Annotated in this window: 51 protein-coding genes and 6 tRNA genes (2 of these 57 cut by a window edge); 39 read left to right on the forward strand and 18 right to left on the reverse strand. The window is 63.8% G+C overall.

Annotated features, from left to right (window positions below; genetic code table 11):
* On the reverse strand, positions 1-63 hold the start of the coding sequence (locus KMAL_RS02740) for a CopD family protein (protein ID WP_110094286.1). It extends 390 nt beyond the left edge of the window; 63 of the gene's 453 nt are visible here — the first part of the coding sequence; it begins with the start codon at positions 61-63; its stop codon lies beyond the left edge, outside the window.
* Positions 64-282: 219 nt separating this feature from the next.
* Here KMAL_RS02740 and KMAL_RS02745 point away from each other — a divergent pair, with 219 nt between their 5' ends.
* The 30 genes from KMAL_RS02745 (at position 283) to KMAL_RS02890 (ending at position 34,156) form a co-directional block, all read left to right on the forward strand.
* Complete coding sequence (locus KMAL_RS02745; RefSeq protein ID WP_110094237.1) at positions 283-1,725, forward strand: NAD(P)H-hydrate dehydratase; 1,443 nt, start codon at positions 283-285, stop codon at positions 1,723-1,725.
* A 78-nt stretch (positions 1,726-1,803) separates the two neighbouring features.
* Positions 1,804-1,888: transfer RNA gene (locus tag KMAL_RS02750), tRNA-Leu, on the forward strand.
* A 97-nt stretch (positions 1,889-1,985) separates the two neighbouring features.
* A complete protein-coding gene (gene tig, locus KMAL_RS02755; RefSeq protein ID WP_110094287.1) occupies positions 1,986-3,323 on the forward strand; it encodes a trigger factor in 1,338 nt (445 codons plus the stop codon).
* Positions 3,324-3,597: 274 nt separating this feature from the next.
* Positions 3,598-4,233, forward strand: a complete 636-nt coding sequence (locus tag KMAL_RS02760; protein ID WP_110094238.1) for an ATP-dependent Clp protease proteolytic subunit — start codon at positions 3,598-3,600, stop codon at positions 4,231-4,233.
* 262 nt (positions 4,234-4,495) lie between these two features.
* A complete protein-coding gene (clpX, locus tag KMAL_RS02765) occupies positions 4,496-5,755 on the forward strand; it encodes an ATP-dependent Clp protease ATP-binding subunit ClpX (RefSeq protein ID WP_110094239.1) in 1,260 nt (419 codons plus the stop codon).
* 190 nt (positions 5,756-5,945) lie between these two features.
* Positions 5,946-8,441, forward strand: coding sequence for an endopeptidase La (gene lon, locus KMAL_RS02770; protein WP_110094240.1), 2,496 nt, complete (start codon positions 5,946-5,948; stop codon positions 8,439-8,441).
* A gap of 168 nt (positions 8,442-8,609) precedes the next feature.
* Positions 8,610-8,912, forward strand: coding sequence for an HU family DNA-binding protein (locus KMAL_RS02775; protein ID WP_275399299.1), 303 nt, complete (start codon positions 8,610-8,612; stop codon positions 8,910-8,912).
* Positions 8,913-8,986: 74 nt separating this feature from the next.
* Positions 8,987-9,061, forward strand: a tRNA-Val gene (locus KMAL_RS02780).
* A gap of 138 nt (positions 9,062-9,199) precedes the next feature.
* Positions 9,200-9,276: transfer RNA gene (locus KMAL_RS02785), tRNA-Asp, on the forward strand.
* A 316-nt stretch (positions 9,277-9,592) separates the two neighbouring features.
* A complete protein-coding gene (locus KMAL_RS02790; protein ID WP_110094242.1) occupies positions 9,593-9,958 on the forward strand; it encodes an NADH-quinone oxidoreductase subunit A in 366 nt (121 codons plus the stop codon).
* A 25-nt stretch (positions 9,959-9,983) separates the two neighbouring features.
* Positions 9,984-10,562, forward strand: a complete 579-nt coding sequence (locus tag KMAL_RS02795) for a NuoB/complex I 20 kDa subunit family protein (RefSeq protein ID WP_110094243.1) — start codon at positions 9,984-9,986, stop codon at positions 10,560-10,562.
* The gene (locus KMAL_RS02800) at positions 10,555-11,220 is read left to right on the forward strand and encodes an NADH-quinone oxidoreductase subunit C (protein WP_233042992.1); all 666 of its coding nucleotides are present in this window, start codon (positions 10,555-10,557) and stop codon (positions 11,218-11,220) included. Before KMAL_RS02795 ends, KMAL_RS02800 begins: the two co-directional genes overlap by 8 nt.
* 13 nt (positions 11,221-11,233) lie before the next feature.
* Positions 11,234-12,484, forward strand: a complete 1,251-nt coding sequence (locus KMAL_RS02805) for an NADH-quinone oxidoreductase subunit D (RefSeq protein WP_110094244.1) — start codon at positions 11,234-11,236, stop codon at positions 12,482-12,484.
* Positions 12,485-12,489: 5 nt separating this feature from the next.
* Positions 12,490-13,146 carry a complex I 24 kDa subunit family protein gene (locus KMAL_RS02810; RefSeq protein ID WP_110094245.1) on the forward strand — a complete coding sequence of 219 codons (657 nt, stop codon included), beginning with the start codon at positions 12,490-12,492 and terminating at the stop codon, positions 13,144-13,146.
* A gap of 12 nt (positions 13,147-13,158) precedes the next feature.
* Positions 13,159-14,484 carry an NADH-quinone oxidoreductase subunit NuoF gene (nuoF, locus tag KMAL_RS02815; protein ID WP_110094246.1) on the forward strand — a complete coding sequence of 442 codons (1,326 nt, stop codon included), beginning with the start codon at positions 13,159-13,161 and terminating at the stop codon, positions 14,482-14,484.
* A gap of 5 nt (positions 14,485-14,489) precedes the next feature.
* On the forward strand, positions 14,490-16,556 hold the full coding sequence (gene nuoG / locus KMAL_RS02820) for an NADH-quinone oxidoreductase subunit NuoG (RefSeq protein ID WP_110094247.1): 2,067 nt from the start codon (positions 14,490-14,492) through the stop codon (positions 16,554-16,556).
* Positions 16,557-16,562: 6 nt separating this feature from the next.
* A complete protein-coding gene (gene nuoH / locus KMAL_RS02825) occupies positions 16,563-17,585 on the forward strand; it encodes an NADH-quinone oxidoreductase subunit NuoH (protein ID WP_110094248.1) in 1,023 nt (340 codons plus the stop codon).
* Positions 17,585-18,073, forward strand: coding sequence for an NADH-quinone oxidoreductase subunit NuoI (gene nuoI, locus KMAL_RS02830; protein WP_110094249.1), 489 nt, complete (start codon positions 17,585-17,587; stop codon positions 18,071-18,073). Before nuoH ends, nuoI begins: the two co-directional genes overlap by 1 nt.
* A gap of 93 nt (positions 18,074-18,166) precedes the next feature.
* Positions 18,167-18,940, forward strand: a complete 774-nt coding sequence (locus KMAL_RS02835) for an NADH-quinone oxidoreductase subunit J (protein ID WP_110094250.1) — start codon at positions 18,167-18,169, stop codon at positions 18,938-18,940.
* Positions 18,933-19,256: an NADH-quinone oxidoreductase subunit NuoK gene (nuoK, locus tag KMAL_RS02840; RefSeq protein ID WP_110094251.1), complete on the forward strand. Its 324-nt coding sequence runs from the start codon at positions 18,933-18,935 to the stop codon at positions 19,254-19,256. The genes KMAL_RS02835 and nuoK overlap by 8 nt, the downstream gene beginning before the upstream one ends.
* Positions 19,257-19,263: 7 nt before the next feature.
* Positions 19,264-21,204 (forward strand): NADH-quinone oxidoreductase subunit L, encoded by a 1,941-nt coding sequence (gene nuoL, locus KMAL_RS02845; RefSeq protein ID WP_110094252.1) that lies wholly within the window; start codon positions 19,264-19,266, stop codon positions 21,202-21,204.
* Positions 21,205-21,228: 24 nt separating this feature from the next.
* Positions 21,229-22,653, forward strand: a complete 1,425-nt coding sequence (nuoN, locus tag KMAL_RS02850) for an NADH-quinone oxidoreductase subunit NuoN (RefSeq protein ID WP_110094253.1) — start codon at positions 21,229-21,231, stop codon at positions 22,651-22,653.
* Positions 22,653-23,429 (forward strand): biotin--[acetyl-CoA-carboxylase] ligase, encoded by a 777-nt coding sequence (locus KMAL_RS02855; RefSeq protein ID WP_110094254.1) that lies wholly within the window; start codon positions 22,653-22,655, stop codon positions 23,427-23,429. Before nuoN ends, KMAL_RS02855 begins: the two co-directional genes overlap by 1 nt.
* A 357-nt stretch (positions 23,430-23,786) precedes the next feature.
* On the forward strand, positions 23,787-25,430 hold the full coding sequence (locus KMAL_RS02860; protein ID WP_110094255.1) for a ribonuclease J: 1,644 nt from the start codon (positions 23,787-23,789) through the stop codon (positions 25,428-25,430).
* 341 nt (positions 25,431-25,771) lie between these two features.
* Positions 25,772-27,091, forward strand: a complete 1,320-nt coding sequence (gene proS / locus KMAL_RS02865; protein WP_110094256.1) for a proline--tRNA ligase — start codon at positions 25,772-25,774, stop codon at positions 27,089-27,091.
* Positions 27,092-27,096: 5 nt separating this feature from the next.
* On the forward strand, positions 27,097-28,344 hold the full coding sequence (locus tag KMAL_RS02870; protein ID WP_110094257.1) for a lipoprotein-releasing ABC transporter permease subunit: 1,248 nt from the start codon (positions 27,097-27,099) through the stop codon (positions 28,342-28,344).
* The gene (locus tag KMAL_RS02875; RefSeq protein WP_110094258.1) at positions 28,337-29,047 is read left to right on the forward strand and encodes an ABC transporter ATP-binding protein; all 711 of its coding nucleotides are present in this window, start codon (positions 28,337-28,339) and stop codon (positions 29,045-29,047) included. The genes KMAL_RS02870 and KMAL_RS02875 overlap by 8 nt, the downstream gene beginning before the upstream one ends.
* 51 nt (positions 29,048-29,098) lie before the next feature.
* Positions 29,099-32,530, forward strand: coding sequence for a DNA polymerase III subunit alpha (gene dnaE / locus KMAL_RS02880; protein WP_110094259.1), 3,432 nt, complete (start codon positions 29,099-29,101; stop codon positions 32,528-32,530).
* Positions 32,531-32,815: 285 nt separating this feature from the next.
* Entirely contained in the window at positions 32,816-33,190 is a 375-nt protein-coding gene (locus tag KMAL_RS02885; protein ID WP_110094260.1) for a hypothetical protein, read from the forward strand.
* Positions 33,191-33,367: 177 nt separating this feature from the next.
* Complete coding sequence (locus KMAL_RS02890) at positions 33,368-34,156, forward strand: MgtC/SapB family protein (protein ID WP_180999724.1); 789 nt, start codon at positions 33,368-33,370, stop codon at positions 34,154-34,156.
* Between the two features lie 74 nt (positions 34,157-34,230).
* On the opposite strand, the gene KMAL_RS02895 is transcribed toward KMAL_RS02890, so the two are convergent.
* Together KMAL_RS02895 and KMAL_RS02900 are read right to left on the reverse strand one after the other, a co-directional pair.
* Complete coding sequence (locus KMAL_RS02895) at positions 34,231-34,467, reverse strand: CsbD family protein (protein WP_180999725.1); 237 nt, start codon at positions 34,465-34,467, stop codon at positions 34,231-34,233.
* A 117-nt stretch (positions 34,468-34,584) separates the two neighbouring features.
* Positions 34,585-35,895 (reverse strand): MFS transporter, encoded by a 1,311-nt coding sequence (locus KMAL_RS02900; RefSeq protein WP_110094261.1) that lies wholly within the window; start codon positions 35,893-35,895, stop codon positions 34,585-34,587.
* 109 nt (positions 35,896-36,004) lie between these two features.
* On the opposite strand from KMAL_RS02900, the gene KMAL_RS02905 reads away from it, so the two are divergent.
* The 5 genes from KMAL_RS02905 (at position 36,005) to KMAL_RS02925 (ending at position 37,563) form a co-directional block, all read left to right on the forward strand.
* Positions 36,005-36,388: a tRNA-binding protein gene (locus KMAL_RS02905; RefSeq protein ID WP_408887879.1), complete on the forward strand. Its 384-nt coding sequence runs from the start codon at positions 36,005-36,007 to the stop codon at positions 36,386-36,388.
* Positions 36,388-36,873: a xanthine phosphoribosyltransferase gene (gene gpt / locus KMAL_RS02910; protein ID WP_110094262.1), complete on the forward strand. Its 486-nt coding sequence runs from the start codon at positions 36,388-36,390 to the stop codon at positions 36,871-36,873. The genes KMAL_RS02905 and gpt overlap by 1 nt, the downstream gene beginning before the upstream one ends.
* Positions 36,874-37,056: 183 nt before the next feature.
* Positions 37,057-37,133 (forward strand) — tRNA-Pro (locus KMAL_RS02915).
* 20 nt (positions 37,134-37,153) lie between these two features.
* Positions 37,154-37,459: an ETC complex I subunit gene (locus KMAL_RS02920; RefSeq protein WP_110094263.1), complete on the forward strand. Its 306-nt coding sequence runs from the start codon at positions 37,154-37,156 to the stop codon at positions 37,457-37,459.
* A 27-nt stretch (positions 37,460-37,486) separates the two neighbouring features.
* Positions 37,487-37,563, forward strand: a tRNA-Arg gene (locus tag KMAL_RS02925).
* Between the two features lie 341 nt (positions 37,564-37,904).
* On the opposite strand, the gene KMAL_RS02930 is transcribed toward KMAL_RS02925, so the two are convergent.
* From KMAL_RS02930 to KMAL_RS02945, 5 genes are all read right to left on the reverse strand, one after another.
* Positions 37,905-39,503: a B12-binding domain-containing radical SAM protein gene (locus KMAL_RS02930; protein ID WP_110094264.1), complete on the reverse strand. Its 1,599-nt coding sequence runs from the start codon at positions 39,501-39,503 to the stop codon at positions 37,905-37,907.
* Positions 39,500-39,631, reverse strand: a complete 132-nt coding sequence (locus KMAL_RS17765; protein ID WP_275399298.1) for a hypothetical protein — start codon at positions 39,629-39,631, stop codon at positions 39,500-39,502. The genes KMAL_RS02930 and KMAL_RS17765 overlap by 4 nt, the downstream gene beginning before the upstream one ends.
* A 117-nt stretch (positions 39,632-39,748) precedes the next feature.
* On the reverse strand, positions 39,749-40,003 hold the full coding sequence (locus KMAL_RS16855) for a hypothetical protein (RefSeq protein WP_146044137.1): 255 nt from the start codon (positions 40,001-40,003) through the stop codon (positions 39,749-39,751).
* A 96-nt stretch (positions 40,004-40,099) separates the two neighbouring features.
* The gene (locus KMAL_RS02940) at positions 40,100-40,321 is read right to left on the reverse strand and encodes a hypothetical protein (protein WP_110094266.1); all 222 of its coding nucleotides are present in this window, start codon (positions 40,319-40,321) and stop codon (positions 40,100-40,102) included.
* 54 nt (positions 40,322-40,375) lie between these two features.
* Complete coding sequence (locus KMAL_RS02945; protein WP_167400031.1) at positions 40,376-42,613, reverse strand: EAL domain-containing protein; 2,238 nt, start codon at positions 42,611-42,613, stop codon at positions 40,376-40,378.
* Between KMAL_RS02945 and KMAL_RS17110 the strand changes: the two genes are divergently transcribed.
* The 3 genes from KMAL_RS17110 (at position 42,593) to KMAL_RS02960 (ending at position 44,714) form a co-directional block, all read left to right on the forward strand.
* A complete protein-coding gene (locus KMAL_RS17110) occupies positions 42,593-42,904 on the forward strand; it encodes a hypothetical protein (RefSeq protein WP_167400030.1) in 312 nt (103 codons plus the stop codon). The genes KMAL_RS02945 and KMAL_RS17110 overlap by 21 nt on opposite strands.
* 458 nt (positions 42,905-43,362) lie before the next feature.
* Positions 43,363-43,815 (forward strand): HEPN family nuclease, encoded by a 453-nt coding sequence (locus tag KMAL_RS02955; RefSeq protein WP_110094269.1) that lies wholly within the window; start codon positions 43,363-43,365, stop codon positions 43,813-43,815.
* Between the two features lie 392 nt (positions 43,816-44,207).
* Positions 44,208-44,714 (forward strand): hypothetical protein, encoded by a 507-nt coding sequence (locus KMAL_RS02960; RefSeq protein ID WP_110094270.1) that lies wholly within the window; start codon positions 44,208-44,210, stop codon positions 44,712-44,714.
* Between the two features lie 316 nt (positions 44,715-45,030).
* On the opposite strand, the gene KMAL_RS02965 is transcribed toward KMAL_RS02960, so the two are convergent.
* Positions 45,031-45,106 (reverse strand) — tRNA-Asn (locus KMAL_RS02965).
* 163 nt (positions 45,107-45,269) lie between these two features.
* Between KMAL_RS02965 and KMAL_RS02970 the strand changes: the two genes are divergently transcribed.
* A complete protein-coding gene (locus KMAL_RS02970; protein ID WP_110094271.1) occupies positions 45,270-46,313 on the forward strand; it encodes an ABC transporter substrate-binding protein in 1,044 nt (347 codons plus the stop codon).
* 15 nt (positions 46,314-46,328) lie between these two features.
* Here the strand turns inward: KMAL_RS02970 and KMAL_RS02975 are convergent, their stop codons facing one another.
* From KMAL_RS02975 to lpxC, 9 genes are all read right to left on the reverse strand, one after another.
* A complete protein-coding gene (locus KMAL_RS02975; protein WP_110094272.1) occupies positions 46,329-47,267 on the reverse strand; it encodes an ABC transporter permease in 939 nt (312 codons plus the stop codon).
* Positions 47,264-48,328: an ABC transporter permease gene (locus tag KMAL_RS02980; RefSeq protein WP_110094273.1), complete on the reverse strand. Its 1,065-nt coding sequence runs from the start codon at positions 48,326-48,328 to the stop codon at positions 47,264-47,266. The genes KMAL_RS02975 and KMAL_RS02980 overlap by 4 nt, the downstream gene beginning before the upstream one ends.
* Positions 48,325-49,965, reverse strand: a complete 1,641-nt coding sequence (locus KMAL_RS02985) for an ABC transporter ATP-binding protein (protein WP_408887880.1) — start codon at positions 49,963-49,965, stop codon at positions 48,325-48,327. The genes KMAL_RS02980 and KMAL_RS02985 overlap by 4 nt, the downstream gene beginning before the upstream one ends.
* Positions 49,907-51,028: a BMP family ABC transporter substrate-binding protein gene (locus KMAL_RS02990; RefSeq protein ID WP_110094275.1), complete on the reverse strand. Its 1,122-nt coding sequence runs from the start codon at positions 51,026-51,028 to the stop codon at positions 49,907-49,909. The genes KMAL_RS02985 and KMAL_RS02990 overlap by 59 nt, the downstream gene beginning before the upstream one ends.
* Before the next feature lie 66 nt (positions 51,029-51,094).
* Entirely contained in the window at positions 51,095-51,712 is a 618-nt protein-coding gene (locus KMAL_RS02995; protein WP_110094276.1) for an isochorismatase family protein, read from the reverse strand.
* Entirely contained in the window at positions 51,709-53,838 is a 2,130-nt protein-coding gene (gene ligA, locus KMAL_RS03000) for an NAD-dependent DNA ligase LigA (RefSeq protein ID WP_239019912.1), read from the reverse strand. The genes KMAL_RS02995 and ligA overlap by 4 nt, the downstream gene beginning before the upstream one ends.
* A 1-nt stretch (position 53,839) precedes the next feature.
* Positions 53,840-55,561, reverse strand: a complete 1,722-nt coding sequence (recN, locus tag KMAL_RS03005) for a DNA repair protein RecN (RefSeq protein ID WP_110094277.1) — start codon at positions 55,559-55,561, stop codon at positions 53,840-53,842.
* Positions 55,562-55,602: 41 nt separating this feature from the next.
* A complete protein-coding gene (locus KMAL_RS03010) occupies positions 55,603-56,481 on the reverse strand; it encodes an outer membrane protein assembly factor BamD (protein ID WP_110094278.1) in 879 nt (292 codons plus the stop codon).
* Positions 56,482-56,558: 77 nt separating this feature from the next.
* Positions 56,559-57,004: the final stretch of a UDP-3-O-acyl-N-acetylglucosamine deacetylase gene (lpxC, locus tag KMAL_RS03015; RefSeq protein ID WP_110094292.1), read on the reverse strand. 544 nt of this gene lie beyond the right edge of the window; only the last 446 of its 990 coding nucleotides appear in the window; its start codon lies off the right edge, out of view — the gene reads right to left on this strand; the stop codon is at positions 56,559-56,561.

Genomic DNA, 57,004 nt, shown 5'->3' on the forward strand with positions numbered 1-57,004 from the left:
CCATGCGGCCATGCCAAGAAGGTGAACGGCGAGCACAAGGCTCCAGACGATGGAGTGGGACATGACGCCTCCGGTTTGGAAAACGATGGGGTGGGCGAATGCGTCTGTGGCATGGCGCCCATCGGGAAAGCATGGACGGTTGTTTCCCGATTCCGCGTTCATAATGCAAGATATTGCATGTCGCGGGCTGTATTTCCGGGCCGGATCACGGGTTGCCTCGCGCCCCGTGGTCCCGGCGCGCATGCTTTTGCCCCATCCGTTGTGGTTCAGGGAGGACCGATCATGAATGACACCGCTTACCGACTGCTGCTTCCCGATCCGGCGCAGATGGGCCGGGTCGATGCCCTGGCCGCGCGGGTGGTGCCGATTCGCACGCTGATGGAACATGCGGGGCGCGCGGTGGAACGCGCGGTGCGCCGCCATGTTAGGCCCTGTCGCGTCCTTGTGCTGTGCGGTCCGGGGGATAACGGGGGCGATGGCTATGTCTGCGCGCGACGTCTGGCGCAGGCCGGGTGGCCCGTCAGCATCGCGGCCCTTGCCCCGCCGCGCCCCGGCGGGGATGCGGCCGCCGCCGCTGCGCTGTGGGACGGGCCGGTGGTGCCGTTCGCGGCCGGGCAGGTGGCGCGTTTCGACCTTGTGATCGACGCGGTCTTCGGCGCGGGCCTGTCCCGCCCGGTGGAAGGCGATGTCGCGGACGTGCTGCGCGCGGCGCGGCGGGTGGTGGCCATCGACATGCCCACCGGCGTGGACGGGGCGACCGGGGCCGTGCGCGGCTATGCCCCGCAGGCGGAACTGACCGTGACATTCTGCCGGCGCAAGCCGGGGCACCTGCTGCTGCCGGGGCGCGACCTGTGCGGACGGTGCGAGGTGGCGGATATCGGCATTCCCGAATCTGCGGTCGGGCAGGTGGGCGTGCGCACCTGGCACAATGAACCGGGCCTGTGGCAGGTGCCGCATTGCGGGGTGGAGAGCTATAAATACAGCCGTGGCGTGGTCAGCATCTGTGGCGGTGCTCAGATGCCCGGTGCGGCGCGACTGTCGGCGGGCGGCGCGCGCGGCAGTGGCGCGGGCCTTGTCCGGCTGGCGGTGGGGGCTGCCGCGGACCTGTACCGCATGCAGGCGCCAGCAGGCCTGATCGTGGATTCCGATCCCCTGCCCGAACTGCTGCACGATGCCCGGCGCAAGGTGTGGGTCTGCGGCCCCGGCCTGACGGTTGACGAAGTGGGCTCCGTCTTTCCCACGCTGGTGGGGGCGGGACGGCAGGTGGTGGCGGATGCCGGGGCATTTTCCATGGCGGCGGGCGATCCCGCACGCCTGCGCGGCGCGGCGGTGGTCACCCCCCATGCCGGGGAGTTCGCGCGCGTGTTCGGCCATCCGGGCGAGGACCGCCTGGCCGCGGCCCGTGCCGCGGCGGCCCTGATCGATGCGGTGGTGGTGATGAAGGGGCCGGACACGATCATCGCCGCCCCGGACGGGCGGGCCGCGATCAACGATCATGCGACGCCCGCGCTGGGCACGGCGGGGTCGGGCGATACCCTGACCGGGATCGTGGCCGCGATGATGGCGGCGGGCATGCCCGCGTGGGAGGGGGCGTGCGCCGCCGTGTGGCTGCATGGGGAGGCGGCGATGCGCGCGGGGCCGTGGCCCGTGGCAGAACAGTTCGACCTCCATCTGGGCGCCGCGCGTGCAAAGGCCGAGGCGGAAGGGCAAAAAAAGCGGGGCTGAGAGGGCGTTATTCGGGTTCGCATCTTGCCCCCATGGCTACTCTGCGCTAAAGCCGCGCGCTTGTAGCTTGGGCAATGTGCGGGCGTGGTGGAATTGGTAGACACGCCAGATTTAGGTTCTGGTGACGCAAGTCGTGGGGGTTCAAGTCCCTTCGCCCGTACCATAAAACCCCGGCAATTCGCGTTATGCGAGCAGACGTGGTGGCCCAACCGGCCTCTTGCGTTCTTTGATACGTTCTGACCGAGAGGATGGCCTGGCAGATGCAGGTTACTGAAACGCTTTCCGATGGCCTGAAGCGCGGGTTTACCGTCACGGTTCCGGCGCAGGAAATTGAAAGCAAGCGCACGGCGCGCCTTAATGAAGTTGGCAAGTCCATGAAGCTGCCCGGGTTCCGTCCCGGCAAGGTGCCGCTGAGCATCGTCAAGCAGCGCTTTGGCACCGAGGTCCAGGGGGAAGTCCTGGAGCAGGTCGTCGGCGACGCGACACGCACGCTGCTGGACGAGCGCGGCCTGCGCCCGGCGATGCAGCCGAAGGTTGGCATCGTCTCCGGCGGGGAACCCGACAGCAAGGACGACCTCAAGTTCACTGTTGAGTTCGAAATCCTCCCCGAAATCCCGGTGCCCGACCTGTCCACCGTGTCGCTGACGCGCCTGAAGGCCCCCGTCAACGCGGAAACGGTTGACAAGGCGCTTAAGGAAATCGCCAGCCGCCAGCGTGAGTTCGAGACGATCACCGAGGATCGTCCCGCAGCCAAGGGCGACGTCCTGACGGTTGATTTCGTCGGCAAGATCGATGGCGTTGCGTTTGACGGCGGTTCCGCCGATGACGTGAATGTCGAGATCGGTGGCGCGGGCTTCATCCCCGGCTTCGCCGAGCAGCTCGAGGGCATGAAGGCCGGTGACGAAAAGGTGATCCATGTCACGTTCCCGGCCGGTTACCAGGCCGAGAACCTTGCAGGCAAGGAAGCCACCTTCGACATCAAGGCGAAGGAACTCAAGCGTCCCGTCGAACCCAAGATCGATGACGAACTGGCCAAGAAGCTGGGCTTCGAGGGGCTGGAGCAGGTCCGTGAACTGATCACCAAGCAGGTGGAGCAGGAATACGAGCAGCTTTCGCGCCTGCGCCTGAAGCGCGACCTGCTGGACCAGTTGGCTGAAAAGACCGCGTTCGACGCGCCTCCGGGCATGGTTGACGCCGAATTCGCCCAGATCTGGAACCGTATCGAGGAAGACCGCAAGGCCGGTCGCCTTGATGACGAGGACAAGGACAAGGACGAGGACACGCTGCGCGCCGACTATCGCAAGATTGCCGAACGCCGCGTGAAGCTGGGCCTGCTGCTGGCTGAAATCGGCCGCGTCAACAACATCACCGTCACGCAGGACGAGATGATGCAGGCCATCCGCGCCGAAGCCATGCGCTATCCCGGCCAGGAACAGGCCGTGTTCGAGTTCTTCGGCAAGAACCCGCAGGCCGCCGACAGCCTGCGCGGCCCGATCTTCGAGAACAAGGTCATCGACTACATCGTCGAGCTGGCGAAGGTCGAGGACAAGGAAGTGACGCCCGAGGAACTGGCCGAAATGCCGGAAGCCAACGTCTGAGACCGCCGTTTCAGGCCTTGCGGACGTCGGCTGGACGCGTAAAGATCGGATATGGTTCTTGCGTGTCCAACGACCTTCGTGACGGAGCCAGGCAGGCCATGTTCGCATCATATTGTCTAAAATGACGGCAATGGGGTGGTATCTGGCGTGTTTGTCTCTATTTTGTCATAAGTAACCGGGAAAGGTCCGGCTGCTCCGTTTGGATGGCGCGCCCACGCACGCCGGAAAATCAGGGCAGGTCGGGCCTTTGCTTTTCAGGATCGGGAATATGGCTATGAGGGATCGCAATCCCGTAGAGATCTACAATAATGCTCTTGTGCCGATGGTGGTCGAGCAGACCTCTCGCGGGGAGCGGGCATTCGATATCTATTCCCGCCTGCTGCAAGAGCGCATCATCTTTCTGACCGGGCCGGTCTATGATCAGGTTTCCGCCGTGGTGTCCGCGCAGCTCCTGTATCTGGAAAGCGTGAACCCGACCAAGGAAATCTCGTTCTACATCAACAGCCCCGGCGGGGTGGTGTCGGCCGGTCTCGCGATCTACGACACCATGCAGTATATCCGCAGCCCCGTCAGCACCGTGTGCATCGGGCAGGCCGCGTCGATGGGCTCGCTCCTGCTTGCGGGCGGGGAGAAGGGACGCCGCTTCGCGCTGCCCAATTCCCGCGTGATGGTGCACCAGCCGTCCGGCGGCGCGCAGGGCCAGGCCAGCGACATCGAGATCCAGGCGACGGAAATCCTGACCATCCGCAAGCGCCTGAACGAGATCTATGAGACCCATACCGGCCGCACGCTTGAGGAAATCGAGCGCAAGCTGGAACGTGACAGCTACATGTCGGCGGAAGAGGCCCGCGCGTTCGGCATCGTTGACGAAGTCGTGCGCAACCACGCAGCCGAGAAGGCCGCCGACTGATGTCCGGATGGGCACGGGCATGATGCGCGCGGCGTGCGCGGGTGCCCGTGTCCCGCAGGCAGGATGAAAGACCCCGTCTGCGTCGCGGGCAACGCATGACGCGGCGCAGGGGTCTTGTGATATGCGGGGAAGGGGAGCAGGCGCACGGTGTGCGTTTCCCCTCCTCAGGCGACGAGGCAAGCTGCGGCGTACCGGAAGGCGGGTGCAGGTTCCGGTCGTCGGGAATGGACAGGTTCTCCCTTGCGGGGGAATAGGAGCGGTTATGAACAACAAATCCGGCGATTCCAAAAATACCCTTTATTGCTCGTTCTGCGGCAAGTCCCAGCACGAGGTCCGGAAGCTCATCGCCGGTCCCACCGTGTTCATTTGCGATGAATGCGTCGAACTGTGCATGGACATCATCCGCGAGGAGCATAAGACCCATCTGGTGAAGTCACGCGACGGCGTGCCGACCCCGCGTGAGATCTGCAATATCCTCGACGACTACGTCATCGGGCAGATGCACGCCAAGAAGGTGCTATCGGTCGCGGTCCACAACCATTACAAGCGCCTGGCCCACAGCCAGAAGAACAACGACGTCGAGATCGCGAAGTCGAACATCATGCTGATCGGCCCGACCGGTTCGGGCAAGACGCTGCTGGCGCAGACGCTGGCGCGCATCCTTGACGTACCGTTCACCATGGCCGACGCCACGACCCTGACCGAAGCCGGTTATGTGGGCGAGGACGTGGAGAACATCATCCTCAAGCTGCTGCAGGCCGCCGACTACAACGTGGAGAAGGCGCAGCGCGGCATCGTCTATATCGACGAGATCGACAAGATTTCGCGCAAGTCCGACAATCCCTCCATCACCCGCGACGTCAGTGGCGAGGGCGTGCAGCAGGCGCTGCTCAAGATCATGGAAGGGACCGTCGCCTCCGTCCCGCCGCAGGGCGGGCGCAAGCATCCGCAGCAGGAATTCCTGCAGGTGGACACCACCAACATGCTGTTCATCTGCGGTGGCGCGTTCGCGGGCCTCGACAAGATCATCAGCGCGCGTGGCAAGGGATCAGGAATCGGGTTCGGCGCCGACGTGCAGTCCCCCGATGACCGCCGCACGGGCGCGATCCTGCGCGACATTGAACCCGAGGACCTGCTGAAGTTCGGCCTGATCCCGGAATTCATCGGCCGCCTGCCGGTGCTGGCGACGCTTGAGGACCTTGATGAAGCCGCGCTGATCGAGATCCTGACCAAGCCCAAGAACGCGCTGGTCAAGCAGTATGCGCGCCTGTTCCAGATGGAAGACGTGAAGCTGACATTCTCCGAGGACGCGCTGAGCGCCATCGCGCAGCGGGCCATCGCGCGTCGTACCGGCGCGCGCGGCCTGCGCGCCATCCTGGAAAGCATCCTGCTGTCGACGATGTTCGACCTTCCGGGCCTGAAAAACGTGGAAGAGATCGTCGTCAACAAGGATGCGGCGGAAAACAAGGCCCCGCCGGTCTATGTCTATGGCAAGGCGGAGCCTGAGGAGCAGTCCGCCTGATCGCGGCGCCGTACGCTCTTGGTAAAGCTTTTTCATCTTTGATGATGCAGGTCATTTGCCTTTCGCTCACTTGTGTCAGTGAGGGCAAGTGACAACATGACTCATCAGGTCACCGCATGTGCGGTGTTACGGGTCCGCAGGCCGCGTGTCGGGTGTGGACCCGGGATCGTCCATCAGGAGGTCAAGTTAAATGTCTGAATCCGAAAGACTGGACCAGGTGCCGGGCACCCCCGAAAATACGGAAAAGAAGGTGCCGGTATCGGTGTCGTCGCACGAAGGGCAGGACATCACCCCGCAGGAGAAGGACACGATGGCGGTCCTGCCGCTGCGTGATATCGTGGTGTTCCCCCATATGATCGTGCCGCTGTTCGTGGGGCGCGAAAAGTCCGTCCGCGCGCTGGAAGCGGTCACGAAGAATGACAAGCAGATCCTGCTGGTGGCGCAGAAGAACGCATCGCAGGACGACCCGTCGGTTGACGACATCTACCGCTATGGCACGGTCTCCACGATCCTGCAGCTGCTGAAGCTGCCGGACGGGACGGTCAAGGTGCTGGTGGAAGGTGGCCGCCGCGCGCGCATTTCCACGCTGCATGAGGTCGATGGCCATTTCGAGGCCGAGATCGAGGAAGTGGCCGAGGAAGAGACCGACGGCAAGGAAGCCGAGGCGCTGGGCCGCACGATCATTTCCCAGTTCGAGCAGTATATCAAGCTGAACAAGAAGATCGCGCCGGAGGTGCTCGTCTCCCTCAACCAGATCGACAACCTGTCGAAGCTGGCCGATACGATCGCAAGCCACCTGAACCTCAAGATTTCCGAAAAGCAGGAAATCCTTGAAATCCAGGACGTCAACGCCCGTCTGGAGCGGGTTTTCGCCCATATGGAAGCCGAGATTGGCGTCCTGCAGGTGGAAAAGCGCATCCGCAACCGCGTCAAGCGGCAGATGGAAAAGACGCAGCGCGAGTATTACCTGAACGAGCAGCTCAAGGCGATCCAGAAGGAACTTGGCGAGGGCGAGGACGGCAAGGACGAGACCGCCGAGCTTGAGGAAAAGATCGCCAAGACCAAGCTGAGCAAGGAAGCGCGCGACAAGGCGGTGGCGGAGCTGAAGAAGCTGCGGACCATGAGCCCGATGTCGGCCGAATCGACGGTGGTGCGCAACTACCTCGACTGGCTGCTGGGGATCCCGTGGAAAAAGCGTTCCAAGGTGCGCCACAACCTGCCCGAGGCGGAAAAAATCCTCGATACCGACCATTACGGGCTGGAGAAGGTCAAGGAACGCATCCTTGAATACCTCGCGGTGCAGAGTCGCGCGCAGAAGCTCAAGGGGCCGATCCTGTGCCTCGTCGGGCCGCCGGGCGTGGGCAAGACCTCGCTTGCGCGTTCGATCGCGAAGGCGACCGGGCGGCAGTATGTCCGCATGTCGCTTGGCGGCATGCGTGACGAGGCGGAGATCCGTGGCCATCGCCGGACCTATATCGGCTCCATGCCGGGCAAGATCATCCAGGGCATGAAGAAGGCGAAGACGTCGAATCCGCTTTTCCTGCTCGATGAGATCGACAAGCTTGGCGCGGACTGGCGTGGCGATCCGTCGTCGGCCCTGCTCGAGGTGCTGGACCCGGAGCAGAACGCGACCTTCGGTGATCACTATCTGGAGGTGGATTACGACCTGTCGGACGTGATGTTCATCACCACGGCCAACAGCCTGAACATGCCCCAGCCGCTGCTGGACCGCATGGAGATCATCCGCCTGTCGGGCTATACCGAGGACGAGAAGGTCGAGATCGCAAAGCGTCACCTGCTGCCCAAGCAGACCGAGGCCAACAACCTCAAGCCCGATGAATGGTCGGTCAGTGACGATGCGCTGCTTGAACTGGTCCGCAGCTACACCCGTGAAGCCGGTGTGCGTAACCTGGAGCGCGAGATCGCGACCCTTGCGCGCAAGGCGGTGACGGAAATCGTGACGGGCAAGGCCAAGAAGGTCGCCATTACCAGGGACAACCTTGAGAAATATGCCGGCGTGAAGCGTTTCCGGCATGGCGAGACCGAGGCCGAGGATATGGTGGGTGTCGTCACCGGCCTTGCCTGGACCGAGGTCGGGGGCGAGATCCTGACCATCGAAAGCGTGATGGTGCCGGGCAAGGGCAACATCAAGCTGACGGGCAAGCTGGGCGACGTGATGAAGGAAAGCGTCGCGGCGGCCCTGTCCTATGTCCGCAGCAGGGCGGCGTCGTTTGGCATCAAGCCGACGCTGTTTGAAAAGCGCGACCTGCATGTGCACGTGCCCGAAGGCGCGACGCCCAAGGACGGGCCGTCCGCGGGTATTGCCATGGCGACGTCCATCGTCAGCGTGATGACCGGCATTCCGGTGCGTCGTGACGTGGGCATGACGGGGGAAATCACGCTGCGTGGGCGCGTGCTGCCCATCGGCGGCCTGAAGGAGAAGCTGCTGGCGGCGCATCGCGCGGGCATCCGCACGGTCTTCATCCCCAAGGACAATGAAAAGGACCTGGTGGAAATCCCCAAGGCCGTGACCGCAGACCTGAAGGTGATTCCCGTCGCCCATGTGGATGAAGTGATCGCCAAGGCGCTGGTCCATGCGCCCGAACCGATCGAATGGGTGGAGCCGCCCGAAGGCGTGGCCACCAATCCCGCGTCCGAACCGGCACTGGCGTCGCTACCGCACTGATCGGGCATCCTGTCAAGCGTAGCAAAATTGTCATGGCAGGGGGGAATGACCGATTTTGTGGGTCATTCCCGCCCATCCCTCGGTTGACGTGAGAGAAAACAGCGGCATAGTGCAGGCAGAAAATGCGACGCGAAAAGCACGCGTGATGAAGCGGTCGCAGTCAGTTACATAGAAAGGCGTAAAATGGAGAAGCCACTTAACAAGCAGGAACTCGTTGCTGCTGTCGCCGAGAACGCCGACCTGGCAAAGGCAAAGGCGGGCGAAGTGGTCGATGCTGTGTTCGGCGCGATCGAAAAGGCCCTGTCCAGTGGGCAGGAAGTTCGTCTGGTCGGTTTCGGTACGTTCGTGACCGCGACCCGCAAGGCCGCCAAGGGCCGCAACCCGCGTACGGGTGAAGAGATCGACATCCCGGCTTCGACCTCCGTGCGATTCAAGCCTGGCAAGAACCTGAAGGAAGCTGTAAGCAAATAAGCAGCTTGCGTCAGGTGAGGGGTGCTGGTCCACGATGGTGGATTACCGGCCCCTCGGTTTTGATGCGGTTACAGGGGCGATTAGCTCAGCGGTAGAGCGTCTCGTTTACACCGAGAGGGTCGGCGGTTCGATCCCGTCATCGCCCACCATGCAGCATGCTGCATGAAATCCTGCTTGGTCCCGTCATTGCCGTCATATGGCAATGATCCCGCGATCAGGTCACTTTCAGATGTCATCCCCTGTTGACGTCACCCGGATGGATCGGTAGAGATCCTTCCACACCCTGCGCGGGTGTAGCTCAGTTGGTTAGAGCGCCGGCCTGTCACGCCGGAGGTCGCGGGTTCGAGCCCCGTCACTCGCGCCATTTCTCCCATGAAAATCATGACCTTCCCGATACGCCTGCCCTCCATTTCGGATGGGGTTGCGTAGGGTTTTTGGCGTGCGTTCCGGCCGCATTTCCCCGAACACAGAAATATGAAGACAACAAAAAGTTCCCGATAAGTAATGCGGGCGCGATGACTGTATTTCTGCGGTATTTCCTAACATCACGGTAATGTTCCCGCCCGGGTATAGGGTAACCGTCTGTTCGTCCACGGGAGTTTGTGTCTAACTTCGCCCCAGCCATACAGAAGTCGCTCAAGACACGGATGGTTCAATCAACAAGGTTGGGGACGTGGGCCATGCATTCCGTCATCGCGGATTATTTCCCTGTACTGATATTCGGTGCGATCGCGGTTGTAATCGCGGGCGCCATGCTGGGAAGTTCGCTGCTTTTCGGCTGGCAGAAACCGTATTCGGAAAAAACATCCGCATATGAGTGCGGTTTCGAGCCGTTCGATGACACGCGGCGGCGGTTTGACGTGCGTTTTTATCTTGTGGCGATCCTGTTCATTATTTTCGACCTTGAGGTGGCCTTCCTGTTTCCCTGGGCGGTCAGCCTGTCGCGGATCGGCTGGTTCGGGTTCCTGTCGATGATGGGCTTCCTGACGGTCCTCACGGTCGGCTTCATCTACGAATGGTGCAAGGGCGCGCTGGAGTGGGATTGAGGCAGCAGGGAAGGAGACAGGAAGCATGAGCAGCAATTCATCAGGGCAGGGCCGCCCATCCGACAGCATCGCGTGGAATCGCGACATGCTGCCGCCCGGCCCGGAACAGGATGCCGTCATCCGCGGCGTCACGGGCGAGATCACGGAAAAAGGCTTCGTCGTCGCAAGCCTGGACAAGATCGTGAACTGGGGCCGCACCGGCAGCCTGTGGCCGATGTCCTTTGGCCTTGCCTGTTGCGCGGTGGAAATGATCCACGCCTACATGCCGCGTTACGACCTCGACCGCATGGGCATCATCCCGCGCGGGTCGCCACGGCAGTCCGACGTGATGATCGTCGCGGGCACGCTGACGAACAAGATGGCCCCGGCCCTGCGCCGCGTGTACGACCAGATGGCCGAACCGCGCTGGGTCATTTCCATGGGGTCATGCGCCAACGGGGGCGGGTATTACCACTACTCCTACTCCGTGGTGCGTGGCTGTGACCGGATCGTGCCGGTGGATGTCTATGTCCCCGGCTGTCCCCCCACGGCGGAGGCGCTGATCTACGGCATCCTCCAACTCCAGAAGAAAATCCGCAGGACAGGGACGATTCTCCGTGGCTGAGTCCTCCAACACCCTGCCTGCGGTGCAGACGCAGGCGCAGGCTTCGCTGGGATCGGTGGCGTTCACGCTGTCCACCACCGTGCCGGGCGTCATTTCCGCCGGGATCGAGGGCGGGGAACTCGTGGTGCGCACGACGCGGCCCTACCTGCTGGCGATCATGGGGATGCTGCGCGACGATCCGCGCTATTCCTGCGAGCAGATGATGGACCTGTGCGGGGTGGATTATCCCGACCGGGCGGAGCGTTTCGACGTCGTCTACAACCTGCTGTCGGTGACGCACAACCACCGCATCCGCGTCATCGTGACCACGGACGAAACGCAGCCCGTGGCCTCCGTTCACCAGTTGTGGCCCTCTGCAACATGGTGGGAGCGCGAATGTTACGACCTGTTCGGCATCCTGTTCTCCGACCAGCCCGACCTGCGGCGCATCCTGACCGATTACGGGTTCGAGGGATATCCGCTGCGCAAGGACTTCCCGCTGACCGGCTATGTCGAGACCCGTTACGACGAGGAACGGCGCCAGGTGGTGTACGAACCGGTGCAGCTGAAGCAGGACTTCCGCAATTTCGACTTTGAATCCCCGTGGGAGGGCATCCTGACCCTGCCCGGTGACGAGAAGGCGCATGCGTTCCGCCAGAACATCAAGCGCCAGGAATAAGGGAAACCGAACGATGAGTGATGTGACCCTGGACCCGAACATTCCTGAGGCGCTGCTGCCGGAGGAAAGCGATGGCGACGTCCGCAAGCATGTCGTGGAAATCGACTCCCACGCGCTGAATTTCGGTCCCCAGCATCCGTCCGCCCATGGCGTGCTGCGCCTGATCCTGGAGATGGAGGGCGAGGTCGTCACCCGCGCCATCCCGCATGTCGGGCTTTTGCACCGTGGCACGGAAAAGCTGATTGAATACAAGACCTATCCCAAGGCGCTGCCATATTTCGACCGGCTCGACTACGTCTCCCCCATGTGTGAGGAGCAGGCGTTCGCGCTGGCGACGGAAAAGCTGCTGAACATTGAAATCCCGGACCGCGCGAAATGGATTCGCGTCATGTTCGCGGAAATCACGCGCATCCTGAACCATATCCTCAACCTGACGTCCTTCGGGCTGGACTGCGGCGCGCTGACGCCGGCCCTGTGGGGGTATGAGGAACGTGAGAAGCTGCTGGAATTCTACGAGGCGGCATCGGGCGCGCGTTTCCATGCCAATTACTTCCGCCCCGGTGGCGTCGCGCGCGACCTGCCTGCCGGGCTGGAGGAGCGCATCGCCCAGTGGACGACCGAATTCCCGCGCTGGATCGACGACCTTGAATCCCTGCTGACCAACAACCGCATCTGGAAACAGCGCACGGTCGGCATTGGTGTCTTCACCAGCGAGCAGGCGCTGGCCTGGGGGTTCAGCGGGCCATGCCTGCGTGCGTCGGGCGTGCCGTGGGACCTGCGGCGTTCGCAGCCCTATGACAATTACGACAAGGTGGAGTTCAACGTGCCGGTGGCGCGCCAGGGCGACTGCTATGACCGCTATCTGGTGCGTGTCGCGGAAATGCGCGAAAGCGTGAAGATCGTCGAGCAGTGCCTTGCGCAGATGAAGCCCGGCCCGATCAAGGTCCAGGACCGCAAGATCGCCCCCCCGCCAAGGCGGGAGATGAAACGTTCGATGGAAGCCCTGATCCATCATTTCAAGCTGTTTACCGAAGGGTACCATGTGCCGCCGGGCGCGACCTATACCGCCGTCGAAAGCCCGAAGGGCGAATTCGGCGTCTATCTGGTCGCAGATGGCAGCAACCGTCCCTACCGGTGCAAGATTCGCCCCACCGGGTTCGCCCACCTGCAGGCCATGGACGTGATGGCGCGGCGGCACATGCTGGCCGACGCGGTTGCGATCATCGGTTCGCTGGATCTGGTGTTTGGTGAAATAGACAGGTGAACGATATGTCCGCGCAATCCAACACACCCCACGACGCGGAGCCTGCCGAATTCGCTTTCGACGCGGAAAGCGAACGGCAGATCGCGCAGATACTTGCCAAGTATCCCCCCGAACGCAAGGCAAGCGGCGTCATACCGCTGCTGTATGTGGTGCAGAAACAGATGGGCCGCCAGACCGGCAGCGCCTGGGTTCCCCGTGTTGCGATGGATGCGGTGGCCGAACGGCTGGAGATGGCGCCGATCCGCGTTTACGAGGTCGCGACCTTCTACCTGATGTTCAATACGAAGCCGATCGGGAAATACCACCTGCAGGTCTGCACGACGACGTCGTGCTGGCTGCGCGGGTCGGATGACGTGACGGCGGCGTGCAAGGCCGCGACCGGGATCGGGGCCTTTGGCGAAACCAGCGCGGACGGCATGTTCACGATGACCGAGGTGGAATGCCTTGGCGCCTGCGCGAACGCCCCGATCCTGCAGGTTGATGATGATTATTACGAGGACATGGACGGCCCGCGCACGACCGAACTGATCGCCGCCCTGCGCCGTGGCGAGCGGCCGAAGCCCGGCCCGACCATAGATCGCATGGATTCTGCCCCCGTGGGGGGGCGCAAGACGCTGCTGGATACTGCGGGGCAGGGCACCGGCACGCAGGATAACGGGTAGGAAAGACGGGACATGCTTGAGGACAAGGACCGGATTTTTACCAATCTGTACGGTCAGAACGACTGGCGTCTGGCGGGTGCGCGGCAGCGCGGCGACTGGAACGACACGGCCGCCATCCTGGCGCGCGGGCGTGATGCCATCATTGCGGAAATGAAGGCATCAGGACTGCGTGGCCGTGGCGGGGCGGGGTTCCCCACGGGCGTGAAATGGTCGTTCATGCCCAAGACATCGGACGGGCGCCCGCATTACCTGGTGATCAACGGCGATGAATCCGAACCCGGCACCTGCAAGGACCGCGAGATCCTGCGTCACGACCCGCACAAGCTGATCGAAAGCGCGCTGATCGCATCCTTCGCAATGGGGGCGCACAAATCCTACATCTATATCCGTGGCGAGTTCTTCAACGAAGCGCAGCACCTCCAGCACGCCATTGACGAGGCGTACGAGGCTGGACTGATCGGTCCAAACGCTGCCGGGTCGGGATGGGATTTCGATTTCTACATCCATCGCGGCGCAGGTGCGTATATCTGCGGGGAAGAGACGGCGCTGCTCGAAAGCCTTGAGGGCAAGAAGGGCCAGCCCCGCATGAAGCCGCCATTCCCCGCGGCGATGGGCCTGTATGGCTGCCCCACCACGGTCAATAATGTGGAGAGCATCGCCGTCACCTCCACCATCATGCGTCGCGGGGCCTCGTGGTTTTCCGGGCTGGGCCGTCCCAACAACGCGGGCACGAAGCTGATGGCCATTTCCGGCCATGTGAATACGCCATGCGTGTTTGAGGAAGAACTCGGCGTGCCGCTCAAGGACATCATCGAAAAGCATGGCGGCGGTGTGCGTGGCGGCTGGGACAACCTGCTTGCGGTCATTCCCGGTGGCTGTTCGGTGCCGATGCTGCCGCGTGAGGTCTGCGACACGGTGCTGATGGATTACGACAGCCTGCGCGCCGAAGGGTCGGGCCTTGGCACGGCGTGCATGATCGTGATGGACAAATCCACCGACATCATCCGCGCCATCGCGCGTTTTTCACAGTTCTTCAAGCATGAAAGCTGCGGCCAGTGCACGCCGTGCCGCGAGGGCACGGGATGGATGATGCGTGTCATGCAGCGCATGGTCGAAGGCCGTGCGGAGATCGAGGAGATCGACATGCTCGAACAGGTAACGCGCCAGGTCGAGGGCCATACGATCTGCGCGCTTGGCGATGCGGCGGCGTGGCCCATCCAGGGGCTGATCCGGCGGTTCCGCCCGGTGATGGAGGAACGCATCCATGCCTACAAGGCCGCGCATGGCGGCGGGCGTCTGGTGCAGGTTCCCGCCGACCTGCCGACAGCGGCGGAGTAAGGGACATGGTGAAAGTAACCGTTGACGGCATCCCCGTCGAAGTGCCCGCAGGGTCCAGCGCGCTGCAGGCGTGCGAGGCGGCGGGCAAGGAAATCCCGCGCTTCTGCTTCCACGAACGCCTGTCGGTGGCGGGCAACTGCCGCATGTGTCTGGTGCAGGTGGTGCGCGCGCCCAAGCCCGTCGCGTCATGCGGGTTCCCGGTGGGCGAGGGGATGCAGATCCTGACCGACACCGAGGTCGTGCGCAAGGCACGCCGCGCGGTGATGGAATTCCTGCTCATCAACCATCCGCTCGACTGCCCGATCTGCGATCAGGGCGGGGAATGCGACCTGCAGGACCAGGCCTTCGGCTATGGCGCGGACCATTCACGCTATCTCGAGAACAAGCGCGCGGTGACGGACAAGTATCTCGGCCCGCTGGTCAAGACGGTCATGACGCGCTGCATCCAGTGCACGCGCTGCATCCGTTTCGCGACCGAGGTGGCGGGCGTGCCCGAACTCGGCGCCGTCTCGCGCGGCGAGAACATGGAAATCACCAATTACGTTGAAAAGGCCCTGACATCCGAACTGTCGGGCAACCTGATCGACATCTGCCCGGTGGGCGCGCTGACATCCAAGCCTTATGCCTTTACCGCCCGTCCGTGGGAACTCAAGCGCACGGATTCCATCGACGTGTGCGACGCGGTCGGCACCAACATCGTCATGCAGGCCCGTGGCGCCAGCGTGCTGCGCATCGTCCCGCGCACCAATGACGAGGTGAACGAGGAATGGCTGGCGGACAAGGGGCGTTTCGTGGTGGACGGCTTCCGCCACCGCCGCCTTGACCGGCCGTGGGTGCGCGTGCATGGCAAGCTGCAGCCTGCCTCGTGGCAGGATGTGTTCGTGGCGCTGGCGAAGCGCCTCAAGGGTGTTGCGGGCGAACGGATCGGTGCGATCGCGGGCGACCTGTGCGATGCCGAAAGCATGCTGGCGCTGAAGGACCTGATGGAAGCACTGGGTTCGACCAGCATCGACTGCCGGCAGGACGGGGCGGATTACGATCTGTCGCACCGTGACTTCTACACGTTCAATACCGGCATTGCCGGGATCGAGGAAGCCGATGCGCTGCTGATCATCGGCGCGATCCCCCGGCAGGAGGCGCCGGTGCTCAACGCGCGCATCCGCAAGCGGTTCGTAAGTGCCGGGCGGGGCAAATTCCCGATCGCGATGATCGGCGCGCCGCAGGCTGACCCGACCTATGCGGTGGAAGTGCTGGGCGACGGGCCGGATGCGCTGGCGGACCTTGCGGCGGGACGTTCCGCGTTCCTCGACGTACTGAAAAAAGCTGAGAAGCCGATGATCATTGTCGGCCATGGCGCGCTGACACGGCCCGATGCGCGCGCGATCCTCAAGGCCTCATGGGATCTGGCGGGACAGGTGGGGGCGCTGGATGCGCAGTGGCACGGCTTCAACGTGCTGCATACCGCCGCAAGCCGTGTCGCCGGCCTGGACATGGGGTTTGTCCCGGGCAGGGGCGGTCGTGATGTCGCGGGCATGCTCGATGACGGGGTGGAAATCCTGTGGCTGCTGGGGGCGGATGAATTCCCGGTCGATCGCATCGGCAACGACACGTTCGTCATCTATCAGGGGCACCATGGCGACGCGGGCGCCGCACGGGCGGACGTGATCCTGCCCGGCGCGCTGTATGCGGAAAAGCCGGGCACCTACGTCAATACCGAAGGCCGCGTGCAGCAGGCGTTCCGTTCGGTCATGCCGCCGGGCGACGCGCGCGAGGACTGGCGCATATTGCGGGCATTTTCCGAAGTGGTGGGCCACACGCTCCCCTATGACACGCTCGAGGCGCTGCGCACGCGTCTGGCGCAGGTCAACCCGGTGTTCGCACGGCAGGGCCATCCCCGCTTTGCCCCGCCGCAGGGCGTCAGCCCCGATGGCGGCAAGGTGGCCATCGCCACGACGCCCTTCGTCCCGGTCATCGCGGATTATTACCAGACCAGTCCCATCTGTCGCGCCAGCCCGACGATGGAGACCTGTTCGCGGACCTATGTCCATCCCCCGGCCCAGGCAGCGGAGTAAGGTGAGGTGACGCATTTCTTTTTGCATACGCTTGTGGGGCAGGTCCTGCTGGTTGTCCTTGAAACGCTGGCCGTGCTTGTGCCGCTCCTGCTGGGGGTTGCGTACCTGACCCTTGCGGAGCGTAAGGTCATGGCTGCGATGCAGTTGCGCAAGGGGCCGAACGTCAACGGTCCGTTCGGCGTGCTGCAGGCATTCGCAGACGCCATCAAGATGCTGACGAAGGAAACGGTCATCCCGGCGGGTGCCAACCGGATGCTGTTCCTGTTCGCGCCATTCCTGACGTTTTCCCTTGCGATGGTGGCATGGGCGGTCATCCCGACCGGCAACGGGCTTGCAGTGGCGGACATCAATGTCGGCGTGCTCTACCTGCTGGCGATTTCCTCGCTCGGGGTTTACGGCATCCTGATCGCGGGCTGGGCATCCAATTCCAAATACGCGTTCCTTGGCGGCCTGCGTTCGGCGGCGCAGATGGTGTCGTATGAAGTCTCGATCGGGCTTGTCATTGTCTCCGTATTGCTTGCGGTCGGCAGCCTGAACCTCAATGACATCGTGCTGGCGCAGCGCCACGTCTGGTTCTGCCTGCCGATGTTCCCGATGTTCATCGTCTTCTTCATCTCGGCGCTGGCGGAAACCAACCGCGCGCCGTTCGACCTTCCCGAAGGGGAGAGCGAACTGGTCGCCGGGTTCTTCGTCGAATATTCCGCGCTGGCGTTCGGCCTCTTCTTCCTTGGTGAATATGCCAACATGTTCCTGATGTCGGGCATGATCAGCATCCTGTTCCTTGGCGGCTGGCTGCCGCCGCTGGCGATCGCGCCGCTGACATGGATCCCGGGACCGCTGTGGCTGATCGCGAAGATCCTGTTCTGCCTGTTTGTCTTCATCTGGGTCCGCGCGACATTCCCGCGTTACCGCTATGACCAGCTGATGCGGCTGGGGTGGAAGGTGTTCCTGCCGTTCTCGCTGGCGTGGATGGTGCTGACGGCCGGTTTTCTGATGGTGACGGGCCTGCTGCCCGGAGGAGCAAGCTGATGGGATATCTCAGCCGTACTGCCCGCTCGTTCCTGCTGAGCGAACTGGTTTCGGGCATGAGCGTCACGCTCAAGGCATTTTTCAAGCCCAAGGCGACGATCAATTATCCCTACGAAAAGGGACCGCTGTCGCCGCGTTTCCGTGGCGAGCATGCGCTGCGCCGCTATCCCAACGGGGAGGAACGCTGCATCGCGTGCAAGCTGTGCGAGGCGACATGCCCGGCGGAGGCCATCACCATCGAGGCCGAGCCGCGCGACGACGGGTCGCGCCGTACCACACGGTACGACATTGACATGACGAAGTGCATCTATTGCGGGCTGTGCGAGGAAGCCTGTCCCGTGGATGCGATCGTTGAAGGCCCCAACTACGAATTCGCGACAGAGACGCGCGAAGAACTGATGTACAACAAGGACAAGCTGCTCGCCAATGGCGACCGCTGGGAAAGCGTTCTTGCGCGCCGGCTGGAGCTGGATGCGCCGTATCGTTGACGTGGCGGATCGCATGTCCCCCCGCCACCCGCGCGGTGGCAGGTGGACATGCGGGCAGCAGGAGGAAATATCCATGCGGCAGGAAGGTCACCCATGATGACCCAAATCGTCTTTTACATATTTGCGGCGGTCCTGGTTCTTTCTGCCTCGATGGTGGTCAGCGCCCGTAATCCCGTGCATTCGGTCCTGTTCCTGATACTGGCGTTTTTCAACGCGGCGGGGCTGTTCCTGATCGCGGGGGCCGAATTCCTCGCGATGATCCTGGTCATCGTCTATGTCGGCGCGGTGGCGGTGCTGTTCCTGTTCGTCGTCATGATGCTCGACATCCGCGTGGCGCAGGCGCGCGAGGGGCTGCAGCGTTATGCCCCGTTCGGCGCGGCGCTGGGCGGGGTGCTGCTGGCGGAACTGGTGCTGGCGTTCCTGCACTGGCGCGTGGCGTCGAATATCGGCGATGTCGCGCACCTGGTGCCATCCACGCCCACGCGGACGAACACGGCGGCGATCGGGGATGTGCTTTATACGCACTACATCTTCCTGTTCCAGGCCTGCGCGCTCGTGCTGCTGGTGGCGATGATCGGGGCGATCGTGCTGACCCTGCGTGACCGGCCCACCGGACGGCGGCAGGACATCGAGCGCCAGCATGAACGCCAGCCCGCGGATTCCATGGAAATGCTTTCCCTGCCGCTGGGGCGCAGCGTCGGCGCGATGGGTGGTTTCCTGCGCCCGCGCAGGTCCTATGACATTGCCGCCGTGCCGGGCACCTATGGCACGCAGGCCTATCGCGAGGAGGAGCAGGAGCTTGCCGAAGGCACCGCCCTTGTCGTGGTCGCGGATGTCACGAAAAACGAAAGTCGGGACAATGAATAGTGCAATCGCCACCATTGGCGTCACGCCATACCTTGTCATCAGCGCGATCCTGCTGGTCCTTGGCGTGTTCGGTATCTTCCTGAACCGCAAGAACGTCATCATCATCCTGATGTCGATCGAACTGATCCTGCTGTCGGCCAACATCAATTTCGTGGCGTTTTCCGCGGCACTTGGCGACCTGTCGGGGCAGGTGTTCACGCTGTTCGTGCTGACCATCGCGGCGGCGGAATCCGCGATCGGCCTTGCCATCGTCACTGTCTATTTCCGTAATCGCGGCTCGATCGAGGTCGACCGCATTACGATGATGAAAGGGTGATCGGATCATGCAAACGGCATCCTGCCTTTTTGAAATCGCGGTCTTCGCGCCGCTGGTCGGGTTCCTGACCGCCGGGATGGGGGGGCGCATCATTGGCGACGCCCTGTCGCAGGCGCTGACGATCATCCTGATGCTCATCGCCAGCCTGGCCGCCATCGGCGCGCTGCTGATCGAGGGGCAGGGCGGCATGGTGACCGCCCTTGTCCCCGTGGCCGACTGGATCCAGGCGGGCAATTTCCATGTGGCGTGGGGGCTGCGCATGGATGCGCTGTCGGTGTCCATCGTCGCCATGGTGTGCGTGGTCTCCACGCTCGTGCATGTCTACAGCACGGGATACATGGCGCATGAGAGCATGCCGCGCTTCCGCTTCTTCTCCTACCTGTCGCTGTTTACGTTCGCGATGCTGATGCTGGTGACGTCGAACGACCTGATCCAGCTCTTCTTCGGGTGGGAAGGCGTGGGCCTCGCCAGTTACCTGCTGATCGGATACTGGTACACGCGCCCGTCGGCCGCCGCCGCCGCGATCAAGGCGTTTGTCGTCAACCGCGTGGCGGACCTGTTCTTCCTGGTCGGCATTGCGCTGCTGTATGTCGAATTCGGCACCGTGACCTATGACGACATCTTCGCGATGGTGCCCGCGCACATGAACGATGTGTATCACCTGTTTGGCGCCCATCGCGCCATCGAGGTGATCTGCATGCTGCTGTTCATCGGCGCGATGGGCAAGTCGGCGCAGCTGTTCCTGCATACATGGCTGCCCGACGCGATGGAGGGGCCGACCCCGGTGTCCGCCCTGATCCATGCGGCGACGATGGTCACGGCGGGCGTATTCCTGATGGCGCGGATGTCGCCGGTGGTGGAATTCGCCCCATTTACGCGTGACTTCATCATCCTGATCGGTGCGACGACCTGTTTCTTTGCCGCGACCGTGGGGCTGGTGCAGCCCGACATCAAGCGCACGATCGCCTATTCCACCTGTTCGCAGCTGGGCTACATGTTCGTGGCCGTGGGGGTGGGCGCGTACCAGGCAGCGATGTTCCACCTGACGACGCATGCGTTTTTCAAGGCGCTGCTGTTCCTTGGCGCGGGCTGCGTGATCCATGCCGTCCATGACGAGCAGGACATGTTCCGCATGGGCGGGCTGTGGCGCAAGATCCCGGTGACCTATGTGTGCATGTGGCTGGGCAGCCTTGCGCTGGCGGGGATCTTCCCCTTCGCGGGCTACTGGTCGAAGGATGCGATCCTTGATGCGGCATGGATGTCGCCTGCGACGATGGGCACCTATGGCTGGATCATGGGCTGCATCACCGCGTTCCTGACCGCACTGTACAGCTGGCGGCTGATCTTCCTTGTCTTCCATGGGAAGCCGCGTGACGCGCACCTGCATGAGGGTGCCCATGAAAGCCCGATTTCCATGACCGGGCCGGTCATCCTGCTGGGCTTTGGCGCGGTGCTTGGCGGCATCCTGCTGGCGCCGCTCTATATCGGCAGGGATCAGGTGGCGTTCTGGAACGGGGCGATCGCGAATGCGCCGGGTAACGACATCATGGACATGATGGAACACGCCCCGGCGTTAATCTCCCTCGTGCCAAGCATTGCCGCCGTTGGGGGGATCCTCGTCGCCTATGTCTGCTACATGCTGCGGCCGGAAATCCCGGGGGCGATGGCGCGCGCGCTGCGTCCGCTTTACCTGTTCCTGCTGAACAAATGGTATTTCGACGAACTGTATGACCTGATCATCATCCGTCCGTACAGGGCGCTGGCGCGCGTGTTGTGGAAGGATGTCGATGAAGGCGTGGTCGAGGGCATCCCCGAAGGGCTGGCCCGCATGACCGTGGCGTCGGCGGGGCAGGCGGTGAAGATCCAGACCGGTTCGATCGCGGTCTATGCCTTTACGATGCTGATCGGGTTGGTGGTGCTTCTGTCCACCATGCTGCTGACCCACTGAAGCCATGATGACGAGGGTGAACCTATGAACTGGACACTTGCTCTGCCTGAAATCGTGCTGGCGATATCGGGCCTCGCCATCCTGGTGTTCGGCGTGGTGCAGAAACGTGAAAATCCGTTTTTCTCCTGCTCCATGCTGGCGATGGCGGCATTTTTCATCACCGGCCTGCTGGTGCTCTTTACGCCTGACGGGGTTGGCTACAACCATATTTTCGTCAATGACGACTTCGCGCGCTTCATGAAGATCCTGTCGCTGTGCGGTGCGTTCCTCGCGACGATGATGAGTGTGGGCTATGCCCGCGAAATGGAGATCGCGAAGTTCGAATTCCCGGTGCTGATCCTGTTTTCCACGCTGGGCACGATGATGATGGCGTCGTCGGGCAATCTGATGACGCTGTTTGTCGGGCTGGAACTGTCGTCGCTTGCGATCTACATCCTGTGCGCCTTTGCCCGTGACCAGGTGCGCGCGGCGGAGGCGGGGCTGAAATACTTCGTCCTCGGTTCCCTGGCGTCGGGGCTGCTGCTGTATGGCATCGCACTTGTCTATGGCTTTGCGGGCACGCTGGAATATGGCGGGCTGCAGACGGCGGTGGCGGGGACTGCGGCGCTGCCGACGGGGCTTATGATCGGCATCGTCTTCATGCTGGTCGGCCTGTCGTTCAAGCTGTCGGCGGTGCCGTTCCACATGTGGACGCCTGACGTGTACCAGGGATCGCCATCGTCGGTGACGGCCTACATGGCCGGCGCGCCAAAGATCGCGGCCTTTGCCGTGCTGCTGCGGGTGATGATCGGGCCGTTCGGCCACATGACGGAGCAGTGGCGCCTGCTGATCGAACTGGTGTCGGTGGCTTCCATGCTGTTCGGTTCCATCGCCGCGATCGCGCAGACGGACATCAAGCGGCTGATGGCGTACTCCTCCATCGGGCACATGGGATACGCCATGATGGGCATGGCCGCCGCCACGCCGGAGGGCACGCGCGGGACGCTGGTCTACCTCGTGACCTACCTGTTCATGAATGTCGGCGCGTTCGCGGGCATTGTCGCGATGCGGCGCAAGGGCTTCGCCATGACGCGCATTTCCGACCTTGCCGGACTGGGCAGGACCGCGCCGGGCATGGCGGCCGCGATGGCCATCTTCATGTTCAGTATGGCGGGTGCGCCGCCGCTGGCTGGATTTTTCGGCAAATTGATGGTTTTCTATGCGGCCATCAACGCGCACCTGTATGCGCTGGCGGCCATCGGCGTCATCAGCAGCATCATCGGTGCCTATTATTATGTCCGGATTGTCAAGGTCATGTTCTTTGATAAGGCGGGGGAAGCCTTCGACCGTCCCCCTGTCTCCCTGTCGTTCATTTCCGTGGGCATGGGCCTTGTGACCTGCCTGTTCATCGTGGTCCTGGGGCCGGTTTCGACCGCAGCCCAGGCCGCCGCGCAGGCGTTGCTGAGGTAATGCGGCCCATTACCGATGTTACGGTCGTGGAGGTGCCACGGATCCATGCGGGTCCGTGGCATCTTGAAATTCACGGGGAACTGGGGTCTACATCCGACCTCTGCCTGGAGCGCGCGCGCGACGGCGCGGCGGAGGGACTGGCGATCCTTGCGCTGAAACAGACGCGCGGGCGGGGCAGTCGCGGGCGCGGATGGGTCGATCCGGGCGGCAACCTGTCGATGTCGGTCCTGCTGCGTCCGGGGCAGGACGCAACCCCGGTGGGGCTGTGGCCGTTCATCGCCGGACTGGCTTTTTACGACGCGCTGGCCCCATGGGTGGGGCCGGGGCATGCGCTCAGCCTGAAATGGCCCAATGACCTGCTGCTCGACGGGCGCAAGGTCGCGGGCATCCTGATCGAGGCCGGGGGAGCGGGCGACGGGCGGTGGCTGTCGCTGGGCATGGGGGCCAACCTGTGCGTGGCGCCGGTGATCGAGGGGCGTGACCTGGCCTGCATGGCCGATGCCGGTCCCGCGCCGGATGTGGGGAAGGTGGCGTCCGCCGTGCTGACGATGCTCGACATCTGGATGGCGCGGCATGCGCAGGACGGGTTCGACGTCATCCGTGCCGCATGGTTGCAACGCGCCCACCCGGTGGGTACGCCGGTGCGTGTCGTCGCTGCCACGGGGACGGTGTGCGGGACGTTCGGGGGGATCAGCGGCGACGGACTGCTGCTGCTGCGCACGCCCGACGGGGTGCGGGCCATCTCCACCGGCGAGGTCCTGCTGGGCACGGCATGACGGGCCGTCGCCACTGTTGGGGCAGGGTGGCAGGGATGGCATGGGAACGGCCGGAATTCATAATGCGTTTGAGCATGGGGGATTACATGTTAATCCCTTATACCCATATTGATGGGTAGAAGTCAGGTCATGCCGACCTGCGTCGAGCCCCCGCTCGTGCCGACATGCCGCCACAGGTGGCTGTCGTCATGGATGCGGGCGTGGCTTCGCGGGGAAGGGGTGGCCGTGGCGCGAAAGGGCGCCGGACAGAAGGTTTTGTCCCCGGGACACGGGACACATGGGCACGGAATTCTGGTGGGGGGTGCGCCCCTGCCTGTCTGAAAATGGAAATATGAACAGTGTACAGAAGGGTATCATATGAATGACATGACCGCACTGGAATTTCTCCCGCTGGGGGGAACAGGCGAAATCGGGATGAACCTCAACCTCTACCGCCAGGGCGACAGCTGGCTGGCGGTGGACTGTGGCATCGGCTTCAGCGGCAATGACACGCCAGAGGCCGAGATCCTGCTGCCTGATCCGGTCTTCATCGCCGAACGCCGCAAGGATCTGGTCGGTCTGGTCATCACCCATGCGCATGAGGATCATCTGGGCGCCGTGGCGCACCTGTGGCCGCAGCTGGGTTGCCCGGTCTATGCCACGCCGTTTGCCGCCGCCGTGCTGCGGCGCAAGCTGGGGGAGGCGCAGCTGCTCCAGCAGGTGCCCATCCATACGATCCCGACCGGTGGTGCTTTCACCGTTGGCGATTTCGACCTGCGCTTCATCCCCGTCACCCATTCCGTGCCGGAGGCGCAGGCCCTTGTCCTGCGCACGCCGCAGGGGATCGTGATCCATACCGGTGACTGGAAATTCGACCCCAACCCGCTGGTGGGGCCGCCGACCGACATCGCCGCGTTCGAGGAACTGGGCCGCGAAGGCGTGCTGGCGATGGTGTGTGACAGCACCAATGTCCGCACCGAAGGTCCCTCCGCGTCCGAGGCGGATGTCCGCCGGGAGATGACGAAGCTGGTCGCAACGCTGGAGGGGCGGGTCGCGGTGACCTGCTTCGCCAGCAACGTCGCGCGCGTGGAGACGATTGCCAAGGCCGCGAAGGCCGCCAACCGCGTCGTTGCCGTCGTCGGCCGGTCCCTGCGCAACCTTGAGGTGGCCGCGCGGGAATGTGGCTACCTTTCGGATATCCCCCCGTTCCTGTCGGAGCAGGAGGCCAATTCCGTCCCCGACAACCAGATCCTGCTGATCGTGACCGGCAGCCAGGGGGAACCGCGTTCCGCCCTGTCGCGCATCGCGGTGGACACGCATCCCAACATCTCGCTGGGCGAGGGGGATAACGTCATCTACAGCAGCCGCATGATTCCGGGGAACGAGCAGGCGGTCATCCAGGTGCAGGACAACCTGACGCGGCGCGGGATCAACGTGATCACCGACCGTGACCATCTGGTGCATGTGTCGGGCCATGCGACGGGGGGCGACGTGCGCCGCCTGTATGAAATGGTGAAGCCGAAATACCTTGTCCCCGTGCATGGTGAATGGCGCCACCTGACGGCCAATGCCGCGATCGCGCAGGAACTCGACATCACGCCGGTCCTGCTGGAGGATGGCGACATCCTGAACATGAAGGACGCGTCCTTCGACGTGGTCGATACCGCCCCGACCGGGCGGCTGGTCCTTGATGGGGGACGGCTGCTGCAGATGAATGGCGGCGTGCTGTCGGCGCGTCGGCGCATGCTGTTCAACGGCGTCGTGCTGGGCAGTTTCGCGGTGGACGAGGAAGGCTACCTGATCGGCGACCCGAAGGTCAGCGCGCCGGGCCTGCTGGATGCCGAAGACCCCGAGACGGCGCGCGTGACGGAAGAATTCGGCAATGCGCTGGATGAAATCCCCGACGAACTGCGCGGCAATGACGTGACGTTCCGCGATGCGGCCAAGACGGCGCTGCGCCGCGCGCTGGGGCGCAAGCTGCAGAAGCGCCCGCTGGTGGACGTGCACCTGCTGCGGGTCTGACATTTCCACATCCCGCTGCCGTTGGCGCGGGGAGAGGAATTTGAAATGGCAGGGGACAGCGCACCGTCTCCTGCCATTTCTTTTTTATAGGACGTTTTTCCCTAAACCCGGCGGCGTTTTCGACACTCGGATCGTGGAGGCAATGTAGACGTGGCCGATGGGGCGTGTCACCTGCCTCACGCGGATGTTGAACGGCCGGAGGGGGGCGTTTTCGATCACGCTTGGGTGTGGTGGTGCAACCCGCCGCCATGGGGCGTGCAGATGCCCCATTCCACGGTTGATATTATTGGGTTACGGTTCGCGCCGTCTGGATCGGTTCTGAACATAAGGTTGATACGCACATGCGTCTGTCCCGCAGCTTTCTTCCCACACTCAAGGAAAACCCCGCAGAGGCGCAGATCACCTCGCACCGCCTGATGCTGCGGGCGGGTCTGATCCGCCAGACCTCCGCGGGGATCTATGCGTGGCTGCCAGCGGGCCTGAAGGTGCTGCGCAACATCGCCAACATCGTGCGTGCCGAACAGGATGCCATCGGCGCGCAGGAAATGCTGATGCCCACGCTACAGTCTTCCGAACTGTGGAAGCGTTCGGGCCGCTATGACGCCTATGGCCCCGAAATGCTGCGCATCCGTGACCGCCACGAACGCGACCTGCTGTACGGGCCCACGAACGAGGAAATGGTGACCGACCTGTTCGGGCAGGTGGTCAAGTCCTACCGCGAACTGCCGCAGGTGCTCTATCATGTGCAGTGGAAGTTCCGTGACGAGGTGCGTCCGCGCTTTGGCGTGATGCGCGGGCGCGAGTTCTACATGAAGGACGCCTACAGCTTCGACGTGGATTATGACGCGGCAGTGGATTCCTATCGCCGCATGATGCTGGCCTACCTGCGCACGTTCCAGCGCCTTGGCGTCAAGGCGATCCCGATGGTGGCCGATACCGGGCCGATCGGCGGCGAACTCAGCCACGAATTCCTTGTCCTTGCCCCCACGGGCGAAAGCGGCGTGTTCTTCGACGGCGCGTTCGAGGAACAGGACTGGCTGTCCGAGGCGGTGGACATTTCCGACCGTGAGTCGCTGGCGAAGTTCTTTGCGCGCATGACCTCGTTCTATGCCGCGACGGACGAAAAGCATGACGAGGCGCAGTGGGCGAAGGTGCCGCCCGAGCGTCGTCGCGAAGGACGCGGGATCGAGGTGGGGCACATCTTCCATTTTGGCCGCAAATACACGGAATCTATGGATATTTCCGTCAGCGGCCCCGATGGCGCGCCCCTGTATCCGGAAATGGGGTCGTATGGCATCGGCGTCTCGCGCCTGGTCGCGGCGATCATCGAGGCCAGCCATGACGAGCAGGGCATCATCTGGCCGCAGTCGGTTGCCCCCTTTGCCGCCGTCATCATCAACCTCAAGAATGGTGATGCGCAGTGCGATGAAATCTGCGAACGCCTCTACGCTGCGGCCCCCGAGCACCTGCTGTATGACGATCGCGGCGAACGTGCGGGCGTGAAGTTCGCGGATGCCGACCTGATGGGCCATCCGTGGCAGGTCATCGTCGGCCCGCGCGGTGCGAAGGCCGGGATCGTGGAAGTGAAGAACCGCGCGAGCGGCGAGCGGAGCGAGATGCCGGTCGACGCGGTGCTGGCGCATATCGGCGTGGGCGCCTGACCCGCATGTTCGGCCCCTTTGAACGCGCTGTCGCCGGGCGTTACCTGCATGCCCGGCGGGGGGAGCGGTTCGTTTCCGTCATTGCGATCTTCTCCCTTGTGGGCATCGCGCTGGGGGTTGCGACGCTGATTATCGTCATGTCGGTCATGAACGGTTTCAAGGCCGACCTGCTGGGGCGGATACTGGGGCTGAACGGGGATCTCAGCGTCTATGGCGTCTCGCGCACGATCACCGACTATGACGCGCTGGCGGGGCGGATCCGCAGGGTGGCCGGGGTCGAGGCCGCCAATCCCCTGATCGAGGCGCAGGTGCTCCTCAATTCCGGGGGATACAACGCGGGCGGCCTCGTGCGCGGGATGACGCAGGACGACCTGCGGGGGTTGAAGGAAATCAGCAATTCCCTCGTGGCGGGATCGCTGGATGAGTTCGGGTCGGACGATACCATTGTCGTCGGCACGACGCTGGCGGAACGCGCGGGCCTGACCGTGGGCGCGCGCCTGACGCTGGTTTCGCCCAACGGGGCGGCGACGGCGTTTGGCACCATGCCACGGGTCCGGGCCTATCGCGTGATCGCGATTTTCGATGCGGGCGTGAATGACTACAACGCCAGCTATGTCTTCCTGCCGCTGCATGCGGCGCAGGTCTATTTCCAGATGCCGCATCAGGTGACGCAGATCCAGGTCATGACCCGTGATGCGGAAAATGTCGGCCCGATCCGCACCAGTATCGAGCAGGCGCTTGGCGGCACGCAGGTGCGCGTCATGGACTGGACACAGAGCAACAATGCCTTCTTCGGCGCGGTGCAGGTGGAACAGAATGTCATGTTCCTGATCCTGACGCTCATCATCCTTGTCGCGGCATTCAACGTGATCTCCTCGCTGATCATGATGGTCAAGGACAAGACCGCCGACATCGCCGTGCTGCGCACCATTGGCGCGACGCGCGGGGCGATCATGCGCATCTTCCTGATGTGCGGGGCGTCGGTGGGGGTGACGGGCACCATCGCGGGCACGGCGCTGGGGATCGTCTTCTGCCTCAACATCGAACGCATCCGCCAGGGGTTGCAGAAGATCACCGGCACGGACCTGTTCAATGCGGAGGTGTACTACCTTGAGCACCTGCCGGCGAAGCTGGTCTGGTCGCAGGTGTTCGAGGTGATCGCAATGGCGCTGGCGCTGTCGCTGCTGGCGACGCTGTATCCGTCATGGCGCGCGGCGCGCACCGACCCGGTGGAGGCCCTGCGCCATGAATGACCGCACTACGCCGCCGCTGCCCCTGCAGCTTGAGCAGGTCAGCCGTTCCTACCGCAGCGGGGAGGAGACGCTGCGTGTCCTCGACGGCGCGGACCTCGTGCTGCACCCCGGGGAGATCGTCGCCCTTGTCGCCCCTTCCGGCACGGGCAAATCGACGCTCCTGCATCTTGCGGGGCTGCTGGAACATCCCGATGCCGGGCGCGTGGTGATCGACGGGGTCGATGCAGGGCGGCTCAATGATGCGCAGCGCACGGAAATCCGGCGCGACCGCATTGGCTTCGTCTATCAGTTCCATCACCTTCTGGCGGAATTCACGGCGCGGGAGAATGTCATCCTGCCGCAGATGATCGCGGGCGTGTCGCGCCGCCATGCCCGTGCCCGCGCGGATGAACTGCTGGGTGCGTTCGGCCTGTCGCACCGGCTGGATCACCTGCCGGGCAAGCTGTCGGGGGGGGAGAAGCAGCGCGTGGCCATTGCGCGCGCGCTGGCGAACCGGCCGCGCATCCTGCTGGCGGATGAACCGACGGGCAACCTTGATGTGCAGACATCGGACACGGTGTTCGACGCGCTGATCGCGATGGTGCGTGACCATGGGGTCGCGGCCCTGATCGCCACGCACAACATGGACCTTGCGGTGCGCATGGACCGTATCGTGACCCTGCGCGACGGACGGCTGGTGGAGGTCGTGGCCACCGAGGCCTGACGGTTGGATGGGGCGTTGCCGCGTGCCTGCGCGCTGCGATAGGATGCGGCCATGTCCCATGCCGATTTCATCCACCTGCGTGTCCATTCCGCCTACTCCCTGAGCCAGGGGGCGATCCGCGTTCCCGAAATCATCAGCCTTGCGCATGAAATGCGCATGCCCGCCGTTGCGATCACCGATACGGGCAACATGTTCGGTGCGCTGGAATTTTCGCAATACTGCTCCAAGAAGGGCATCCAGCCGATCATCGGCTGCCAGATTGCGCTGCCCGCGCGCTCAGACAAGCCGGGCAGCCCGGCGGAACCGATGGTCCTGCTGGCGCGTAATGAAACCGGCCTGATGAACCTGCAGTACCTGTCCTCGGCCGGGTTCCTGCAGCACGAAACCGATGAACCGACGGTGCCGCTCGACCTTTTGTGCGAACGCGCGGACGGGCTGTTCCTGATGACCGGCGGCACGCGCGGGCCGCTGTTTCGCATGCTGGCCGAGGGGCTCGAGGATGACGCCGCTCGGCTGCTGGCGCGGCTGCACCAGGCCTTCGGGCGGTATATGGCGGTGGAACTGCATCGCCACGGCCTTGCCGCCGAACGCGCGGTGGAACCGGGGATGGTGGCGCTGGCCGATCGCATGGGCATCGCGCTGGTGGCGACGAACGAGTGTTTCTTCCCGCGTCCCGACATGTATGAGGCGCATGACGCCCTGCTGTGCATTGCGCAGGGGCGCACCATGGCCGAACAGGACCGCTGGCGCGTGACGCCCGAACACTGGTTCAAGCCACCGCACATGATGCGCGAACTGTTCGCGGACCTGCCCGAGGCTTGTGACAACACGCTGGAGATCGCGCGCCTGTGCGCCATCAAGGTGGAAACGCGCAAGCCGCTGCTGCCGGTCTGCCCCAAGGTGGCGCCCGGTGCGACGGAGGAGGAGACCCTGCGCGGCATGGCGCGTGACGGGCTGGAACGCCGCCTTGCGCGCATGAATGTCGATGAGGAGACGCGCCGGGTTTACGAGGAGCGGCTGGCCTTCGAACTCGACATCATCGCGCGCATGGGCTTTCCGGGCTATTTCATGATCGTTGCCGACTTCATCCAGTGGGCGAAGGCGCATGACATCCCGGTCGGGCCGGGGCGTGGTTCGGGTGCGGGGTCGCTTGCGGCATGGGCGCTGACGATCACGGATATCGACCCGATCCCGTTCAACCTGCTGTTCGAACGCTTCCTCAACCCCGAACGCGTGTCGATGCCCGACTTCGATATCGATTTCTGCCAGGACCGGCGTGACGAGGTCATCCGCTACGTCCGGCAGGAATACGGCCCCGACCGCGTAGCGCAGATCATCACGTTCGGAAAGTTGCAGGCCCGCGCGGCGGTGCGCGACGTGGGGCGCGTGCTGGGCCTGTCGTTCGGCATGGTCAACAAGGTTGCCGAACTGATCCCCAATAACCCGGCCAAGCCGGTGACGCTGAAGCAGGCGATCGACGGGGAGCCGCGCCTGCAGGAAATGCGCGACAATGACGAGACGCTGCGTCGCCTGATGGAAATCGCCCTGCAGCTTGAGGGGCTGTTCCGCCATGCCAGCACCCATGCCGCGGGCGTCGTGATCGGGGACCGTGAACTCGTCGAACTCGTGCCGCTGTATCGCGATCCCAAGAGCGACATGCTGGTGACGCAGTACAACATGAAGTTCGTGGAACAGGCGGGGCTGGTCAAGTTCGACTTCCTTGGCCTGACGACACTGACGATCCTGCAGCGTGCGGTGCAGTTCCTTGAACGCCTCGGCGTGAAGGTGGACCTTGCTGCGCTGCCGCTCGATGACAAACTGACCTATGACATGCTGGCGCGGGGCGATACCGGCGGGGTGTTCCAGTTTGAAGGCGCGGGCATGCGCGACGTGCTCAAGCAGATGCGCCCGACACGGCTGGAGGACCTGATTGCGGCGGTGGCGCTGTACCGACCGGGTCCGATGGCCAATATCCCCGATTACTGCCGGCGCAAGCATGGCGAACCGTGGGAACCCCCGCACGAGGAAATCCGCGATATCCTGTCCGAGACCTATGGCATCATGGTCTATCAGGAACAGGTGATGCAGATCGCGCAGAAGATGGCGGGCTACAGCCTTGGCGGCGCGGACCTGCTGCGGCGCGCGATGGGCAAGAAGATCCGCGAGGAGATGGACAAGCAGCGCGTGATCTTCACCGAAGGGGCGACGAAGCGCGGCATCGACCATGACAAGGCGGTCGAGGTCTTTGACCTGATGGCCAAGTTTGCCGACTATGGCTTCAACAAATCGCATGCTGCGGCCTATGCGCTGGTGTCGTACCAGACGGCGTGGATGAAGGCCAACCACCCGGTGGCCTTCCTTGCCGCGTGCATGTCGCTGGCGCGGGAAAAGACCGAGAAGCTTGCGGCCCTGCGGCAGGAGGCGGAGCGCCTGGGCATCAGGGTCCTGCAGCCTGACATCAATGCCTCGGACGCGGATTTCACGGTCGAAAAGCTGCCGGATGGGCAGTATGGCATCCGCTATGCCCTTGCGGCGGTCAAGAAAGTCGGGCTGAGCGCGATGCAGGCGCTTGTTGCCGTGCGGGGGGATCGTCCGTTTATCGACATGGCGGATATCGCCGCGCGTATCGACCCGCGCAATATCAACAAGATGCAGTTGGAAAACCTGGCGCGCGCGGGGGCGTTCGACACCATCCTGCCCAACCGGGCGCAGGCCTGCGCCGCGGCCGAGACGGTGCTGCGCCGTGCGCAGTCCCATGCGCAGGAAGCGGCCAGCGGGCAGATCGGCCTGTTTGGCGGGGGCGGTGGCGGTCCTGCCCCGCGAGAGACGCTGCGTCTGCCATCGGTGCCGGACTGGCCCGAATTTGACCGCCTGAACATGGAGGCCGATGCCATCGGGTTCCACCTGACGGCGCATCCGCTGGATTCCTATGGCCCGCTGATGCGGCGTCTGGGCGTTGTGAAATCCACCGGGCTGGAGGCCGCGGCGCAGGCGGGGATCACGCGGGTGAAAATCGCGGGATGCGTGGTCGATCGCAAGGAACGGCCCACACGCACCGGCAACAAGATGGCATGGGTGCGCCTGTCGGATGAGAGCGGCGGGTGCGAGGTCACGTTCTTTTCCGAAGTCCTGTCGCATTCACGCGAAATCCTCAGCGCGGGGAACGCGGTTGTCGTGACAGCGGACCTGCGCCTTGATGGGGAGGCGCTGCGTATCACCGCCTCCGCCGTGATGGAACTGGAACAGGCCGCCGCCGATGCCGCCGCTGAACTGCGGATCTGGTTCGACCGTGCCGACGCCATCGAACCGATCCGCGATATCCTGCAGGGGCATAGCGGGGGGCGTGGGCGCATCATCCTGCTGCCTTCGGTGGCGGAGACGCGGGATGTGGAGGTGACACTTGGGGAACGGTATCGCGTCACGCCGCGCATCGCGCAGATGATCAAGTCTATCGAGGGCGTGGGACGGGTCGAGCAGTTTTAAGACAGTGTTCGGGTGCCGCCTTTTTCAGAAGGCGGCGTTCTCCCGAAGCTTTTTGAAAAAAGCTTCACCAAAAACTTTATTCTGTTTTCGGTGAAAATCGACCGACAATTTATTCCTGTTACGAACAAAAGCTTTTTGGTTCTTTTTTCAAAAAAGAACAGGACCTCTCCACACCCATCCGCCACACCACGCGAGAGCGTGAACGCCCCATCGGGAAACCCCCGTTCGGCAAGCGGCGTTGCGCACAGGTCATCCGATGTAATTCCCAGAAAGGGGAGACACTCAATGACCGAATCGAATTTCTTTACCCGTGCCGGTGATTTCCTGACGGGCGCTACCGGCGACCAGTCCGGGCTTATTACCGTATTGAATGAAATACTCGGCCCCATCACGCGCAAAGACCAGCCCACGCGGCTGGAGGCACGGTCGCGCACCCCTGAAATCATGGACATGGTGTCGCACTGGCAGGTGCAGGACAGGCCCGGCCCCACGACCGAGGCCGTGATCCATGCCCTGTTTTCCCCTGAGGAAATCAGGAGATTTTCGGATGAAACCGGCCTGTCCGCCCCGGCTGCGATGGAAATCCTGAAGGATATCGTCCCGTTGTGCGCGCGTGACCGCAAGAAGCGGCAGCTGCGCGCACCTGACGAAGTCCGCTAGCGCCACGCCAGGGGCGGAGGGGGATATGAAAATCCCGCCTGTATATCTGTTGTTTCTGCCATGGCTTGCCCCCGTTCCCATTGTCGGCATGGGAACGGGATGGAACATGGAGTAGGGGGCGCGCATGGCAATGGCATGCGGCGTATCGAATGGTCATAGGGTGGTTCTGACGTTTTCATGATCATGACACATGCGGCGGGGGAGGGCTGGACCCAGTTGGGTGAACTCGGCCTTGCCTTCGTGCTGTCGGGACTGGTGGGGCTGGAGCGCGAGATCCGCCAGAAAAGCGCGGGCCTGCGGACCTATACACTGGTGGGCGTGGCGGCCGCCCTGTTCATGCTGGTATCGAAATACGGGTTTACCGACGTGCTGGAAAAGGAGCGCGTCATCCTCGACCCGTCGCGTGTCGCGGCGCAGATCGTGTCGGGCATCGGCTTCATCGGCGGTGGCGTGATCTTCATGCGGCGCAATGTGGTGCGCGGGCTGACCACGGCGGCCTCGGTCTGGCTGACGGCGGCACTCGGCATGGCCTGCGGGGCGGGACTGCTGGCGCTGGCGATCGCGACGACCATCGGCCACTTCATCATCATGTTCATCTTCCCGCGCCTGTTGCGCCATATCCCGCGCGAACACCAGGCCAGCACGAATGTCAGCGTCACCTATGCGGATGGCAAGGGCGTGCTGCGCCATATACTGGTCGAATGCACCCGCCTGCGCTTTGGGGTCGATCACGTGCGCATCGAACGCGACGACACGTTTGCCACCGCGCGGGAGGCCGTGCAGGACCAGGCGGATTACGAAGGGACCGATATCGGGGTGCCCGCCATGTCATCCGCAGCACGGCGGCAGGTGCGCCTGTCGATGCAGGTCAGCGGCAGCGGGCAGGTCTCGCGCCTGATCGCGGCCCTGTCGGAACTGCCCGGCATCGTGGCGGTGGGCACGCTGGAGGACGGGCAACTCGACTGATGGCAGGCGGGCCATGAAAAAGCCCCGGCATGCGGGTGCGATGCCGGGGCCATGGTTCAGGGGAAAGGGGGACGTTACTGGAAGCGGATCAGGTGGGCGCGGCGGTCCCGCCCGAGGTCATAGGCGCCGCCCTGTTCCAGGATGGCCTGATGGATGCGGTCCACCCGTTCGGTATGGCGGCGGCCGCGACGTTTCTGCGCAATGCCCTGTGCCTGAAGGTTCCTGCTGCCGGCAGCACGTCCAATTTCGTGTTTCAGCTGCCCCATCAGAATATTCGTCTTTGCAAAGAGCATGTCCGTGAACTGATACATGTCACTCTCTCCTTGATGGTGGCCGCACTTTAATGGGCGCCCATCACGAGATGAGCATATTGCATCCCTGATATGCAATAAAAAACATACTCGCAGTGCGTGTAGTTTTGTTGCGCCTCACCCCGCGCGGAGATCGTCCAGACGGTCGAGGCGGCGCAGGCCGGGGAACATCCGCATCCACAACAGGGTCACGAGGAGGGTGCCAGCACCGCCCAGCGCCACGGCCTCCACCGGGCCGACCAGCGAGGCGAGCATCCCGCTTTCGAATTCCCCCAACTGGTTGGATGACCCGATGAACAGCATGTTGACGGCGGAAACCCGCCCGCGCATGGAATCGGGCGTGCGCAACTGCACCAGCGCGCCGCGCACGACCACGCTGATGACATCCGCCGCCCCAAGGACCGCGAGCGCGAGGATGGACAGCGGCATGGAGGTGGAAAAGGCGAAGACGATGGTCGCCACGCCGAATGTCGCGACGGCGGCGAACATGCACGCGCCCGCACGGTGGTTGAGTGGCTTCCACACAAAGAACAGGGCGCACCCGACCGCCCCCATGGCGGGCGCCGCACGCAGCAGGCCCAGCCCGGTCGGCCCCGCATGCAGGATGTCGCTGGCATAGACCGGCAGCATGGCCGTTGCCCCGCCCAGCAGCACGGCGAACAGGTCCAGCGAGATCGCGCCCAGCATGTCGGGGCGTTCGCGCATGAAACGCCAGACCTCCACGAACATGGAGACGGAAAGCGGCTGGCGCGCCCGCACCATGTTGCGCAGCGGCAGCAGGAACGTGCCCACCATGGCGGTGCCAAAGCCCAGCGCGCAGACGATGTAGCACATGCCGGCCCCCGCCCCGTACAGCAGTCCCCCCACAGACGGGCCGGTCACCGCCGCCGCCTGGAACAGCGATGACGACACCGCCGCCGCGCGCGCAAAGGCGTGTGGCGGCACGATGGAGGGCAGGAAGGTCTGCTGGCACGGCATTTCGAACGCCCGTGCCGCGCCGAACACCATGACCATGGCATAGATCATGCCCGGCGTCGTCCATCCCCCGAACGCGGCGATGGCCATGACCAGCGCGGATGTGGCCTCGATCGCCTGGCAGGTCATGGCGATGCGGCGGCGGTTCATGTGGTCGGCCGCGTGCCCGGCCACCATGGTCAGGCAGATCATGGGCAGGAACTGCGCCAGCCCCACCAGCGCGAGGGCGCGCGCGCTGTGGGTAAGGGCATAGATCTGCCACCCCACGGCCACCGCCTGCACGCACGAGGAGAAGGAGGACAGCGTCCGCGCCATCAGGAACGCCAGCAGCCCCGGATGCAGTGCCAGCCTGCCGGCTGCCGGTGTTGTCCCGGCGGGGGCGGCGTCATCACCATCGGCGTCGGCCTGCGTGGGGGTGGTGGGCGTGGCGGGAAAATTCTTCGGTCGCGTCATGGTGCCTTACGCTATAGCAGCCAGAGGGTCGAATTCGACACGAATTCCCTATCGAAAAGGAATGATCGCAGGTTTACAAGATGACGCGAACACAGGCAGAAACATTCACATGACAGACCTTGCGCAGTCCCCTGCACCGGACATGTTTGCACCGGACGCTTCCGCCAGTGGCGGGATGGACGGGCACCTTGATATCCGGGTCGGCACGATACTCGAGGCCAGCCCGCTTCCGGATACGTATCGCGATACCTATCGCCTGCGAATCGATTTCGGGCCGCACCTTGGCGCACGCACGTCGGCCGTGCGGGTCAACCACCGCTATACGCCATCACGGCTGGCGGGGCGGCAGGTCTGTGCGATTGTCAATGTGCCGCCGCGCCAGATCGGGCCTTACCGCAGTGAGGTCCTGACCCTGAGCATGCGTGACCAGAAAGGGGAGGCCGTACTGATCCGTCCGGACAGCCGCGTCCCCGACGGAGGAAAACTGTTCTGATGGCAACCAGTTATGCGACTGTTACGTGGGACCAGCTTCATCGCGATGCCCGCCAGTTGGCGGCGGAGCTTATGCCGCGCGGCCCGTTCAAGGGAATCGTGGCGATCACGCGCGGTGGCCTGATCCCGGCCGCGATCATCGCGCGGGAACTGGACTGCCGCCTGATCGAGACGGTCTCCGTCGTGACCTATGATGAGGAAAAGCAGGGCGAAGCCTCTGTCATCAAGCGGCCCGAGGCGGCCGGCGACGGGGAAGGGTTCCTCATCATCGACGACCTGGTCGATTCCGGCGTCACCGCGCAGGTCGTGCGCGGGCTGCTGCCCAAGGCGCTGTTCGCCTGCCTGTATGCGAAACCGGCGGGCCGCCCGCTGACGGACATGTTCGTGGTGGAGGTGCCGCAGGAAACATGGGTGCTGTTCCCGTGGGATACGGCGCCGCTGTTTATCCCGCCACTGGCGCGCAGGGACGATACCTCCCGGTCCTGACCTGCCGTGCGCGCTGGCTGGCCGTTTTCGCGCGGCGTCCTGTGGCGTTCACGGGAATGCGTTGTCCCGGCAGGGTCTTTTCCGGGGCAGGCGGGTTGTCATGCAGGCACCCGAGGCGATATTTTTTTTCAATAAGGTGCTTGCCAGCGCGTTCAATGACACATAGCTTCCCCCACATGGTGACGGGGCGTGGCGCAGCCTGGTAGCGCGCGTGTTTTGGGTACACGAGGCCCCCGGTTCGAGTCCGGGCGCCCCGACCACCATATGGGAGATCGTTGTGATGCGTGCCCGGATTTATCAGGAATCAAAGACGGCCACACAGTCGGGTCAGGCCAACACCCATACATGGGTGCTGGAATACGGCCAGACCCAGCCCCGGCATGTCGATGCCCTGATGGGATGGACCGGCAGCAGGGATACGCTGTCGCAGCTGCGCCTGCAGTTCCCGACACAGGATGCCGCCGTGGCCTATGCCCGGCATAACAATATCGGATATGACCTTGAACTGCCGGTTCCGCGTATCCGCAAGCCCAAGGCCTATGCCGATAATTTCCGCTCTGATCGTATCCAGAACTGGACGCACTAGCTTCCATCTGGCACAAGGCAGTGCTCCGCGCCCTTAGCTCAGTTGGATAGAGCAACAGCCTTCTAAGCTGTGGGTCGTTGGTTCGAATCCAACAGGGCGCGCCATTTCCCAATGACTCAGCTGTCAAAAATTTTGCACGGTTTGCGGTACGCTGCGGCTCTGATGTGCCACGCCCATTCACCCGGCCGAAAGCGCCGGGCGATTGTCCGAAAACAACCCATTGATAAAAATGAAAGTTTTTGGTGAAGCTTTTTTCAAAAAGCTTCAGGAAACGTCGTGCATGTTCGCATCGGATGCGTGTGCCGTAAGAACGCCCGGATCCATCACGGCCACAGTGACGCCGCCCCCCTTGCGGATCCGACTCCCGCTGTAATGCAGCCGCCGCCTGCATGGCCGCAGAACGGGGCAACGCAGGTCGCTTGCCCCATCGCAGGCCCGCCCCGGATCAGGCAGGCACAGGCACGATGTCCGGAACTTTCTGGGGCATGGGGGCATGCCAGCGTCCCTGATCCACATCCGCGATTTCACGGTCGATTTCACCCGCGACCTGGCGCGCAAACGGGCCGAGGTGCAGGTACAGCGCGCTGGTCATGACCACATAAGGCAGCGCCTTGGGGTTATGCAGCGCGCAATCGAGCATCATGCGCCAGAACTGCCCACCCGTTCCGGGGCCGGAGCGGTGGATGCGGAACAGCAGCCGGAAGAAACTGCGCAGGTCGCCCTTGACCATCCGATGCGCCCGCGTGCGCTTCAGCATCCGGCCCAGCCGCCGCACGCGGCCGAAATAGGCCACCGGGTCATAGATCGCCCTGAGCACCGTGCGGTAATCATTCAGCACGTCACGGCGCGGGCGCAGCGTCTCGAAATTCAGGCCGGCTGTGCACTGATCGCCAGACTGCGTCTGGTCATCGGCGGGGAAAAGGCGTCCCTCGGACAGCAGCCGCCGTGTCAGTTGCGTGGTGGGCAGGGCATAGAGCAGTCCGACCATGCAGACCGGGATTGCCGTATCCTCGATACATTCGATCATGCCGCTGGCGACGCTGCCCTTTTCACTGTCAAAGCCGACGATGAAGCCGGCATTCACGAAAATGCCCGCTTTGTGGATCGTCTCGATGCTCTGTTGCAGGCTGCGCCGCGTATTCTGCTTTTTCTGCGTCATGACGAGGGTGTCGGTATCGGGGCTTTCGATCCCCACGAAGATCGCAAAGAAATTCGTCTCCGACAGGCTGCGCAGCAGGTCCGCGTCATCGGCGAGGTTGATTGAGGCCTCGGTCGAGAATTCGAACGGGTATTTCCTGTCCGCCTGCCAGCGTTTCAGGTCCGGCAGGAACTTCTTGAGCGCCTTCTTGTTGCCGATCAGGTTGTCATCGACAAAATCCACATGCCCGCGATAACCAAGCGCATACAGTGCGTCGAGTTCGGCGAGCACCTGTTCATTCGTCTTGGTGCGCGGCGTGCGGCCATACAGTTCGATGATGTCGCAGAATTCGCAGCTGAACGGGCAGCCACGCGAAAACTGTACGCCGACATGCAGGTACTGGTCGAATTTCAGCAGGTCGAAACGCGGCAGGGGGCTTTTGGTGACATCGGTCTTCCCCATGGGGGCTTCGAACACACCCTGCCGGTCGCCCCTGCGCCATGCAGCGATGAAGTCGCCCATGATTTCCTCGGCTTCGCCAAGGACCTGGAAATTCGCGCCACTGTAAAGCGCCGGGCTTGATGTGACATCGGGGCCGCCGACCACCACCGGCTTGCCGTGGGCGTGGGACATCTCGATGATGTGCTGCGCGTCGTTGCGCTGCGGCAGCATCCCGCCGGTCATCACCATGTCGGCCCAGTCGAAATCTTCATCGGTCAGGGTCTCGGTATTGCGATTGACCAGCCTGACATCCCAATGTTCCGGCAGCAGGGCGGCAACCGTAATCAGGCCAAGCGGCGCGGCGGGATAGCGTGCGCCAGCGAGGTCGCACGCTTCCTTGTAATTCCAGAACGAACCCGCGTTGAAGCGCGGAAAGACCATCAGGACCTTGCAGTTTCCGGTCATCGTGCCGCGATCCGGCGTGTCTGTGACGCCGCAAGGATCAGGCTGTTTTCCTGCTGGGTGGGGCGGGGACTGCGGACGGATGGATCCACATCTGGTGAGAGGACAATGGTCCGGCGAACGGTCGGCATATGGATCTTCCATCTGGGTAAGGGGTGCTTGTACACCCTCCGCAGCGCAATGGCGATAGAAGTTACCGGCGGGATGAAAGGCCACCCGGTCCCCGCACCCTGTGGCCTGCTGGTGTGTCAGTCCATCGCAGGCATGGGGACACCGTCCCTGGCCCGTTGTGTATCGTCGTGTTGCGCATCGGCGGCGCAAGGGCCTGTCGTGGTGGCGTCAGCGGGGGCGTGTTCTTCAGGGGAGAGAAGGGCCAGCAGTTCAGGGGGGATGGGTTCGCGCAGGACATCCGCGTACTGGCGCACAAGGCTGGCATGGACCCATTGTGGAATGCCGGAGTCCATGATGTGAAAGACGGGTGGTTCAGGGGACACGTCTGACATGGTTGCGCTCTTTGTCGTTTTGCCGATGCCGGGGCACTGGCTGGAACGACAACGCGTACCATGCTGGTCTGGTTATATTTGAGATTCAGGTCTGTCTTATTCTGTTTTGTCGGAAGATCTTCCCTCAGGGGAGCGCCCGGAATAGGGCTTCCCCGTGATCGAGTTGATCCGCACCCGTTTCGTGCGCGTCGTGGTGTCGGGCACGACGTGGCAGTCCAGTCCCTCCGCCCGGCGGGCGGCGGCAAAGCGTTCGGCATGCGAAAGCTGTGCCGCCTGATACAGAACGCGTTCGCCCAGCATGACCTTATGCTGCTTCATGCCGGTCGTGCCGCGTGGCTGCGCGTGGGGGGAAGGGGATGGCGCAAGTGATCCTCATGCATGTACCGGCGGCGGGCTCTGTGACATGGAGGCCGCGCACCATTGGGCCAGCTCCTCTGGCGGCAGCGGGCGTGAAAAGAGGTAGCCCTGGATGACATCGCACTGCATCGCCCTGAGGAGCTGGTATTGTGCCTGCGTTTCCACCCCTTCGGCAACCACGGTCATGCCAAGGCTCTGGCCGATATGCATGATGGCGCGCACCACCGAATAGACCTTGCCGGAGGGTTCCTCGAAACCTTTCATGAAGCTCTGGTCGATCTTGACCTCGCTGACGGGCAGGCTGGCAAGGTTCGACAGGCTGGAAAAGCCGGTGCCGAAATCGTCCATCGACACACCGCAGCCCAGCGCGCGGATGGCGGTGACGATCTCCACCGTCTGTTCAAAATTGTCGATCATGGTGCTTTCGGTCAGCTCGATCGTCAGCCGTTCAGGCGGCATGCCGGCTTCGTCCATGATGCGCGCGATGGTGGCGGGCAGGTTGCGGTCACGGAAATGGATGGCCGACAGGTTGACGGATACGATGGGCACGTCGATCCCCTGCGCCATCCATGCCGTCATCTGCCGGCACGCCGTGCGCAGCGACCATTCGCCCAGGACCTCGATCTGTCCCGTTTCCTCCGCCAGCGGGATGAAGCGGCCGGGGGAAATGAAGCCCAGTTCCGGGTCGATCCAGCGTGCCAGCGCCTCCACCCCATGCAGTTGGCCGCTGTCGGTCATCACCTGTGGCTGGTAGACAAGGCTCAGCCGGTCTTCCCTGATGGCACGGCGCAGGGCCGCGGCCAGGGTGATGCGGTCTTCCGCCGCGCGGTTCATTTCCGGGCTGAAGAAACGATAGCAGTTGCGCCCTGCTTCCTTGGCCTGTGACAGCGCGGAATAGGCATGTTTCATCACCGTCTTCATGTCCGCGGCGGGATCGGTGCCATCGCTGATACTGATGCCGATACTGGCGCTGGGGCGCAGTTCCACCCCTTCGATCATGATGGGAGTCTCAAGCAGCCGCAGCAGCCGCTCTGCCCGGACCACGGCCTGTTGCGGCGCGGTCTGCGTCAGGATGACGAATTCATCGCCATCGGTGCGGGTCAGGATATCAGCCGCGGGCAGGGCGCCACGCAGGCGGCGCGCGACCTCCATCAGCAGCGTATCGCCCGCGGCATGGCCCAGCGCCTCGTTGATCTTCTGGAAGCGGTCAAGGTTCAGCACCATGGTGACGCGAGGCACGGAATTCGGCCGCGCCTGGGCGCAGTACTGCCGCAGCCATGCGCGGTTCGGCAGGCCGGTCAGGCCGTCATAATGCGCCAGCCGGTCGATGGACTGGCGGGCATGTTCCTGCACGATCGCGAGCATGCACAGGTGCGCGCACGCCCCGACAACGCGGCGGCACCATGTGCTGGGATGTCCGGGTTCGGGGGAAAAGAGCGTGAAGGCACCGGCGACCTGTCCATCGCGCAGGATGATGGGCCGCGCCCAGCAGGCATGCAGCCCGTGTTCCAGCGGCACATCGGCCAGCCCTTCCCACAACGGCGATGTGGCGATGTCGGGCACGATGACCTCTTCATGCCGGTGGATCGCCGTCCCGCACGAGCCGGAGGCGGGGCCGATGCGCGCGCCGTCATACTGCTCCACCACCGCCTTGGGCAGGGACGCGCGGCCGATGGGGTGCATGACCTGCCCATCGTCCGTCATCATCACCAGTGCCTGCACGTCGGGGACGATGCGTTCGATGCGGCGGCATATGAAATCCATCACTTCACGCAGCGACAGGCCACTCGCCAGCGCCTCGACCACATCCTGCTGGAGATAGCGCAGGTCACGGTCGCGGCTGACATCGCTGAGGATGATGATGGTCTGTTCCAGCGCGCCATGCGCGTCATGGACCGGTGTTACGGCGGCACGCAGCCAGATGTTGCCGCCATCGCGGCGGCGCGCCTGGATGTCTATTTCAAAGCTGCCGCCTTCGCTGACCTGCTGGCGGAACTGCTGCAGGGTGCGGATGTCACGCCCATGGCCCGAAAACAGGATGGAAAAATCATTGCCGGCAACTTCATCTTCGGAATATCCCGACAGGATGCCGAAGGCCGGATTGACATGGGTGATCCGGCTTTCGGCATCCAGGACGACAATGCCGCGATCCGTCTCATGCACAATTGTCGCGCAGATTTCGTCCGCAAGCACATGCCCTGCGGCAGGGGACACATCGCGCAGCGTGATGACATGCAGCAGGCGGTCCCCCATGCGCATTTGGGAAACCTCAAGTTCGGCATTGAAACATGTGCCGTCATGGCGCGTGACGCTCAGCCTGTGCAGGCCGGCGCGCGGTGGGGAGGTCGGTTTCTGACCCGTCCGGGCAAGGGACGTGTCGATTTCATCGGCATGGATTTCTGCGGGCAGGACCGTGCTGCTGTGACGCCCGATCACATCATTGCGGGCATGTCAGGACATGTGTTCGGCCATGTCATTGAAGACAACGATCGCGTTGTCATCATCTACGATCACGATTCCCAAATTGTGAGGAGCCTGCCGTGAATTTCGCGGTTGATGCGGACCTATCGCGGACATTTCAGTTATTCCCCTGTCCCGTGCGGCCGCACCCTTGTCAGACATCAGGCGCATGCCACCGGGGTTGCGTACCGGTTCAGGAAAGACAAAGGCGACCCGTTCTGGAAAGGTTCGATTAACATGTGATCACATAAGCGTTTTTCTGATCTGTCCCATGAAGGACGAGGTCCTGTTGTCTCCTGCGGCAAAGTCGGTCATGAATATGGCGTTAATATGTCAAATATGTCAGGACCGTGGGGATGCCGTGTAATTAGGAAGATATTCCTTCGCGCTCCGGTATCCTGAACCGTCCATGCCCGAATGGAACGCTGGGGGCAGGGCAGGGTTGCCCGCCAGCTCGTGGCGACGTTGGCAACGCTCGGTCCGGTTCCTTATGAAATGGGCCGCGACATGCCATCGAAGGCGCAGCAACAGGGACACGACCCATGGGGATACCTGCCGACCCGCTTCTGGATATCATAAGACGCTCACTGGTAAACCTTGAATTCATCGACAGGAATTACAGGGAACATGCCGTTTATGAAATCACCCAGCTGGTGAATACTTTTCTGGGGGCTTTTATCCATCCTTTCGAGCGCTCCTCGAAAGGAAAGGCATTCATGGCGTATTTTACCGCCCGGCCGCCACCAATAGCCGTCCGCTATCAGGTCAATGAGTGTGGCGGCGTAACCTATTATGATTTCATCCAGTATGTGCGCCATGCGCTGGCGCATGGAAACATGCGGTACAACCCCAATGAAATCAAACAGATCGATTCAATCACCCTCTGGAATATCCGCAATGGACGCAAGGTCCTCAAATGTACGATAGGGACATCTGACATGAAGCGGCTGCTTCTCGACTTCCGGGACTGCCTGGAGGAAATCTACGGGCACTGATCCGGGGTTTCCTTTGCCCCCTGTAATTACTGTCTTGTTCATCCCCCGGTTTTCGATTACGCTGCCTTTTGGCGTGTCGTAGCGCTTTTTCACATGGGGTCCCCTCTCTGTCGGGTGGCCTGCGAATAAAACACCTGGCTATTGAGCCATGCGGTGAACGGCGATGCTCGTTCTGCTGCAGAAGGGAAATAAGCAGGGCGTGCCTTTACCTCGTGTGACACGCTACGACCCACCCGGCGCCAGGCGGTGCCGTCCATAAACATGCCCATTGCACGGGCAGGGTCATTAATGGCGGAGGGTCGAATACTTCTCGGTATGGTATTCGCGTGCATATTGCCTTCACGGATTAATATTGAATTTGCAGTGCCCCGAACGGCATCAGGGAAATTATCATGACTGAAACACAGCAGGATATTCAGGAATTTTACAGGAAGATCGTCGAAAGCGAACTGGGGTCCATTGCAGGGACCGACGAGGATGGAGATATTTTCTTCAATGTTCCTGATGCAGGGCGGTTTTATATCCTGCTGGAGGATGGCGATCCCTCTTATTTCCGCATGGGAATATTCAACATCATCTCGCGAAAGAGCTTCGGCGTGCCTCTGCTGGAGTTTTTTACTGTCATCAATGAGTTCAACAGGTTGAGGAAAGTCACAAAACATTGGGCGCGGGAACAGGATGGTGACCACCTGGTGTGTATTACAATAGAGGCTTTCCTTAATGATTCCAAAAAACTGCCTGATGAAGGGGTATTGCGGGCAACGATTGAACGGTGTTTTGCAATCCTGAACAACAGCGGACACGAACTGGCGGAGCGTCTGGGCGAACTTTCCAAGCAATTCGAACAGAAACCGGACTTTATCCGCCTTGCTGATGCAGATCCGATCGGGTCGGCGTAAGGCGGGCGGCAATACCGGACGTGGGGGGGCAGGACTTTTTCGGTCCCTGAGGCAATATGGATGACCGGTCATCGAGCCCTGACGCAACAGGGTAAGGTCATCCACACCAAGGCTTTCGCACTATAGTGTGCATCCGGGGGCAGGGATTTTGCCTGTAGCCCCGGTGCGTCGGCCCCGGCGCCGGGCCTGTCTGGCCGTAACAGGCATCAGGGCATCGAACGGTGCGGCATGTGTCTGGCAAAGGCCACGGCCCGCCATGGCGGCCGTATTGGACCAAATCCGCAACCACGGCATCAATACTAATTTTAAGGAAATGTGGCTCCCGAAGTAGGACTCGAACCTACGACCCAGCGATTAACAGTCGCTTGCTCTACCAACTGAGCTATTCGGGAACAGCGTGAGCAGCTTATAGCCACACAGGCCGGGGGTCGTAAACCCCCTTTTTCCACTTTTTTTGCCCTATGCCCAAAAATGGCGGGCTGTGCCATAACGTGCTGTAGACATGGCGTTAAATCAGCGGAAGGGAACGGATCACATGGGTGCGCCAGGACAGTCATGGCATTGATGCCGCGCCGCCGGGCCATGGCAGGGGCCGCCGCAGCCCTTGCCGCGGTGGGGCTGTGGGGCTGGCAGGGGCAGCGCAGGCGGGCCGGGGCACGCCATGTGGGCGATGCCCTTGATGGGCAGCCACACCAGATCGACCTGTCATGGCCGTCCGCCCCCACCTCCATCCTGTTCAACGTGGCGCAGCGGCAGGGGTTTTTCGAACGCTACCTGCTGGATGTGCGGCTGACGGGCGGAGGGGTCACGGGACGCGATGCGATCGGCGACCTGCAGGCCGGGCGCAGCAGCGTGGCCGTCGCGCCCGTGCTGTCATGGCTCGACAAGCTGCATGAGGGGGAAGTGCAGGCCCGGCTTGTCATGGGACTGCAGGCCGGGACATTCCGCCTGCTGGTGCGCCGCCGGCTGAAGCTGACCCGGGTGGAGGACATGGTGGGGCGGCGGATCGCCATCACCAACCCGGACATGGCGGACCGGCTGTTCTTTTCCGTCGTCCTGCGGCGCAAGGGGATGAACCCCGATACCGGCCCGGTCTGGCGTGTCGTGTCGCCACAGGACATGGATGGCGCCATTCGCAACGGGGATGTCGATGCGCTGGCGGTGCATGACCCGCTGGCGTGGCGGCTGCTGAATGATCCGTCGCTGGGGCTGGTGGAACTCGTCAACAGCGTGAACGGACTGTATGCGCAGCGCACGAACCTTGCCCTCGGCGTGGGGCAGGACATGTTGCGCGATGCGCCCGCCGCCGCTGCCGCCCTTGTTGTCGCCCTGCAGGACGCCGCGCGGTGGCTGAAGGCCCATATCCCGGAAACGGCAGGCCTGCTGGACGGCCGTATCAATGGCATGGCGCAGGCGGATATCATGGCGATGATGCGCCATGAGGTACTGGGCATCTGTCCCACCGGGTCCGACCTGCGTGTCCAACTGTCGCAGTATATTGACGAAATGAAGCTGCTCGGGCGGTTTCCCGACACGCTGGGTTCGGCGGCCTATGCGCGGGCCATTTCCATGGACCTGCTGCATCGCAATGGGGCGTAAGTACCCGCAGCCCTGTTACCGCACGTCACGGTAATAGGGCTGCGCCAGTGCCGCGGGCGCAGCCATGACGCGGCGCATGCGATGCCAGACGACCACCGGCACGATGATGAAGGCCACCGTCCCCAGATAGGGCAGCATGTTCAGGAATGCCGGGTCGATGGGCCAGTTGCGTGCCTGTCCCACGAAGGCCAGCGCGGTAATCAGCCCGAACAGCAGCGCCGCGCATGTCACCATGACGGGGCGGTACCCGGCAAAGATCACCAGCGCCAGCGCGATCCAGCCGCGTCCGGCGATCATCCCCTCGGACCAGACGGGAACAAAGGTCAGCGTGAGATACCCCCCCGCCATGCCCGCCATCGCCCCGCCCAGCGTGACATAGCCAAAGCGCATGGCCATGACCGGGATGCCCGCCGCATCGGCCGCCGCCGGGTTTTCCCCCACCGCGCGCATGTTCAGGCCATGGCGGGTGCGGAACATCACGAAATGCACCAGCAGCGGCAGCACGACATAGATCGGGATGATGAGGATGTTCTGCCCGAAGAAGGCCGGCCCGATCACCGGGATGGCCGACAGCAGCGGGATGGCCACATGCCCGAAGACGGTGGCGGAGGGATGCCCGGCATAGTCATGTCCCAGCGCGGTGGACAGGCCCAGCCCCATGAACGTCACCGCCAGCCCGCACAGTACCTGGTTTGCGCGCATGATGACCGCGCCAAAGGCAAAGACCATGCCGCCAAGCGCGCCGGTCAGCGTTGCCGCCAGCAGCCCGGCCCACGGATTGTGCACGCCCGCGACCGTCATGATCGCGACAACCGCGCCAAGCGCCATCAGCCCTTCGACGCCAAGGTTGGTCACGCCCACGCGTTCGGCCATGACTTCACCCAGCGCGGCAAGGGCCAGCACGCCCCCCGCCAGAACGGCGGTCGCCAGCATCCCGCCCAGCAGTGCGATCATGGCCTTGTCCCCTTTGCAAGGCTGGCGACAGGCCGGTAATGGGCCAGTTCATCCGCCAGCGCGATCATGAACAGCATCAGTCCCGTGATCGCCAGCACCACCGACGCCGTCAGTTGCTGCGTCTGCAGCACGATCCCGGCATCAAGGATGAACGCCATCAGCAGGGCGGCGGGAATGACATTCAGGCACGACCCGCGCGCCAGCACGGCGACCACGATCCCCAGATAGCCGAAATTGTTGGCCATCCCCCCCTGCAGCCGGTGGACCGTCCCCGCCAGTTCGAACATGCCCGCAAGGCCCGCCAGCCCCCCCGACAGCAGCATGACCGCGATGATGCGCGCCCTTACCGCAATCCCGGCATAGCGCGCGGCATCGGGGTTTGCGCCGCCGATGCGGATTTCATATCCCCAGCGCGTGTGCGCCATCACCCATGCCAGCAGCCCCACGATCGCCAGCCCCAGCGGGAAGCCCCAATGCACCACGCCCCAGATTTCGGGGATGGAAACCGGCAGCCGTGCACTTGAAACCTGCGCGCCCGTCACCCGGTCGCGCCACGGGCCGGTCGTCAGGTAATAGGTGAGCAGGGAGGCTACAAAATTCAGCAGAAGCGTGGTGATGATCTCGTTCACTCCGGCATAGGCGCGCGCCAGCGTGGGAATCGCGATCCATCCCATGCCCGCCACGATCCCGGCCGCCGCCATCAGCGGAAGCAGCACGATGGCCGGTGCCGGGATGAACAGGCCCACCGCCGCCGCCCCGATGGCCCCGGCATAGAACTGTCCCTCCGCGCCGATGTTCCACAGCCCGATACGGCTGCACACCGTCACCGCCGCCCCCGTCAGCAGCAGCGGCGACATGAACAGGGCCAGGTCCTCCATCCCGAAGCTCGACCCGATGGTGGAGCGCACCACCAGCAGCGCCAGGTCGACGGGACTGTATCCCGACAGGGCAAGGATGCCCGCCGTCATCAGCAGGGCGCAGGCGATCGCGCCAAGGCGCCACAGCATGATGCGCGTGGCGGGCACGACGGGCAGGCGCTGGAACCGGGTCTGCGCGGTCATCGTCCGTCCTCCCGCATGGGCAGGGTGGACGGGTCGCGCCCGCCCATCAGCAGGCCGATCGTCTCCATGTCCGTCTCATCCGCGTCCACCACCGCCATCAGTCGCCCATGGAACATCACCCCGACCCGGTCCGAGACGTTGAGTAGGTCTTCGAGGTCTTCGGAAATGAACACCACGCCCACCCCGCGGTCGCGCAGGTCCGTCAGGTAGGACAGCATGGTGGCGATCGCCCCGATATCCAGCCCGCGCGCGGGATAGGCCGCGACCAGCACCCGGTGCGCGATACGGATTTCGCGCCGCGCGACAAGGCGCTGCTGGTTGCCGCCCGACAGGTTGCGCACCGGCATGGCGAAGTCGGGGATGCCGACATCCGCCACCTGCGCGATTTCGCGCGCCAGCGTGTCGGCCGCCCCGCTGTCATACAGGCCGCCACGCCCGACCGGGGGGATGGCATATTCACGCAGCGCCATGTTGTCGGTAATCGAAAGGGCGGGGGCCAGCGCGCTGCGCAGCCGGTCCTCGGGGATATGGCCCACGCCCGCATGGGCAAAGGCGGCCGGGTCGATGCGTGCCATCTCCACCCCGTCGAGCAGGACCTGACCCCGGTCGGGTTTCAGCAGCCCCGTCAGCACCTCCGTCAGTTCGCGCTGCCCGTTGCCCGCGACACCCGCGATGCCCAGTATTTCTCCCCCATGCAGGTCCAGCGACACGTCACGCAGGATTTCGACCCCGCGCCCGTCGCGCACCGTGACGTCGCGCAGCCCCATGACCGGGGCGGCGCTGACCGGCTGTGCGCCGGGGGGACGGGTGCGCATGTTCTGGCGCACGATTTCCCGCCCGACCATGGTGGTCGCCAGCATCGCGGGCGTGCACACAGCGGTGTCATACGTGCCGACCCTGCGCCCGCCGCGCAGGATGGTGACGCGGTCGGAAATCTCCATCACCTCGTCGAGCTTGTGGCTGATGATGATGACCGCGTTCCCCTGCGCGCGGAAGGCACGCAGCGCGCGGAACAGTTCGCGTGTCTCCTCCGGCGTCAGGACGGCGGTCGGTTCGTCCATGATCATCAGGCGCGCCCGGCGCGACAGCACGCGCAGGATCTCCACGCGCTGCTGCTCCCCGGCCGACAGGTCGCTGACGCGCGCATCCGCACGCACGGGAAATCCGAACTGCTCCGCAATGGCGCGGGTGCGTGCCTCCATCGCGCGGGCGGAGGCAAGGCGCGGGGCCTCGTCCCAGCCAAGGTGGATGTTTTCCGCAACCGTAAAGGCCTGCACCAGCTTGAAATGCTGGTGGACCATGCCGATCCCCGCCCGAATGGCGTCGTGCGGGGAACTGAACACCTGCCCGTAGCCGTCGAGCAGGATATCCCCCTCGTCGGGCTGGTAGATGCCGGTCACGACATTCATCAGGGTGGATTTGCCCGCGCCATTTTCACCCAGCAGGGCATGGATTTCGCCGGGCCAGACCTCCAGGTCCACGTCCCTGTTGGCGATGACGCCGGGAAAGAACTTCCCGATGCCACGCAGTTGCAGGATGGGGGGTGTGCCCGGCGCAAGGGGCGGGCGCGTGGGAAACTCAGCCAAGACCCGACACCCCCGCCACGGCCCAGTCGCAGTGATAGATCTGGCTGTCATCCAGCGTCACGCCCGCCGGCACGCGCAGACGCCCGTGATTGTCGTAAATCGGCCCCCGGAACGGGTTGTATCCCGCCAGCATGCGTGCGCGCATGTCGTCGGCCTGCCGTGCGATGGCTTCGGGCACCCCTGGCCCCCAGGCGTCACGGTCCACCCCATGCCCAAGTGTAAGGAACGCGGCGGAGGGTTGCCACGTCCCCTCCAGCAGGGCGCGGACCTGCGCGACATAGAAGGCGTTGAAATCCAGCACCACGGAACTGACATAGGATTCCGGCCCGAACTGCAGCATGCCGGTGTTCCACATCGCCGCCCAGACGCCGCGCGCCACCGCGACCCGAAGGTAGGCCGGTTCGTCCATGATCCCGCACAGGAAGTCGCAGCCATTATCCACCAGCGCTGTCGCCGCCTGTGTCGCGGCCTGCGGGTCGAACCATGCGTTGATGGTGATGCCCTGCAGCGTGATGGCCGGGTTGACCGACCGCGCGCCCAGCAGGGTCGCATTCGCGCTGGCATAGACCGAGGGGATGGGAAACGCGCCAAGGAAGCCGATCCTGCCCGTTTTCGAAAGCAGGGCGGCGGCGATCCCCAGGATGTAGCTGGCATACCAGTGGCTGACATAATACCAGCCAAGGTTGGGCGTCAGCGAGTTGCCATCACATTCCATGAAGGCGACATCGGGCGCGCGGTCGGACACGTCCTTGATGAAGTCGCCATATTCCGACGTGGCGAAGACCATGTTCGCCCCTTCGGCCACGAACTGCCGGAAGATGCGCGTCGCATCGGCAGAGTAGGGGACGCTTTCGACATAGACGGTGCGAATCCCCGGAAAGGCCTGCCGCACGGCCTGCACGCCGCGGTTATGCACCATGCTCCACCCGCCATCGGTGATCGGGCCGGTATGGCCAAAGGCGACCAGCGCGTCTTTCTGCGTGATCGGCCCGCGTGGCGTGCCCGCCCGTGCGGGACGGCCCGGCAGCAGCGATGATCCTGCCGCCATCCCCGCAAGGCCGAGCATGGCGCGTCGTGAAGCCAGTAACCGCCCCCGCGGCCCTGTAACATTCATGATCCTGTCTTTCCCCCGGTCATGACGCCCATGCCTTCCCCCGGTGTGGGCGTCGTCTCAAATCGGTTATGGCGCTTCGTTTCCCTCCACAAGGTCGCGCGTGGCGATGATGCCGATCCCCCCGTCGTGCAGCGCACGGTGGGCATCGCGCCTGTCATCATTGATCGCGGCGCAGGCGTCGTCGAGTACAAAAGTGTCGAACCCCGCCGCCGCCGCATCAAGCGCACTGGCCCGCACGCAGTAATCCAGCGCGATGCCGCAGACGAAGACACGCCGGATGCCACAGGCCGAAAGCCATGGCGCAAGCCCGCTGTCATGCCCCCCGTCATTGTCGTGGAACGCGGAATAGCTGTCGATGCCGGGCAGCATCCCCTTGCGCAGGACAAGCCCGATACGCGCCTGCGCCAGTGCATCGGGGAAGGCCGCGCCCCATGTCGCGGCGACGCAGTGTTCGGGCCAGCGGTCCGGGGCGGGCATGCCATCCGCCATGAAGGAGACATGCCCGCGCGGGTGCCAGTCCTGCGTTGCGACGATACGGCCGAACGGCAGGTCCTGCAGGCGGTTGATGACCGGGATGATCCGCGCGCCCTGTGCCACGCCCAGTGCCCCGCCGGGCAGGAAATCATTCTGCACATCGACAATCAGCAGTGCGTCGCGACCATCGATGGCAGGGGCGGTGCTCATGATGCCGGGGCCAGTCCCGCCAGCGCGCGCCAGCCGGCCTCGTCCACGGTCTGCAGGCCCAGTTCCGCCGCCTTGCGCGCCTTCGACCCCGCCTTTTCGCCCAGCACGACAATGTCCGTCTTTTTCGAGACACTGTCGGACACGCGCGCGCCCATGCGTTCGGCAATGGCGCGGGCTTCGGGCCTGCTCATGGTCGTCAGCGTGCCGGTAAAGACGATGACCTTGCCTGACAGTTCGCCCGTCGCCAGCATTTCCTCGTCCGTGATGGCCTCCAGCACCTGCGTCAGGTCATCGAGTGTCTGGCGGTTGTGGTCTTCGAGGAAAAAAGCCACCAGTTCGTCGGCAATGGCGCTGCCGATCCCGGTGATGCTGCCCAGTTCCAGCCGTTCGTCCGACCCCACGGTGGTCGCGCGCAGCATCTGCCGGTGCCAGTTTTCATACGACCCGTAATGCCGCGCCAGCAGGCGCGCCGTGTTGATCCCGATCCGGCGGATGCCCAGCGCATAGATGAAGCGTGACAGGGAAATCGTCCGCCGCGCCGCGATCGCATTCACCAGGTTGCGCGCGGAGACGACGCCCCATCCGGGCCGTTCTGCAATAGCCTCCTCGTGCTTGGGCAGGCGGAAGATGTCGCCCGGCGTGGCCAGCAGCCCGTCTTCATGGAACTCCGCAATGGTGCGGTCGCCCAGTCCCTCGATATCGAACGCATCGCGGGAGACGAAATGGATCAGCCGTTCCACCAGTTGCGCCGGGCACGTCAACCCGCCGGAGCAGCGCCATACGACCTCGCCCTCCGGCCGTTCGGCGCGGGCATGGCAGACGGGGCAGGCATGGGGAAAGACGAACGGGTGGGAGGGATGGTCGCGCGGCTGCACGATGTCGAGCACCTGCGGGATGACATCGCCCGCGCGCTGGATGCGCACAAGGTCGCCTTCCTGCACGTCCTTGCGCGCGATCTCGTCCTCGTTATGCAGGCTGGCGCGCGTGACGATCACGCCGCCCACATTCACCGGCTCCAGTATGGCGACGGGGGTCAGCGCGCCGGTGCGTCCCACCTGTATGTCGATTTTCGTCAGGCGCGTGATCGCCTGTTCGGCCGCGAACTTCCACGCCACGGCCCAGCGCGGCGCACGCCCGGCAAAGCCGAGCCGCTCCTGCAGCGCGCGTTCGTTGATCTTGTACACCACCCCGTCGATATCGTAATCGAGGGCGGAGCGTTCGCGCGCGATCCGCTCCATGAAGGCTTCCGCCTCCGCCACATTCGCGACCTGCGAACATAGCGGACTGACCGCGAACCCCCATTGCGCAAGCCTGTGCAGGTATTGGGCATGCGTGTCGGCAACCGGCGCGCTGGAATAGCCCAGCGCATAGGCGAACAGCGACAGGGGGCGCTGGCGCGTGATGTCGGGGTCAAGCTGGCGCAGCGACCCGGCCGCCGCGTTGCGCGGGTTGGCAAAGGGCTTCTGCCCCGCTGCAACCTGCGCCGCGTTGAGCGTCAGGAAGTCCGGTTTGGCCAGGAAGACCTCGCCCCGGATCTCGATCAGGTCGGGGGCGGGGCCATGCAACTGCTGCGGCAGGTCGCGCAGCGTGCGCAGGTTGGCGGTAACGTCCTCTCCCTCGGTCCCGTCGCCACGGGTGGTGCCGCGCACGAAATGCCCGTTTTCATAGGTCAGGCTGATCGACAGGCCATCGATCTTGGGTTCGGCCACGAAGTCAAGCTCCATGGCCTGCGCGTCATCCAGCCCGAGGAAGCGCGCGGCGCGGCTGATGAAGCCCTCGAATTCCTCCCGGCTGAACACGTTGTCGAGCGAGAGCATCGGCGTCAGGTGCCGGTGGCGGCGGAATACGCCGGCAGGTGCCGCGCCCACGCGGGTTTCGGGACTGTCGTCGCGGCGGGCGTCTGGATGGGCCCGTTCCAGTTCGGCATTGCGCCGGCGCAGCGCGTCATAGACTGCATCCGTGACAACCGGCGCGTCATCCTGATGGTAGGCGCGGTCAAGCCGTGCGATCACATCGGCCAGCAGCGCAAGTTCCGCTGCTGCCTGCGGGGCGGAAAGTTCCGGCCCCTGCGCGCGTTCAAGGATGTCCTGACAGGACCGTGCCAGGTCCCCGGCCGTATCCGTCATGTCATTCCCCTTTCAGAAGGCTGTCGGCGGCGGCGCGTGCGGCGGGCGTGATCGTGTCACCCGACAGCATGCGGGCGATTTCCTCCAGCCGCGCCTCGCTGTCGAGGGGGGCCGCATGCGTTTCCGTCCGGTCGCGCGTCACTTTCTTGCTGATGCGCAGGTGCGCATCCCCGCGTGCCGCGACCTGCGGGCTGTGCGTGACGACCAGCACCTGCACGTCGCGCCCGACCATGTACAGCCGCTCCCCGATGGCCGACGCCGTGGCGCCGCCAACACCGGAATCGACCTCGTCGAACACCAGCGTGGGAATCGCGGAACGTCCCGCCAGCACGACCTTCAGCGCCAGCATCAGCCGCGAAAGCTCGCCCCCCGACGCCACCTTCGCCAGCGGTCCCGGCGGCTGGCCCGGATTGGCGGCGATCAGGAAGGAGGCCTGCTCCTTGCCGCGCAGGTTCCATGCCTCCGGCGGCAGGGGGAGAAGCTCGACAATGAAGCGCGCGCGCTCCAGCCGCAGCGGGCGCAGTTCCGCCATCACCGCCGTCTCCAGCCTGCGGGCGGCCTTTTCACGCGCGGCGGTCAGTTTCTGCGCCGTCTCCTCGAACTTCGCGCGGGTCTCCGCCACGGCGGCCTCCAGCACCTCGATGCGGGCATTGCCTGAATCCAGCGCGCTGAGCCGTTCGTTGAACGCACTCAGCAGGCCCGGCAGTTCCGGCACCGACACCCCGTGCTTGCGGGCCTCGGCGCGCAGGGCGAACAGCCGCTCCTCGGTCTGTTCCAGCAGGCGCGGGTCGGCCTGCGCGTCGGAGGCAAGGCGCGAGAGCAGGCTTTCCGCTTCGGCAAGGGCTTCTTCGGCACGTTCCAGCGCATTCAGCGCCTCCTGCGCCGCGGCCTGTTCCTCTGCCCCGATCGCACCGGGATTGAGGTCGGTCGGCGCGGGCAGCAGGCGTTGCAACGCGCGGCTGGCATTGCGCAGGGCAGAGGCGGGATTGACCCCCCGGCGTTCGCGCGGCGACAGGTCGCTCAATGCTGCGGCGATCGCCTCCGCCCGGCGTTCGCCCTGCTGCAGCGACTGGCGCAGGCCCGCAAGCTGCGTTTCCTCGTCCTCCAGCGGGGCGAGGGTGGACAGGTCCTCCGCCGCCTGGCGCAGCCAGTCTTCCTCCCGCGCGGCACTTTCCATCTCCGCGCGCGCGGCGGCCAGTTCCGCCGTCGCCTCGATCCATGCGCGATAGGCCCGCGCGGTGTTCGTGCGCAGCGCAGGCGCCACGCCAAAGGCGTCGAGCAGGTCGAGGTGGGTGCCCTGGTCCGCCAGCCCCATCTGTTCATGCTGCCCCTGGATTTCCACCAGAAGCGACGCCGCCCGGCGCAGCAGCGTGACGCCAACGGGCTGGTCATTGATATAGGCGCGCGAACGCCCGTCGACCGTGACGATACGGCGCAGCAGGATCGGCTCGCGCGGTTCCTCTATGGCGATGCCCTGCTCCGCAAGCAGCGTGTGCACGGGATGGTCGGCCACGATGTCGAAGCTCGCGCTGACGCTGGCCTGTTCCGCGCCCGCCCGCACCAGCGACGCGCTGGCGCGTTCGCCAAGCGCGAGGCCGAGACTGTCAAGGAGGATGGATTTCCCGGCCCCCGTTTCCCCCGTAAGCACCGTCAGGCCGGCGATGAAGGAAAGGTCGAGCTTCTCGATCAGGACGACATCGCGAATCGAGAGATGTGTCAGCATGCACAGGGTCCGATCAACAGGTCAGGCAGAATGGGCGGGACCTAGAAGACCGAATGCCATGCCCGCGAAAATGCGTTGCGCCCCTGCTTGCTGGCGTGGGGGGGAACGCCCTTGATGAGATGATGGTCACGCAGATGGTCATAGGCGTCACGATACCATTTGCTGTCAGGGTAGTTGTAGGCCAGCACCGCGCCGGTCTTGCGCGCCTGTTCCAGCAGGCCGAGGTCGAGGTACACTTCCACCAGTCGCTCCAGCGCTTCGGGGACATGGTTGGTGGTCTGGAAATCCTGCACCACGCGCTGGTAGCGGTTGACCGCCGCCTGATAATTGCGCTGCTCCTGATAGAAACGCCCGACCAGCATTTCCTTGCCCGCCAGATGGTCGCGGCACAGGTCGATCTTCAACTGCGCATCGCGGGCATACGGGGTCTGGGGAAAGCGGGTGATGACCTCTTCAAGGGCGTCCATCGATTCGACGGTGCCCTGCTGGTCACGCTGCACATCGGCGATCTGTTCGTAATAACACAGCGCGCGCAGGTAGAAGGCATAGGCCGCGTCAGAACTGGTGGGATGCAGTTCAAGGAATCGGTCGAGCTGCTGCACGGCCTCGGGATACTTGCTCTGCAGGTAGTCGGAATATCCCTCCATCAACTGTGCGTTGGCGGTGTACTGGGAGTAGGGATAGTTGCGCTGCAGGACGTCGAACTGGATGGTCGCAAGGACGTAACGGTTACTGCGCAGGGCATCAACACCATGATTATACAGGGTTTCCGCCGAACCCACGCGGGGTGCGTGCTCCACGATCGCGCTGTTGCCGTTACACGCCACGAGCAGGCCGAGCGCGGGGAGGGCAAGCAGGCGTGGCAGGATGCCACCAGATCGGCGGAGAAGGGGGATGTGTCGGGTTCTGCGTCGTGACATGCCGGCTCTTCCAGTTGCGCGTGCTTTATATCATGTGCGCAAGCGGGGTGAAGAGCATCGTACCGTTTTCATGCGCTTCATGCGGCGGCGCGGCCAATCTGCCCCCTGTGCAGCGGCACGCCATGCAGGCGCCATGCGGCCGTATCGGCCATCAGGGTGCGCAACAGGCGGTTGTTCAGGGTGTGCCCGGATTTATGCCCATGGAAATCGCCATGGATCACGGCACCGGCCAGGTACAGGTCCCCGATCACATCGACAACCTTGTGGCGCACGAACTCATCGGGCCTGCGCAGGCCGGTGGGATTGAGGATGCGGTCATCATCGACAACGATGGCATTGTCGAGCGATCCGCCACGCGCAAGGCCCGCCGCATGCAGGGCGTCGATTTCCTGGCGCAGGGTGAAGGTGCGGCAGTTTTCAAGGTCGCGCCGGAAGGAGGAGGCACAGACCCGTGCCGAAAAGATCTGCCGCCCGATCGCCTGTGCCGCGAAATCGATCGACATGCTGATGTTCAGGCCATCGG

The organism is Novacetimonas maltaceti (assembly GCF_002906255.1).
GTDB lineage: Bacteria > Pseudomonadota > Alphaproteobacteria > Acetobacterales > Acetobacteraceae > Novacetimonas > Novacetimonas maltaceti.

What these genes read in the sequence shown, in the direction of transcription:
- KMAL_RS02810 (WP_110094245.1), top strand. Translation starts at nt 12,490, where the DNA reads ATGTCCGCGCAATCCAACACACCCCACGACGCGGAGCCTGCCGAATTC.
- ligA (WP_239019912.1), bottom strand. Translation starts at nt 53,838, where the DNA reads ATGACGGATACGGCCGGGGACCTGGCACGGTCCTGTCAGGACATCCTT.
- nuoG (WP_110094247.1), top strand. Translation starts at nt 14,490, where the DNA reads ATGGTGAAAGTAACCGTTGACGGCATCCCCGTCGAAGTGCCCGCAGGG.
- KMAL_RS02945 (WP_167400031.1), bottom strand. Translation starts at nt 42,613, where the DNA reads ATGGGGGACCGCCTGCTGCATGTCATCACGCTGCGCGATGTGTCCCCT.
- KMAL_RS02955 (WP_110094269.1), top strand. Translation starts at nt 43,363, where the DNA reads ATGGGGATACCTGCCGACCCGCTTCTGGATATCATAAGACGCTCACTG.
- KMAL_RS17765 (WP_275399298.1), bottom strand. Translation starts at nt 39,631, where the DNA reads ATGCCGACCGTTCGCCGGACCATTGTCCTCTCACCAGATGTGGATCCA.
- KMAL_RS02960 (WP_110094270.1), top strand. Translation starts at nt 44,208, where the DNA reads ATGACTGAAACACAGCAGGATATTCAGGAATTTTACAGGAAGATCGTC.
- KMAL_RS02990 (WP_110094275.1), bottom strand. Translation starts at nt 51,028, where the DNA reads ATGAATGTTACAGGGCCGCGGGGGCGGTTACTGGCTTCACGACGCGCC.
- lon (WP_110094240.1), top strand. Translation starts at nt 5,946, where the DNA reads ATGTCTGAATCCGAAAGACTGGACCAGGTGCCGGGCACCCCCGAAAAT.
- nuoN (WP_110094253.1), top strand. Translation starts at nt 21,229, where the DNA reads ATGAACTGGACACTTGCTCTGCCTGAAATCGTGCTGGCGATATCGGGC.
- nuoI (WP_110094249.1), top strand. Translation starts at nt 17,585, where the DNA reads ATGGGATATCTCAGCCGTACTGCCCGCTCGTTCCTGCTGAGCGAACTG.
- KMAL_RS02985 (WP_408887880.1), bottom strand. Translation starts at nt 49,965, where the DNA reads ATGACAGCCAGATCTATCACTGCGACTGGGCCGTGGCGGGGGTGTCGG.
- KMAL_RS16855 (WP_146044137.1), bottom strand. Translation starts at nt 40,003, where the DNA reads ATGTCAGACGTGTCCCCTGAACCACCCGTCTTTCACATCATGGACTCC.
- dnaE (WP_110094259.1), top strand. Translation starts at nt 29,099, where the DNA reads ATGTCCCATGCCGATTTCATCCACCTGCGTGTCCATTCCGCCTACTCC.
- KMAL_RS02920 (WP_110094263.1), top strand. Translation starts at nt 37,154, where the DNA reads ATGCGTGCCCGGATTTATCAGGAATCAAAGACGGCCACACAGTCGGGT.
- KMAL_RS02905 (WP_408887879.1), top strand. Translation starts at nt 36,005, where the DNA reads ATGACAGACCTTGCGCAGTCCCCTGCACCGGACATGTTTGCACCGGAC.
- nuoF (WP_110094246.1), top strand. Translation starts at nt 13,159, where the DNA reads ATGCTTGAGGACAAGGACCGGATTTTTACCAATCTGTACGGTCAGAAC.
- KMAL_RS02860 (WP_110094255.1), top strand. Translation starts at nt 23,787, where the DNA reads ATGAATGACATGACCGCACTGGAATTTCTCCCGCTGGGGGGAACAGGC.
- KMAL_RS02995 (WP_110094276.1), bottom strand. Translation starts at nt 51,712, where the DNA reads ATGAGCACCGCCCCTGCCATCGATGGTCGCGACGCACTGCTGATTGTC.
- KMAL_RS02795 (WP_110094243.1), top strand. Translation starts at nt 9,984, where the DNA reads ATGAGCAGCAATTCATCAGGGCAGGGCCGCCCATCCGACAGCATCGCG.
- KMAL_RS02895 (WP_180999725.1), bottom strand. Translation starts at nt 34,467, where the DNA reads ATGTATCAGTTCACGGACATGCTCTTTGCAAAGACGAATATTCTGATG.
- KMAL_RS02870 (WP_110094257.1), top strand. Translation starts at nt 27,097, where the DNA reads ATGTTCGGCCCCTTTGAACGCGCTGTCGCCGGGCGTTACCTGCATGCC.
- clpX (WP_110094239.1), top strand. Translation starts at nt 4,496, where the DNA reads ATGAACAACAAATCCGGCGATTCCAAAAATACCCTTTATTGCTCGTTC.
- KMAL_RS02805 (WP_110094244.1), top strand. Translation starts at nt 11,234, where the DNA reads ATGAGTGATGTGACCCTGGACCCGAACATTCCTGAGGCGCTGCTGCCG.
- proS (WP_110094256.1), top strand. Translation starts at nt 25,772, where the DNA reads ATGCGTCTGTCCCGCAGCTTTCTTCCCACACTCAAGGAAAACCCCGCA.
- KMAL_RS02900 (WP_110094261.1), bottom strand. Translation starts at nt 35,895, where the DNA reads ATGACGCGACCGAAGAATTTTCCCGCCACGCCCACCACCCCCACGCAG.
- KMAL_RS02855 (WP_110094254.1), top strand. Translation starts at nt 22,653, where the DNA reads ATGCGGCCCATTACCGATGTTACGGTCGTGGAGGTGCCACGGATCCAT.
- KMAL_RS02890 (WP_180999724.1), top strand. Translation starts at nt 33,368, where the DNA reads ATGATCATGACACATGCGGCGGGGGAGGGCTGGACCCAGTTGGGTGAA.
- nuoL (WP_110094252.1), top strand. Translation starts at nt 19,264, where the DNA reads ATGCAAACGGCATCCTGCCTTTTTGAAATCGCGGTCTTCGCGCCGCTG.
- KMAL_RS02930 (WP_110094264.1), bottom strand. Translation starts at nt 39,503, where the DNA reads ATGACCGGAAACTGCAAGGTCCTGATGGTCTTTCCGCGCTTCAACGCG.
- recN (WP_110094277.1), bottom strand. Translation starts at nt 55,561, where the DNA reads ATGCTGACACATCTCTCGATTCGCGATGTCGTCCTGATCGAGAAGCTC.
- KMAL_RS02885 (WP_110094260.1), top strand. Translation starts at nt 32,816, where the DNA reads ATGACCGAATCGAATTTCTTTACCCGTGCCGGTGATTTCCTGACGGGC.
- KMAL_RS02970 (WP_110094271.1), top strand. Translation starts at nt 45,270, where the DNA reads ATGGCATTGATGCCGCGCCGCCGGGCCATGGCAGGGGCCGCCGCAGCC.
- KMAL_RS02835 (WP_110094250.1), top strand. Translation starts at nt 18,167, where the DNA reads ATGATGACCCAAATCGTCTTTTACATATTTGCGGCGGTCCTGGTTCTT.
- KMAL_RS02975 (WP_110094272.1), bottom strand. Translation starts at nt 47,267, where the DNA reads ATGATCGCACTGCTGGGCGGGATGCTGGCGACCGCCGTTCTGGCGGGG.
- KMAL_RS02790 (WP_110094242.1), top strand. Translation starts at nt 9,593, where the DNA reads ATGCATTCCGTCATCGCGGATTATTTCCCTGTACTGATATTCGGTGCG.
- KMAL_RS02875 (WP_110094258.1), top strand. Translation starts at nt 28,337, where the DNA reads ATGAATGACCGCACTACGCCGCCGCTGCCCCTGCAGCTTGAGCAGGTC.
- tig (WP_110094287.1), top strand. Translation starts at nt 1,986, where the DNA reads ATGCAGGTTACTGAAACGCTTTCCGATGGCCTGAAGCGCGGGTTTACC.
- gpt (WP_110094262.1), top strand. Translation starts at nt 36,388, where the DNA reads ATGGCAACCAGTTATGCGACTGTTACGTGGGACCAGCTTCATCGCGAT.
- nuoK (WP_110094251.1), top strand. Translation starts at nt 18,933, where the DNA reads ATGAATAGTGCAATCGCCACCATTGGCGTCACGCCATACCTTGTCATC.
- KMAL_RS02760 (WP_110094238.1), top strand. Translation starts at nt 3,598, where the DNA reads ATGAGGGATCGCAATCCCGTAGAGATCTACAATAATGCTCTTGTGCCG.
- KMAL_RS02940 (WP_110094266.1), bottom strand. Translation starts at nt 40,321, where the DNA reads ATGAAGCAGCATAAGGTCATGCTGGGCGAACGCGTTCTGTATCAGGCG.
- KMAL_RS02745 (WP_110094237.1), top strand. Translation starts at nt 283, where the DNA reads ATGAATGACACCGCTTACCGACTGCTGCTTCCCGATCCGGCGCAGATG.
- KMAL_RS02980 (WP_110094273.1), bottom strand. Translation starts at nt 48,328, where the DNA reads ATGACCGCGCAGACCCGGTTCCAGCGCCTGCCCGTCGTGCCCGCCACG.
- KMAL_RS03010 (WP_110094278.1), bottom strand. Translation starts at nt 56,481, where the DNA reads ATGTCACGACGCAGAACCCGACACATCCCCCTTCTCCGCCGATCTGGT.
- KMAL_RS17110 (WP_167400030.1), top strand. Translation starts at nt 42,593, where the DNA reads ATGCAGCAGGCGGTCCCCCATGCGCATTTGGGAAACCTCAAGTTCGGC.